The sequence below is a fragment of the Clostridium autoethanogenum DSM 10061 genome, assembly GCF_001484725.1.
Lineage (GTDB): Bacteria > Bacillota > Clostridia > Clostridiales > Clostridiaceae > Clostridium_B > Clostridium_B ljungdahlii.
In genome coordinates, this window is record NZ_CP012395.1 from 1,557,130 (window position 1) to 1,614,800 (window position 57,671).

61 protein-coding genes (2 of these 61 only partly in view) are annotated in these 57,671 nt (G+C 30.7%); 13 read left to right on the top strand and 48 right to left on the bottom strand.

Annotated features, from left to right (window positions below):
• A protein-coding gene (gene greA / locus CLAU_RS06945; RefSeq protein WP_013240169.1) for a transcription elongation factor GreA crosses the window boundary here: on the bottom strand, positions 1–231 show its 5' portion. 234 nt of this gene lie to the left of the window's left edge; 231 of the gene's 465 nt are visible here — the first part of the coding sequence; the start codon lies at positions 229–231; its stop codon lies beyond the left edge, outside the window.
• A gap of 441 nt (positions 232–672) precedes the next feature.
• On the opposite strand from greA, the gene CLAU_RS06950 reads away from it, so the two are divergent.
• The 3 genes from CLAU_RS06950 (at position 673) to CLAU_RS06960 (ending at position 3,917) form a co-directional block, all read left to right on the top strand.
• Positions 673–1,521 (top strand): YitT family protein, encoded by an 849-nt coding sequence (locus CLAU_RS06950; protein ID WP_013240170.1) that lies wholly within the window; start codon positions 673–675, stop codon positions 1,519–1,521.
• Positions 1,522–1,621: 100 nt separating this feature from the next.
• Positions 1,622–2,266: an undecaprenyl diphosphate synthase family protein gene (locus tag CLAU_RS06955; RefSeq protein WP_013240171.1), complete on the top strand. Its 645-nt coding sequence runs from the start codon at positions 1,622–1,624 to the stop codon at positions 2,264–2,266.
• A gap of 742 nt (positions 2,267–3,008) precedes the next feature.
• On the top strand, positions 3,009–3,917 hold the full coding sequence (locus CLAU_RS06960; protein WP_023162257.1) for a cation diffusion facilitator family transporter: 909 nt from the start codon (positions 3,009–3,011) through the stop codon (positions 3,915–3,917).
• 158 nt (positions 3,918–4,075) lie between these two features.
• Here CLAU_RS06960 and CLAU_RS06965 read toward each other — a convergent pair whose 3' ends face one another.
• From CLAU_RS06965 to cobC, 6 genes are all read right to left on the bottom strand, one after another.
• Positions 4,076–4,276, bottom strand: coding sequence for a DUF1858 domain-containing protein (locus CLAU_RS06965; RefSeq protein ID WP_013240173.1), 201 nt, complete (start codon positions 4,274–4,276; stop codon positions 4,076–4,078).
• A gap of 81 nt (positions 4,277–4,357) precedes the next feature.
• Positions 4,358–4,552: a DUF1858 domain-containing protein gene (locus CLAU_RS06970; RefSeq protein WP_023162258.1), complete on the bottom strand. Its 195-nt coding sequence runs from the start codon at positions 4,550–4,552 to the stop codon at positions 4,358–4,360.
• A 293-nt stretch (positions 4,553–4,845) separates the two neighbouring features.
• Positions 4,846–5,892, bottom strand: coding sequence for an FAD:protein FMN transferase (locus tag CLAU_RS06975; RefSeq protein ID WP_013240175.1), 1,047 nt, complete (start codon positions 5,890–5,892; stop codon positions 4,846–4,848).
• A 29-nt stretch (positions 5,893–5,921) separates the two neighbouring features.
• Entirely contained in the window at positions 5,922–6,470 is a 549-nt protein-coding gene (gene cobU, locus CLAU_RS06980; protein WP_013240176.1) for a bifunctional adenosylcobinamide kinase/adenosylcobinamide-phosphate guanylyltransferase, read from the bottom strand.
• 33 nt (positions 6,471–6,503) lie between these two features.
• The gene (gene cobS / locus CLAU_RS06985) at positions 6,504–7,262 is read right to left on the bottom strand and encodes an adenosylcobinamide-GDP ribazoletransferase (protein WP_029169910.1); all 759 of its coding nucleotides are present in this window, start codon (positions 7,260–7,262) and stop codon (positions 6,504–6,506) included.
• A 55-nt stretch (positions 7,263–7,317) separates the two neighbouring features.
• Positions 7,318–7,911, bottom strand: coding sequence for an alpha-ribazole phosphatase (cobC, locus tag CLAU_RS06990; protein ID WP_023162260.1), 594 nt, complete (start codon positions 7,909–7,911; stop codon positions 7,318–7,320).
• A 428-nt stretch (positions 7,912–8,339) separates the two neighbouring features.
• Here cobC and perR point away from each other — a divergent pair, with 428 nt between their 5' ends.
• On the top strand, positions 8,340–8,762 hold the full coding sequence (gene perR, locus CLAU_RS06995) for a transcriptional regulator PerR (RefSeq protein ID WP_023162261.1): 423 nt from the start codon (positions 8,340–8,342) through the stop codon (positions 8,760–8,762).
• A gap of 60 nt (positions 8,763–8,822) precedes the next feature.
• On the opposite strand, the gene CLAU_RS07000 is transcribed toward perR, so the two are convergent.
• Positions 8,823–10,049 (bottom strand): ABC transporter substrate-binding protein, encoded by a 1,227-nt coding sequence (locus CLAU_RS07000; RefSeq protein WP_023162262.1) that lies wholly within the window; start codon positions 10,047–10,049, stop codon positions 8,823–8,825.
• A gap of 111 nt (positions 10,050–10,160) precedes the next feature.
• Between CLAU_RS07000 and CLAU_RS07005 the strand changes: the two genes are divergently transcribed.
• Positions 10,161–11,102: an FG-GAP repeat domain-containing protein gene (locus CLAU_RS07005; protein WP_013240181.1), complete on the top strand. Its 942-nt coding sequence runs from the start codon at positions 10,161–10,163 to the stop codon at positions 11,100–11,102.
• A 150-nt stretch (positions 11,103–11,252) separates the two neighbouring features.
• On the opposite strand, the gene CLAU_RS07010 is transcribed toward CLAU_RS07005, so the two are convergent.
• Positions 11,253–12,206: a helix-turn-helix transcriptional regulator gene (locus CLAU_RS07010; protein ID WP_013240182.1), complete on the bottom strand. Its 954-nt coding sequence runs from the start codon at positions 12,204–12,206 to the stop codon at positions 11,253–11,255.
• A 232-nt stretch (positions 12,207–12,438) separates the two neighbouring features.
• On the opposite strand from CLAU_RS07010, the gene CLAU_RS07015 reads away from it, so the two are divergent.
• Positions 12,439–12,822, top strand: a complete 384-nt coding sequence (locus CLAU_RS07015) for a hypothetical protein (protein ID WP_023162263.1) — start codon at positions 12,439–12,441, stop codon at positions 12,820–12,822.
• Between the two features lie 90 nt (positions 12,823–12,912).
• Here CLAU_RS07015 and CLAU_RS07020 read toward each other — a convergent pair whose 3' ends face one another.
• From CLAU_RS07020 to CLAU_RS21330, 24 genes are all read right to left on the bottom strand, one after another.
• On the bottom strand, positions 12,913–13,614 hold the full coding sequence (locus CLAU_RS07020; protein WP_013240184.1) for a CPBP family intramembrane glutamic endopeptidase: 702 nt from the start codon (positions 13,612–13,614) through the stop codon (positions 12,913–12,915).
• Positions 13,615–13,691: 77 nt separating this feature from the next.
• A complete protein-coding gene (gene yihA / locus CLAU_RS07025) occupies positions 13,692–14,282 on the bottom strand; it encodes a ribosome biogenesis GTP-binding protein YihA/YsxC (protein ID WP_013240185.1) in 591 nt (196 codons plus the stop codon).
• Between the two features lie 14 nt (positions 14,283–14,296).
• Positions 14,297–16,621 carry an endopeptidase La gene (lon, locus tag CLAU_RS07030; protein WP_013240186.1) on the bottom strand — a complete coding sequence of 775 codons (2,325 nt, stop codon included), beginning with the start codon at positions 16,619–16,621 and terminating at the stop codon, positions 14,297–14,299.
• A 105-nt stretch (positions 16,622–16,726) separates the two neighbouring features.
• Positions 16,727–18,016 (bottom strand): ATP-dependent Clp protease ATP-binding subunit ClpX, encoded by a 1,290-nt coding sequence (gene clpX / locus CLAU_RS07035; RefSeq protein WP_013240187.1) that lies wholly within the window; start codon positions 18,014–18,016, stop codon positions 16,727–16,729.
• A gap of 19 nt (positions 18,017–18,035) precedes the next feature.
• Entirely contained in the window at positions 18,036–18,620 is a 585-nt protein-coding gene (gene clpP, locus CLAU_RS07040) for an ATP-dependent Clp endopeptidase proteolytic subunit ClpP (protein ID WP_013240188.1), read from the bottom strand.
• Positions 18,621–18,764: 144 nt separating this feature from the next.
• Positions 18,765–20,057: a trigger factor gene (gene tig / locus CLAU_RS07045; RefSeq protein WP_013240189.1), complete on the bottom strand. Its 1,293-nt coding sequence runs from the start codon at positions 20,055–20,057 to the stop codon at positions 18,765–18,767.
• A gap of 306 nt (positions 20,058–20,363) precedes the next feature.
• On the bottom strand, positions 20,364–21,149 hold the full coding sequence (locus CLAU_RS07050) for a sugar phosphate isomerase/epimerase family protein (RefSeq protein WP_013240190.1): 786 nt from the start codon (positions 21,147–21,149) through the stop codon (positions 20,364–20,366).
• A 61-nt stretch (positions 21,150–21,210) separates the two neighbouring features.
• Positions 21,211–21,990, bottom strand: a complete 780-nt coding sequence (locus tag CLAU_RS07055) for a hypothetical protein (RefSeq protein ID WP_013240191.1) — start codon at positions 21,988–21,990, stop codon at positions 21,211–21,213.
• A 432-nt stretch (positions 21,991–22,422) separates the two neighbouring features.
• Positions 22,423–22,995: an orotate phosphoribosyltransferase gene (pyrE, locus tag CLAU_RS07060; RefSeq protein WP_013240192.1), complete on the bottom strand. Its 573-nt coding sequence runs from the start codon at positions 22,993–22,995 to the stop codon at positions 22,423–22,425.
• Between the two features lie 10 nt (positions 22,996–23,005).
• Positions 23,006–23,896 (bottom strand): dihydroorotate dehydrogenase, encoded by an 891-nt coding sequence (locus CLAU_RS07065; protein ID WP_023162264.1) that lies wholly within the window; start codon positions 23,894–23,896, stop codon positions 23,006–23,008.
• A gap of 79 nt (positions 23,897–23,975) precedes the next feature.
• Positions 23,976–24,728, bottom strand: a complete 753-nt coding sequence (locus CLAU_RS07070) for a dihydroorotate dehydrogenase electron transfer subunit (protein ID WP_013240194.1) — start codon at positions 24,726–24,728, stop codon at positions 23,976–23,978.
• 77 nt (positions 24,729–24,805) lie between these two features.
• Positions 24,806–25,675 (bottom strand): orotidine-5'-phosphate decarboxylase, encoded by an 870-nt coding sequence (gene pyrF / locus CLAU_RS07075; protein WP_013240195.1) that lies wholly within the window; start codon positions 25,673–25,675, stop codon positions 24,806–24,808.
• Between the two features lie 36 nt (positions 25,676–25,711).
• The gene (locus tag CLAU_RS07080) at positions 25,712–26,149 is read right to left on the bottom strand and encodes an aspartate carbamoyltransferase regulatory subunit (protein WP_013240196.1); all 438 of its coding nucleotides are present in this window, start codon (positions 26,147–26,149) and stop codon (positions 25,712–25,714) included.
• A 15-nt stretch (positions 26,150–26,164) separates the two neighbouring features.
• Positions 26,165–27,085: an aspartate carbamoyltransferase gene (pyrB, locus tag CLAU_RS07085; RefSeq protein ID WP_013240197.1), complete on the bottom strand. Its 921-nt coding sequence runs from the start codon at positions 27,083–27,085 to the stop codon at positions 26,165–26,167.
• A gap of 208 nt (positions 27,086–27,293) precedes the next feature.
• Positions 27,294–28,049 carry an acyl-CoA dehydratase activase gene (locus CLAU_RS07090; protein ID WP_013240198.1) on the bottom strand — a complete coding sequence of 252 codons (756 nt, stop codon included), beginning with the start codon at positions 28,047–28,049 and terminating at the stop codon, positions 27,294–27,296.
• Positions 28,050–28,194: 145 nt separating this feature from the next.
• Complete coding sequence (locus tag CLAU_RS07095) at positions 28,195–28,446, bottom strand: putative Se/S carrier protein (protein WP_013240199.1); 252 nt, start codon at positions 28,444–28,446, stop codon at positions 28,195–28,197.
• A gap of 17 nt (positions 28,447–28,463) precedes the next feature.
• On the bottom strand, positions 28,464–29,723 hold the full coding sequence (locus CLAU_RS07100) for a double-cubane-cluster-containing anaerobic reductase (protein ID WP_029169914.1): 1,260 nt from the start codon (positions 29,721–29,723) through the stop codon (positions 28,464–28,466).
• Between the two features lie 532 nt (positions 29,724–30,255).
• Positions 30,256–31,518, bottom strand: coding sequence for a multidrug effflux MFS transporter (locus tag CLAU_RS07105; RefSeq protein ID WP_013240201.1), 1,263 nt, complete (start codon positions 31,516–31,518; stop codon positions 30,256–30,258).
• A gap of 249 nt (positions 31,519–31,767) precedes the next feature.
• Entirely contained in the window at positions 31,768–32,523 is a 756-nt protein-coding gene (gene map / locus CLAU_RS07110) for a type I methionyl aminopeptidase (protein WP_013240202.1), read from the bottom strand.
• A gap of 159 nt (positions 32,524–32,682) precedes the next feature.
• The gene (locus CLAU_RS07115) at positions 32,683–33,576 is read right to left on the bottom strand and encodes a YitT family protein (protein WP_013240203.1); all 894 of its coding nucleotides are present in this window, start codon (positions 33,574–33,576) and stop codon (positions 32,683–32,685) included.
• Between the two features lie 82 nt (positions 33,577–33,658).
• Positions 33,659–33,823 carry a zinc-ribbon domain-containing protein gene (locus CLAU_RS07120; RefSeq protein WP_013240204.1) on the bottom strand — a complete coding sequence of 55 codons (165 nt, stop codon included), beginning with the start codon at positions 33,821–33,823 and terminating at the stop codon, positions 33,659–33,661.
• A gap of 163 nt (positions 33,824–33,986) precedes the next feature.
• On the bottom strand, positions 33,987–34,439 hold the full coding sequence (locus tag CLAU_RS21115) for a diguanylate cyclase domain-containing protein (protein ID WP_144289726.1): 453 nt from the start codon (positions 34,437–34,439) through the stop codon (positions 33,987–33,989).
• A 269-nt stretch (positions 34,440–34,708) separates the two neighbouring features.
• Positions 34,709–35,071, bottom strand: coding sequence for an EAL domain-containing protein (locus CLAU_RS21325; protein ID WP_013240207.1), 363 nt, complete (start codon positions 35,069–35,071; stop codon positions 34,709–34,711).
• A 73-nt stretch (positions 35,072–35,144) separates the two neighbouring features.
• Positions 35,145–35,408, bottom strand: a complete 264-nt coding sequence (locus CLAU_RS21330) for an EAL domain-containing protein (RefSeq protein ID WP_013240208.1) — start codon at positions 35,406–35,408, stop codon at positions 35,145–35,147.
• A gap of 227 nt (positions 35,409–35,635) precedes the next feature.
• Between CLAU_RS21330 and CLAU_RS07140 the strand changes: the two genes are divergently transcribed.
• Both CLAU_RS07140 and CLAU_RS07145 read left to right on the top strand, forming a co-directional pair.
• Positions 35,636–36,898: an Nramp family divalent metal transporter gene (locus CLAU_RS07140; RefSeq protein ID WP_013240209.1), complete on the top strand. Its 1,263-nt coding sequence runs from the start codon at positions 35,636–35,638 to the stop codon at positions 36,896–36,898.
• Positions 36,899–36,969: 71 nt separating this feature from the next.
• Positions 36,970–37,611 (top strand): TetR/AcrR family transcriptional regulator, encoded by a 642-nt coding sequence (locus CLAU_RS07145; protein WP_013240210.1) that lies wholly within the window; start codon positions 36,970–36,972, stop codon positions 37,609–37,611.
• Between the two features lie 47 nt (positions 37,612–37,658).
• On the opposite strand, the gene preA is transcribed toward CLAU_RS07145, so the two are convergent.
• From preA to CLAU_RS07185, 8 genes are all read right to left on the bottom strand, one after another.
• Positions 37,659–38,885 (bottom strand): NAD-dependent dihydropyrimidine dehydrogenase subunit PreA, encoded by a 1,227-nt coding sequence (preA, locus tag CLAU_RS07150; RefSeq protein WP_013240211.1) that lies wholly within the window; start codon positions 38,883–38,885, stop codon positions 37,659–37,661.
• A gap of 1 nt (position 38,886) precedes the next feature.
• On the bottom strand, positions 38,887–39,216 hold the full coding sequence (locus CLAU_RS07155) for a hypothetical protein (protein ID WP_013240212.1): 330 nt from the start codon (positions 39,214–39,216) through the stop codon (positions 38,887–38,889).
• Positions 39,217–39,257: 41 nt separating this feature from the next.
• Positions 39,258–40,625: a dihydropyrimidinase gene (gene hydA, locus CLAU_RS07160; RefSeq protein ID WP_013240213.1), complete on the bottom strand. Its 1,368-nt coding sequence runs from the start codon at positions 40,623–40,625 to the stop codon at positions 39,258–39,260.
• A 32-nt stretch (positions 40,626–40,657) separates the two neighbouring features.
• Positions 40,658–42,154: an NCS1 family nucleobase:cation symporter-1 gene (locus CLAU_RS07165; protein WP_013240214.1), complete on the bottom strand. Its 1,497-nt coding sequence runs from the start codon at positions 42,152–42,154 to the stop codon at positions 40,658–40,660.
• Positions 42,155–42,193: 39 nt separating this feature from the next.
• The gene (locus CLAU_RS07170) at positions 42,194–43,420 is read right to left on the bottom strand and encodes a Zn-dependent hydrolase (RefSeq protein WP_029702246.1); all 1,227 of its coding nucleotides are present in this window, start codon (positions 43,418–43,420) and stop codon (positions 42,194–42,196) included.
• 106 nt (positions 43,421–43,526) lie between these two features.
• Positions 43,527–44,894, bottom strand: coding sequence for an aminotransferase class III-fold pyridoxal phosphate-dependent enzyme (locus CLAU_RS07175; protein ID WP_013240216.1), 1,368 nt, complete (start codon positions 44,892–44,894; stop codon positions 43,527–43,529).
• A gap of 12 nt (positions 44,895–44,906) precedes the next feature.
• On the bottom strand, positions 44,907–46,052 hold the full coding sequence (locus CLAU_RS07180; RefSeq protein WP_013240217.1) for an iron-containing alcohol dehydrogenase: 1,146 nt from the start codon (positions 46,050–46,052) through the stop codon (positions 44,907–44,909).
• A gap of 168 nt (positions 46,053–46,220) precedes the next feature.
• On the bottom strand, positions 46,221–47,426 hold the full coding sequence (locus tag CLAU_RS07185; protein WP_013240218.1) for a PucR family transcriptional regulator: 1,206 nt from the start codon (positions 47,424–47,426) through the stop codon (positions 46,221–46,223).
• 338 nt (positions 47,427–47,764) lie between these two features.
• Between CLAU_RS07185 and CLAU_RS07190 the strand changes: the two genes are divergently transcribed.
• The 4 genes from CLAU_RS07190 to CLAU_RS07205 are packed head-to-tail and all read left to right on the top strand — an operon-like array spanning position 47,765 to position 51,869.
• Entirely contained in the window at positions 47,765–49,342 is a 1,578-nt protein-coding gene (locus CLAU_RS07190) for a spore germination protein (protein ID WP_013240219.1), read from the top strand.
• A gap of 6 nt (positions 49,343–49,348) precedes the next feature.
• Positions 49,349–50,542, top strand: a complete 1,194-nt coding sequence (locus tag CLAU_RS07195; RefSeq protein WP_013240220.1) for a Ger(x)C family spore germination protein — start codon at positions 49,349–49,351, stop codon at positions 50,540–50,542.
• Positions 50,539–50,757, top strand: a complete 219-nt coding sequence (locus CLAU_RS07200; RefSeq protein WP_013240221.1) for a hypothetical protein — start codon at positions 50,539–50,541, stop codon at positions 50,755–50,757. Before CLAU_RS07195 ends, CLAU_RS07200 begins: the two co-directional genes overlap by 4 nt.
• A 23-nt stretch (positions 50,758–50,780) precedes the next feature.
• The gene (locus CLAU_RS07205; protein WP_013240222.1) at positions 50,781–51,869 is read left to right on the top strand and encodes a GerAB/ArcD/ProY family transporter; all 1,089 of its coding nucleotides are present in this window, start codon (positions 50,781–50,783) and stop codon (positions 51,867–51,869) included.
• A 1-nt stretch (position 51,870) separates the two neighbouring features.
• Here the strand turns inward: CLAU_RS07205 and CLAU_RS20715 are convergent, their stop codons facing one another.
• The 4 genes from CLAU_RS20715 to CLAU_RS07220 all read right to left on the bottom strand — a co-directional run bounded on the left by CLAU_RS20715 (position 51,871) and on the right by CLAU_RS07220 (position 55,112).
• On the bottom strand, positions 51,871–52,023 hold the full coding sequence (locus CLAU_RS20715; protein WP_013240223.1) for a hypothetical protein: 153 nt from the start codon (positions 52,021–52,023) through the stop codon (positions 51,871–51,873).
• A gap of 377 nt (positions 52,024–52,400) precedes the next feature.
• The gene (locus CLAU_RS07210) at positions 52,401–53,156 is read right to left on the bottom strand and encodes an aminotransferase class IV (protein ID WP_013240224.1); all 756 of its coding nucleotides are present in this window, start codon (positions 53,154–53,156) and stop codon (positions 52,401–52,403) included.
• A 17-nt stretch (positions 53,157–53,173) separates the two neighbouring features.
• Complete coding sequence (gene pabB / locus CLAU_RS07215) at positions 53,174–54,523, bottom strand: aminodeoxychorismate synthase component I (RefSeq protein WP_013240225.1); 1,350 nt, start codon at positions 54,521–54,523, stop codon at positions 53,174–53,176.
• Positions 54,507–55,112: an anthranilate synthase component II gene (locus CLAU_RS07220; RefSeq protein WP_013240226.1), complete on the bottom strand. Its 606-nt coding sequence runs from the start codon at positions 55,110–55,112 to the stop codon at positions 54,507–54,509. Before CLAU_RS07220 ends, pabB begins: the two co-directional genes overlap by 17 nt.
• A 776-nt stretch (positions 55,113–55,888) precedes the next feature.
• Here CLAU_RS07220 and CLAU_RS20720 point away from each other — a divergent pair.
• A complete protein-coding gene (locus tag CLAU_RS20720) occupies positions 55,889–56,056 on the top strand; it encodes a hypothetical protein (RefSeq protein ID WP_023162269.1) in 168 nt (55 codons plus the stop codon).
• Between the two features lie 459 nt (positions 56,057–56,515).
• Here the strand turns inward: CLAU_RS20720 and CLAU_RS07225 are convergent, their stop codons facing one another.
• The 3 genes from CLAU_RS07225 to CLAU_RS07235 all read right to left on the bottom strand — a co-directional run.
• Positions 56,516–56,965, bottom strand: a complete 450-nt coding sequence (locus tag CLAU_RS07225) for a carboxymuconolactone decarboxylase family protein (protein ID WP_013240227.1) — start codon at positions 56,963–56,965, stop codon at positions 56,516–56,518.
• On the bottom strand, positions 56,949–57,332 hold the full coding sequence (locus CLAU_RS07230) for a MerR family transcriptional regulator (RefSeq protein ID WP_013240228.1): 384 nt from the start codon (positions 57,330–57,332) through the stop codon (positions 56,949–56,951). The genes CLAU_RS07225 and CLAU_RS07230 overlap by 17 nt, the downstream gene beginning before the upstream one ends.
• A 146-nt stretch (positions 57,333–57,478) precedes the next feature.
• Positions 57,479–57,671 carry the final stretch of a GGDEF domain-containing protein gene (locus tag CLAU_RS07235; protein WP_013240229.1) on the bottom strand. It continues 995 nt past the right edge of the window, so 193 of the gene's 1,188 nt are visible here — the last part of the coding sequence; its start codon lies off the right edge, out of view; its stop codon occupies positions 57,479–57,481.

The window sequence follows — 57,671 nt, forward strand, 5'->3', positions numbered from 1 at the left end:
GCTTTCGATTATTACTGCATTCTTGAGCTGAGCTTCAAGTTCCTGTATTCTAGTCTCAGTCATAGATTGATCATCTTTTGCAGCATCATAATCTGCATTTTCACTTAAATCACCTTGTGCACGTGCTGCTTTCAACGCTAACTTGATTTCTACCCTCTTAACTGTTTTTAAATATTCTAATTCATCTTCTAACTTTTTTTTACCTGATTCTGTAAGAATCACATCTTGCATAAAAAAATCACCCACTATTCTAAATTTTATCTGATGGCTATCTACTGTAACACTTTCACTAAGTAAGATTCATTGATAAGGCTTTGCTGCAAAACTTGATAAATTTTGTATAAGTTTAATAGCTTTTATACATTTATTTACTTTACTATTTTATTATAATATTACTAATTAAATAATACAAGTTAAATGACGAAATCACTTATTATGCATACTATTTAAACCCATATTCCGCAAATAATGTGACGTTAAGATCATATTGACATTAAAATATCTATCATTATATAATATTATTGGAAGTAAATTTGAAAAGACATTCTCACAATGAATTTGTGTGTAATGAGAGCATATAAATCTAAGAATTTCTTACTTGGATTTTATGTGCTTTTTTTGATGAATAAACTACGAAATTAAATAGAAATTATATATAGGAGGCTTTGACTTATGAAAATAAATTTGAAAGATATTTTTCTTATACTAGTAGGTTCACTTTTCGTAGCTTTTGGCACTTATTTTTTTCTAGCTCCAAATCATATAGCAGCTGGAGGAACAAGCGGTATCGCTATAATTATAAACAGTATATTTCCAAATATTCCAATAGGCCTTTTAATGATGGGCATGGAAGTTATACTTTTTACCATTGGTATAATTGTAATAGGACCTGTGTTTGGTGGTAAGACCATATTTTGTAGTTTTTCTATATCCGCTCTTGTACTTTTAATGGGAAAAATATATCCCAATATAAAGCCTTTCAGCAATGATACTTTAATTCAACTTATATTAGGCATACTCATATGTGGATTAGGTATGGGAATTGTATTTAACTTAAACGCCTCTACTGGTGGGACAGATATAATTGCAAAAATAATAAACAAATACACTCAAATAAGCATAGGCAAATCTGTTCTAATGGCAGACATCGCAATAACTATAGCAGCAACCCTAATACTTGGAGTAAGCAAAGGAATGTATGCAATTCTTGGAGTAATATTGAACTCTACTATAATTGATAAAGTTATATTAAGTTTGAACTCCTATAAGCAAGTTGCTATAATAAGTAACAATGGTGAAAATATAAAAAAATATATTGTAAATGAACTATCTAGAAGTGCGACTATCTATTACGCCAAAGGAGCCTATAAAAATAGCAATAAAGAAGTTATAACCACCATTTTGGACAGAAAACAGTTTTTAAAGTTAAAAAATTATATAAAAGTTTTAGATGACAAGGCCTTTATTACTGTAAATGATGTAAATGAAGTACTAGGAGAAGGATTTACTCGTATAATATAAAAAACTGTCTAGTTTTTTATATTCAATTTTCATTGTAGAATAATAATCCAACTCTTGGTAATAATTTAAATTAGTACTTAAACTAGAGGAGGATGTAAAAATGGCACTGCCAAATCACATAGGTATAATTCCAGATGGAAACAGGCGCTGGGCAGTTAAAAGAGGGTTAAGCAAAGAAAAAGGATATAGTTTTGGTCTAAAACCTGGAATAGAATTATTTAAATTATGTGAAAAATTAGGAATAAATGAATTAACCTATTATGGATTCACTACAGATAATACTAAAAGACCATCAATTCAAGCTAAAGCCTTCACCAAAGCTTGTATAGAAGCTGTAAAAATACTTTCAAAAGAAAATGCTTCTCTTTTAGTAGTTGGAAACTCTGAATCTCCTATGTTTCCAAAAGAACTTCTCCCTTATATGGTTAGAAAAGATTTCGGTAAAGGGGGAATAAAAGTTAATTTTTTAGTAAATTACGGGTGGGAATGGGATTTAGGTAAAACTAAAAATTTATCAACTACAAATAGACATTCCATTATATCCAGTCTAAATTCCCATGATATATCAAGAGTAGATTTAATAATAAGATGGGGTGGTAGAAGAAGGCTCAGCGGATTTTTACCAGTTCAATCTGTATATTCAGATTTTTACATAATAGATGACTATTGGCCTGATTTTAAAATGGAACATTTAATACATGCTCTAAAATGGTATAACGATCAGGATATAACTTTAGGCGGATAACTTTCTTAATTTAAATATAGAGTTTCTAGATTGAAGTTACCTTATACAAAGCATATAATGACAAATTTTAGCACCATAAAAGCTTTTGACAAGTCTAAAGCTTGGCATTTTGAAAATCTAAGAACCTTAGATAAACTCGTACCTTAAACATATCTAATCTCCTAAGATTTTCTAAAATGCCTTGCTAAGACTTATGAAAAAGTTTTTAAAGGTGCTTTCAATTTTGTCATTACACTTTATGTATAAGTTTAAATTTCAATTAGAAGCCCTATATAGATTTATATGGGCACTCTAACTCAAAAATCAACTTATACACAGGCATATTTTTACAATAGTGAAGCTCTTTTAAATATTTTGTATATAAGTCTTAGAAAAAAATTCGTAAAAACTTAAAACTTTTGAATTGTTTGAGGTACGAGTTTTCAAAAGTTCTTAGGTTTTTTAGAATTTTTTTCTTAGGCTTATCAAAATATTTAATGAGCTGAAGGTTGTAAAAATATCCGGAGTATAAGGTTGATTTTTTGCTTAGAATACCTATAATCATATTTGTTTAATTTACATATAATAAATTGTGTGTTTATTTCCCTATTATTTAGGTTATATTGAAGTCAATTTTCTTTATCAATTGAGAATACATATCGAAGTAGTCTTCTATTGACTTATAATGATTTTTGTCCTATTATAATAGGTATTAGTTCTTATCATTTGATAACTGCTAAATTTTAGGGGAGATGTTTTTTAAATGGATGAAAAAGTAAAGACAGCAAGACTTTCTATAATTTCTAATGCATGTTTAATAACTATGAAATTAATAGTTGGGATAATTACAGGATCAGTTAGTATCCTGTCAGAAGCCATACATTCAACTATGGATTTAATTGCAGCTATAATATCGTTTTTTTCTGTTAAAATATCATCCAAGCCTGCAGATGCAGAGCATCCTTACGGGCACGGTAAATTCGAAAATGTATCCGGTGTAATTGAAGCACTGCTTATATTTGCTGCATCCATATGGATAATAGTAGAAGCTATAAAAAAGATAGTAAGCGGAGGAGAAGTATCCTCATCCAGTCTAGGATTCTTTGTTATGTTTTTTTCTGCTGCAATAAACTTTTTAGTATCCAAAAGATTATATAAAGTAGCTAAAAAAAATGACTCTATTGCTTTAGAAGCAGATGCTCTTCATCTTAAAACAGATGTATATACTTCCCTTGGAGTTGGCGTAGGGCTTTTTCTAATATGGATTACAAAACTGCATTTTCTAGATCCTGTAATAGCAGTAATTGTAGCTTTATTTATTTTAAAGGAAGCCTTATGTCTGCTAAAAAAAGCCTTTAATCCATTAGTAGATGTAAAATTATCTGATAAGGAAATCAGTATTGTAAAAGATTGTATATCTAAATACAGTTCCGGTTACTGCAACTTTCACAAACTTAGAACAAGAAAATCTGGAAATAAAAGATATGTGGATGTTCATTTAGTATTTCCTGAAGATATGCATATAAAAGATGCTCATAAATTGTGTGATGACATAGAAAACGAAATGAGTCACTCACTTCAAAATACAGAAGTAATGATTCATCTGGAATCCTGCGATGATAAATGTACTAGCTGTAGACTTGCTGATACAACAAAATGCAAAAATAGATAGGATTTTATCATCCTATCTATTTTAATGTTTTTTATCTGATGGCTACCTACTGTAACACTCACACTTCTATCAAAGTGGGAGATAACAGTAGCTACACCCCTAGATAATTCATCTAAACTTAGTGGAAGAAAAAACTACCACTAAGTAAGATTCATTGATTATTTATCTTCTACTTCATTTAAAGCTTTAACTAAACTGTTAACATCAATGCCATGTACTGCAGCAGCTTCTTCAACTGTTTCTGCTAAAGATGCAGGACAGCCTATGCATCCCATTCCAAAATTCATTAATGTTTCAGCATATGCTGGCTTCATTTTTACTATTTCACCTATAGTTGTATCTTTAGATATCTTTGCCATAATTTTCAACCTCACTTTTCACTTTTTAATTTATATATTCATTTAATTTTTTAATATACTTTTTATTAACAAATTCCAATTCTAAGATAGTGCATTTAATGCCCTTACTAAATTATCTGCATTTAATCCATGTACATTTGCAGCTTCTTCTAATGTCTCTCCTTGAGATTCACCACAGGTCACACATTCCATTCCAAAAGTCATCAATCTTTCTGCATTTTTGGGATTTATTTTAATAATTTCAGCTATAGTCATATTCTTAGTTATTTCAGACATATTAAATACCTCCACCTACATTATTATAATTACATTAAATATATTTTATACAGTGAACTACCTTATACTCAAATCTTTATAAATATAAAATTCAAGCCTGTACTCATTATTTAGGTACATTATTACCTAATAGACATTGTCACCATCATAATACTACTAAACTTGTCATATATCAAGTTTTATATATAATTCCTTGCTATTTATTATTTATCATCTTGCAAATAGTTGCATATTATAATGTGCAGCAATTATATATTCTACTTCTACCCTTTTCATGCCATTCATGTATAAAGTTACTTTTTATCCATAAGCTTAAAACTCGAATTAGTAATTTGAAAATTACCTTTTAATCCATCTGTGACATAAACTTTTTTATCCTTTGTAATAAATATAGCCTGTAATCCATTTTTTTTGTTTACATAGTCCATTCCCTTATCCACTCCTAGATAAAATATATTTTTAGTCATGGCATCAGCATCTATGGAAACATCTGTGACTAAGGTAACGCTAGCTAAATTATTATCCATAGGATATCCTGTAAAGGGATTTAATATATGGTGATATTTTTTCCCATTTTTTTCGAAATACCTTTCATATATGCCTGAAGTTACTACAGTTTTATTTGTAACATTTAACCCTCCAGCAGGATCTCCTCTTGTTTTAAAAGGATCTTGTACTCCTATGTTCCATGGTTTTCCGTTAGTATTAGTATTTATAGCTAAAATATTTCCTCCCAAGTTTACAATGGCGTGTTTAACCCCATTTTCCTTTAGTATTCTTGCAGCCTCATCTGCAGAATATCCCTTTGCAATTCCACCTAAGTCCAAAGACATACCCTGTCTTTTTAGCATTACCTTACTATCCTTTTCATCTAATAATAGATCTTTATAATTGATAAGTGATTTCTTTTCATCTATTTCGCTTTGAGAAGGAAGTCTAGCGTTATCTGTTCCTATTCCCCATAGTTTAACTAAAGGCCCAACTGTTATGTCAAAAGCCCCTGATGACTGTTCTGAATAGTATTTTCCCTTTTTTAAAACATAAAATGTATCCTTGGATACTTTGACAAAATTCTTACCTGCAGCATCTGCCACTGCATCCAATTCTGTGCCAGGTTTATTTACACTCATCTTATTTTCAATTTCTTTAATTCTGGCAAACGCTTTATCTATAACTGATTCAGGCTTATTGTCATATACCGTTATAGTACATATAGTACCAAGCATATATTCAGTTTTTGAAATAGGCTGCACATTGTCTTTTATACAAGAAGTTAAAGGAATTATAGAAACTATAATTATGATAATTAAAAATATATTTAGTTTTCTATTATGTTTCATATCATTTAACCTTTCTAATAAAAAATAATTTACTTTAGCTTTATAGGCAAACCACAAGCTACCATATATACTTCATCACTAAAGCGAGCTATAAACTGATTAACCCTTCCTAAAATATCTACAAATACTCTGCTTAGCTTATACTCAGACACTACACTATATCCTACTTCATTAGTAACAATTAAAATATGCTTGTCACTATGTTTTACAGAAGATATTATATTATCTACTTCCTTAATTATATCCTTTTCTAATTTTTCTATGTCATCAGATGTAATATTGTCAAAGTCATAGTTTTTTTGAAAAATTATATTAGTTACCATAGTTCCTATACATTCTAACATTATGTATTTACTGCTGGATTTTTCTATAGCCTTGTCTAACTTAGTAAAACCTTCATAAGTTTCCCATTTCTGATTTCTTCTCAGTTTATGCTTCTCAATTCTCTTTTCCATTTCACTGTCGGTAACTACAGCAGTTGCTATATAAAGTACGTCATCTTCATTTTCAAGAATTTTCTCTGCAAATGTACTTTTTCCACTTCTACTGCCTCCTGTTATTAAAGTTATCTTTCCCATATTTTATCCTCCATATCATGCCAATAACTCTGTTTATACTAACTTAGTAAGTATAACAGCAGCTATTATCATAGTAAGTATTTCTACCATCTCATTATCTGCCCCAAATAAGTCTCCTGTAAGGCCTCCAATTTTTTTGTTACAAAATACATTTATTAAAAGTGCCATAATCAAAGCAGCAGGTATCATTATAGCAGCATATTTTGGATTCATACCGCAAAGTAAAATGGCAATAGTTACAACAAGTGCTAGAAACATCTGTAACTTTCCTATATTTCCTATAAAGAAGTTTCCTGTTCCTGTTTTCTTAGCCGTTCTACCTATAAAAGCTATAAATACTATTGAAAATCTACCTATAACAGGTGCAGCTATTATTATAAAAGAAAACCTAGGCACTATAGAACAAAGAAGACTGTATTTTAATATTATATCCATAACTATAGTAGCACACGCATAAGTTCCTATTCTGCTATCTTTCATTATCTCTATAATTTTGTCATTACCTTTAAAGGCAAAAAAACCATCACTCATATCTCCTAGTCCATCTAAATGCAGTGCACCTGTAATTATGATACCGAGTAAAAGTATTATAGCTACACTTACATTTACAGGAAGCACCATTATACATAGTTTGTACACTATCCATTGAATTCCCCCTACCAATAGTCCTATAACTGGCATAAAGACAGTGCCTCTCCTAAAATTTTCTTGTTCACAAGAGAAGCTTTTATTAATTGGAATTCTAGTCATAAATTGAACCATTAAAAAGAAATCATTTATTAAATTCTTCAAAGTAATTACCCCCTAGTATAATCTATAGTATATTTGAATAAAATTGTAATCAATATTATGTATTAACATGGGTGATACTATCTATAAATAAATTACTATATTCATACTTAACTAGAGTAATATCTCCATTCTTTGAAGAAAATTTCCAGAAAAAATCAAGTATACCATTTAAAACATAACAATAAACTGATCTTATAACACCGCTGTGAGTAACTACTAAAACGTTGTCTTTGTTTAACTTTAAAATATCATCCATAAAGCTTTTTACTCTAGAATAAAATTCAACATAACTTTCTCCTTCAGGTGGTGACACACTTTTCCAATCGTCACTCCACTTTTTCCATTCTTCAGGGTAAAGTTTCATTATTTCTTTGTAATTTTTGCCTTCAAACTTTCCAAGATTCATCTCATTTAATCTTTCATCTGTAATAATCTCCTTAGAATTACTTCCTAAAATTATCTTAGCTGTCTGAGATGCCCGTTTTCTGTCACTTACATAAATATCATCAAATTCTATATTACTTAAAAGCTTTTTTGTCTGTTCTGCTTGACTTAAACCCTTTTCATTTAAAGATACGTCAAGCTTTCCGTAATAATATTTATTATTATTTTCATTTGTTTGTCCATGTCTTACAAAATAAATATTCATGAGTTTTACCCTCCTGCATAAAGCCAGCATTGCGTGCTAACTTACCTTAGTTATTATATAATATTTGAATAAAATATACAAATTCTAAGGATAAATGTAAAAAAATAAGAGTGAAAATTTCCGCTCTTATTTTAAATGAGAAATAGGTATAAAGTATGTTAATTTATTAACTTTTATAAGTTAATAGTACCACAATTTTCTTAATAATCAAGCTTTTTATAATAATAAATATATATTTTATAACCTTTTATTAATTTATGATCATTTTGTTTCAGTTATGTATTGTATATTTATTAACAACTATATATATGTTATCTTAATCAATATAAGTATATAACATTTATTATAATAATTACCACAAATTTAATTTTGACAACTAATAATTTTTATTATATAGTAGAATTGATTATAAAATAAGGATGGTGCATATGGATAATTTAACTTCTATTTTTAGAGAAAAAAAGCTAAAACTTACCCCACAGCGTATTGCTGTATATAAATATTTACAATCTACCAAGAAGCATCCTTCGGTTGAAACCATATATAAAGCCCTTCAGCTAGAATATCCTACTATGAGCCTAGCAACTGTTTATAAGGCTCTAAAAACTTTAGTTGATGTAAATTTAGTACAGGAAATCAATATAGGAGAAAGCAACTTTAGATATGATGGAAATGTTCATCCTCATTCTCATATACAGTGTATAGTTTGTGAGAAAGTAGATGACGTAGAAGGAATTTGTTTTTCTAATTTAAATGATAAAATTAAAGATTGTGTTGACTACGAAGTATTAAGTAATCAAGTTTATTTTTACGGCATATGTAAAGACTGCCAAAAAAATTCTAAAGAATAATGCTTGTGGGTAGCAAAATCTAAGGCAGTTATCTTTTATAATTAAGATAACTGCCTATTTTTAAGATGACTCATCTACTACTTCATTCCATTCATTTTTAGTGTATTTTCCAGAAAGTATACTGTCAACCTTGCTTGATATATTATTTTTAAAGCTTTCTGGTACATTATATATAAATGCTATATTGTCTTCCGTGCTGTTTTCTAAATGAGTTATTACACACTTTTTTATACCATCTTTTGAAATGTCTGAGCTTTTAAATCCTGTTACAAAACCTTTGTCACTTAACTTCTTTTGAGCATCTTTTCCAAATGCAAACTTTATAAATTCGTTTGTCTCTTCTGTGTTCTTACTACTTATAAGAACACTCATTATAGCATCTGCCATAATTGGGACTTTTAACTGACTTTTAGAATTTGGGCTATAGTACTCAAAGCATTTTATATTTTTGTTTTTTAAATTATTCACATAATATGAAGATGCTATTATTACTGGAATGTCTCCTTTGTCAAACTTTTTTAAACTTGATTCATTTCCTATTTCAAAAGTATCCTTGTTTATAGATCCATTTTTTACAAGATCATTTAACAAATCGAAACTTTTTTGAACCTCAGTTAACTTTTTGTATGCAGAAGGTCCGCTATCATATATATTTTCAAGTTTCTTCATAGTAATTGTATTGCTTGATATAATAGAAAATAAAGTATTATTAATATCCATTCCTTCATTAAGAACTACAGGTACTCTCATTGATGTAGAGTTCATTGTCTTCAAAGAAGCATTAAATTCATCTATATTATTCGGTATTTTTAGGCCTAACTTATCGAAGGCACTTTTATTGCAGAGTATCTCTATAGTATAAGGCATTACAGCAATTCCATAATATCTATCATTAAACCTACCATAAGATTTTACTGAAGTATAATATTTATCAGTTAATTTATTTTGTTCATACGTATTTCCCATATCCGCTAAAAGTCCTTTTCTAACTAACTTTAGCATGTCATTTCTTGAAGCAATTACGATATCTATATCACTAGATTCACTTACATTTTCATCCACTTTTTCTCCTATCGCATTATTTATGTTTACCTTTACTTTAGGATTTTTCTTTTTATATTCATCTGTTAAAAATTTTATTATATTTAAAGATTCTTTATCCTTTACACCTACATATACATTTATCTGTCTATTTTTTTTGAGTGTTTCTGTATTTTTCCCACATGCAGATAAATTAAATAACAATATTATCATTAATAAAAATGTAATTGTCTTATTTTTGAGCATAAATTCTATCATCTCCTTTAAATATAATTTAAGCCCCTTTTCTATAAATTTATTTTGTACATAATAATTAAATATATAATACATTCATATAATTAAGTGGAGGTGAAATTTATGAAATTTAGGATAATATTTCTAAAGAAAAAATATATCTACTTTTTTATATTACTATTGATATTTATATCAGCAGTCATAATTTTTATAGTATCCAGAAGCTCTTCTCCTTCATTTAACACTATTTCAAATAATAAAAAAATAAAAGCAGATTTTAATGGTGATGGAAAAGATGATATATTATCTATTGTGCGTAATGAAAATAAGTATTCAATGAAAGTAATGATTGGAGATAAGTCCTTTAATTTTCAAACAGATAGAAATTCCCCTACAATCGAAAGTTATTCTCCTTATTGGCCCATTAGAGTAATTCTTATGGATGTATCCAGAAATAAGATTCCTGAAATATTTGTACAAGGTTCCATTGCAAATAAACCAGTTCAACGTGTTTTTACATTCAATAATAACAAATTTGATAATATATTTTCAAATTATAACAACATATTGGGATTTATAGACTGTAAAAACAACAAGACACCAAAAGTAATATCTGGTAAACTCCAAGGAGACAGCATGACACTTTCAAATTACATTTTTTTAAACTATAAATTTAAAAATTACAATTATGAGAGTGACAGTACTTTTATGGGAAAGGATACTATATGTGCATTTATTAAATTAATTCAAGGACTTCCTCAAAGTGAATCCTACAAACCTAAAGATATATTTTATTCTAGCATATCCAGTGAAAATATGTCTCTAATAGGTAACATGTCCGGTGAAAACAACTCCTATGTATTTCAGGATGCACTGTTCATGGAAACTAAATGTGATACAAATGGAAATACTTCTGAGTTATCCTGGACATTAAACTTTAAAGCCATTTCTAACACAGATACCAACATAGTAAAAAATTATACTCTAAACTTAGCTCTCATACCAGATAAAAGTAGTGAAAAAAAATATCATTTTAAAATTGCATCTATGTATAAAGCTAAATAAAAAAGGGACCGTTCTCGCGGTCCCAAGGGGGATGGGGGGTTATTACATCAAATAACATTTTTATTACTTGATGCTAGGAGATTTAAATCTCCTAATTACATTTATTATAATGTCCCATTCCAAACAAATTATTCATAAAAATTAAAATTTTTAATATATTTTATACAATTCCTCTAATTCTCTCTTTATATCTTTTCTAAGCTCTATAGGTTCAATTATTTCCGCATCTTTTCCAAAGCTCAGTACCCATTTTTTAATGTCTTCCAATTCATTTAAGTATATAGTAAAAAGTATCTTTCCACCTTCAAGTTGGTCTATATGCTGATGTATATGCCATGTAGTATCTTTTATAAAAGCAGCTTCCTTCTCACTAAACTTTATTACTACCTTTATTTTATCACCCATAAATATACCCCAGTTCTTGTCCAAATATTCTTTTAGTGAAAATGTATGAGGTCTCATATATATATCTTTACTAATTTTCAAATTTTTTACTCTATTTAGCTTAAAGCTGCGTATATCACCTTTCATATGACAATAGCCTATTATATACCAATCTCCTTCTTTAAATATCAAATCGTAGGGATCTATTTTTCTCATAGTTAAATTATTTTTATTTACTGAAAAATAATTTATGCTTAAACTTCTTCCCCTGCTCATAGAATAATTTATCTTAGATATCTTATCTTCTAGATTTTCCATATTTCCTACATAATTTATTGAAAAATTCTTATTGTCATTTATTTTACTTAAATCCTCATTTTTATTTACATTTACGCTTTTTACTTTAAAAATCGCATTTTTTAAATCCTTTTCATACACAAAACCATTTTTTGATGTAAGTATTTCCTCCGCCATAAGAAGAGCTTCCAGTTCATTTTCACTTAAGTTGGAAGGTTTTATATAAAAATTTTGGTCTATATAAAATCCACCATTTCTTCCTTTTTTTGTATATATAGGTACACTTGCTTCGTTCAAATTTCTTATATATCTATATATAGTTTTTTTATCCACTTCCAAAATTTCAGATAATTCTGATGCAGTAGTTAAACCTTTATATTGCAGCATTATTATAATTTCTAATAAATTAGAAATTTTAGACATAGTCCTTACCCCCAATATATTTAGTGTTTATAATAATTTATATCGTTACTTTTTATAAACTTTTTAGTAAAACTTTATTCTAAATTAAACCTGTTCTAGTTTAATTTAGAATTTTAGGTATAAGCTTTAATTTTAGTATCAAATTTTTTACCTATGAATAATATATATTATAAATTAATTATGTTTAATTTAAATAAATACAAATCTGTTTACTTAAAAATGAGGGGTGAATATGATGTCAAAACACCATCGCAAAAATTACAATACTGGTTTCAATTTAGGTGATCTTCTAAATAATATAGATATAACTCAACTTGTCTCAATAATATCTGCCCTAGGTGGTAACTCCAGAAACTCTTCCAATGACCAATTGGGTGCAATGTTGAGCAATCTAAATTTAGGGGATATTTCCAAGAAAAATAATGTGCCTGAGTTTAATCAGTCCAATATAAACTCTCAGCTTGCAGAATTGGAAAGAAAATTGTCTCAGACGGAAGACAATAGCAGTGGAAAAGGTGAGATATTAGATGCATTAAGACAACTTCAAAATTCTCCAGACGCAGCTAAAATATTAAATAGTTTTATGAATTCCAATAATAATAATAATAATAAATAATTAAATTACATTTTTTTAATTATCTCCTTCAAAAGGGAGTGTTACAATAGCAATTTTTTAAATTGTTTTGAACACTCCCTTTTTATATTATTACATCATATTAAGTTTTTGCAGTAAAAGTGCTGCCACTGTTACTGAATTAAATGCACAATGATTGAAGACTGCATACCAGTATCCCTTTTTATTTATTAAATAGCAATTATAAATACCAATCCATAATATTATAGGGAATGCATTTAAACTAAAATGAATTACTGCAAATATTAAGCTACTCAAAATTGCAGCCAGATATACTCCCATTCTCTTAGTAAATATTTTTTTAAATAAAAGCCATCTAAATACAAATTCCTCAAGTATAGGTGCAAATATTATGACTACAGGTATCATTATCAAAAATTTATTTAAAGACATATTAGCCATATGTGTAACTATATCCTGCTGTTTTAATTCAACTCTAAAATTAGAAAGTATAATAGTTTCAGTTATAGATATACCTATTGTTATCAAATAAAATACCACCACTGCTGCTAAAGCTTTAAAAAATTTAAATCTTCTTATATCAAATTCATATGGTCCATCCCTATGTCTTAAATATCTTATATTTAAAAGCACAAATATAAAAGGTATAAAATTTTCCGTAAATATGCAAGTAATCATATAAGCTATTCCAATTAACACTAATAGTAAATTACTCTTCTTTTTATCTCTCCAAAACTTTGAAAACACTAAAAATGGTGGTACATATACAATTGAAAATACAAGGACATCCTTTATAATATCCAATTTAAACATGGCTAATTTCTCCTTGCTATTATTTGCTTGCCTTTACTTAAATTTATTCTATGAATCCTGCACTAATATTTTACCCTTTAATAGGAATTTATTGTAGATTCCAAAACTTCTAAAATTTTCTCTTTTCCTTGCTTATTTAATGCAGAAAAAGTTAAAATCTCATCTTCCCCACTCATTTTTAAAGTATCTCTTATAACTTTTAAATTCTTAGACAGTTGGTTCTTAGACACTTTATCAATTTTAGTAGCTACAATAGCAATATCATAGTTGTAGTGCTTAATCCACTTATACATAGTTATGTCATCAGCTGTTGGTTTATGCCTGCAATCTAAAATAAGCACTATCTTTTTTAATTGCTGTCTAGCATTTAAATACTTTTCTATTATGTTTCCCCAACTTTCCTTTTCCTTCTTGGAAACTTTTGCATAACCATATCCAGGTAAATCTACAAGATAAAAGTCATTATTTATTAAGAAAAAATTTATTTGCCTGGTCTTTCCAGGCGTAGCACTGACCTTAACTAGCTTTTTTCTATTTGTTAAGGTATTTATGAGTGAAGACTTTCCTACATTAGATCTACCTACAAAAGCTACTTCTACTCTGTTATCCACAGGATATTGCCTAGGACTTACTGCTGAAATTATAAATTCTGACTGTTTTATTTCCATAAATAATACCCCGCTTAATTATCTCTTAAGATTGCATTTTCAAGTACAGTATCTATATTATCTGCAAGTATATATTTCAATTTGCTTTTAACTGTCTTTGGAATTTTCAAAAGATCTTTTTCATTTTCCATAGGTATTATAACCGTATCTATACCTGCCCTATACGCTGCAAGACTCTTTTCTTTTAATCCGCCTATAGGAAGAACCCTTCCCGTTAATGTTATCTCCCCAGTCATAGCTACATTGTGTTTTACTTTATTTTTGTTAAGTGCAGATATCATTGCAGTAACCATAGTGACTCCTGCAGAAGGTCCATCTTTTGGTACTGCACCTTCTGGAACATGTATGTGCACATCATAGTTTTTATAAAATCCACTTTCTATTCCATATTTATGGGAATTAGCCCTTATATAACTATATCCTGTTTTAGCTGATTCCTTCATCACATCACCAAGTTGGCCTGTTAATTGCAACTTACCATTTCCAGGCATTACGCTTACTTCTACAGGAAGAGTATCCCCTCCGTATCCTGTCCATGCCATTCCCGTAACTACTCCCACTTTATCTTCCTTATCTACCTTATCATAAGTAAATATTTCAGGTCCAAGGTAAGATTTTACTTTAGTTACAGTAACATTTATATTTTTCCTGCCCTTTTCCATAATCTCTGCTATTGCTTTTCTTATAATGGATGCAACTCTCCTCTCAAGACTCCTAACTCCTGATTCTCTAGTGTAACTGTCTATTAACTTGTATATAGCTGAATCCGAAAAAATAATTTTATTATCCCCTACCCCATTTTGTTCTAACTCTTTAGGTATAAGATGTTCTTTACATATATGAAGTTTTTCTTCACTAGTATACCCAGATACCTCTATTACTTCCATTCTATCAAAAAGTGGTCTTGGGACAGTTTCAAGGGTATTTGCTGTAGTTATAAACATTACATTTGACAAATCAAAATCTAACTCAAGGTAATGATCTCTAAATGTGCTGTTTTGCTCACTATCCAATACTTCTAAAAGAGCATCTGCAGGATCTCCTCTAAAGTCACCACTCATCTTATCTATTTCATCTAATAAAAATAGTGGATTTTTAGATTTGGCTTGTTTCATTCCATATATTATCCTTCCTGGAATAGCCCCTACATAGGTCTTCCTATGTCCTCTTATCTCAGCTTCATCCCTTACTCCTCCAAGGGACATCCTTACAAAATTTCTATTTAAAGCATGAGCTATAGACTTTGCAATAGAAGTTTTTCCAACTCCAGGAGGTCCTACAAGGCACAGTATTGGACCTTTAAGTGATTTACTCATTTTTTTAGCTGCAAGATATTCAATTATTCTATCTTTAACATCTTTTAGTCCATAATGCTCTTTTTCAAGTATTTCTCTAACAGACTTTATCTCTAAATTATCTTTAGTTTGGGCATTCCAAGGTAAATCAAGTATCCAATCCAAATAAGTTCTTATTACCCCCCCTTCTGCAGAATAGGTTCCTGTATTTTTTAATCTATCTAATTCATACAGTGCCTTATCTTTAACATCTTTAGGAAGCTTTGCTTTACTTATTTTGTTTTTATACCTTTTCATTTCTTTTTTATCTTCGTCATCTTCCCCAAGTTCTTCTTGTATTGCCTTTAGTTGTTCCTTTAAATAATATTCTTTTTGAACTTTATCTATCTTATTTTTTACTTTTACTCCTATTTTTCTTTCCAACTTTAAAATTTCTATTTCATTTACAAGTACACTTAAAAGCTTTTTAAGTCTTTCTTCTATGTCATAACATTCCAGGATTTCCTGTCTTTTTTCTTGCTTTAGCATTAAATATGAACTTACAGTATCAGCTAATCTTCCACAATTATTTAATTCATCTAATGTTATTATTGTTTCTACTGGTATGTTTCCAGACAATTTTATGTATTCATCGAATTTATCTTTAATAGTACGGGCTAGAGCTTCACAATTTTTATTGTCGCTACACTCTTCTCCGTCTTCCAAAATCTCCACTTCTACTTTAAAAAAGGGATCTTTACTTATACACTCTTTTAATACTGCCCTTGTTTCACCTTCTACAAGTACTCTAACTGTGTCTCCCGGCAATTTCAATATTTGTTTTATATTACAAATAGTACCTGTTTCAAAAATATCTTCTTCTTCTGGTTCTTCAATTTTAGCTTCTTTTTGAGCGGTTAAAAATATTTTTTGATCTACAAGCATAGCTTCTTCTAGTGCAAGTATGGATTTTTTCCTACCTACATCAAAATGTAAAACCATGTATGGAAATACAGTAATACCCCTCAATGGAATTAGAGGAAGAACTTTTAAGTTTTTATCCATCTTTCTCTCCTCACTTTAAATAGTTTAAATTCATATATCAGCATTTTATATACTTAACTATTGCTTAAAAGAGAGTACCGAAACCAGTACTCTCTTTTTAATAACCTATGCAGTTTCAGGGCCCTTTCGTGTTCTTGATTTTTTTAATTTGATAGGTGTCCTCTTTCCATCCTCTGCCTCTATAAGTTCTGGCTTCTTTGTATCCACTGCATTCTTATCAATTATTACTTTAGCTATTTCCTCTTTTGAAGGTATATCAAACATTACATCCTTCATAGTTTCCTCTATAATAGCTCTAAGGCCTCTAGCTCCTGTATTTCTCTTTAACGCTTCATCTGATATAGCTTCCAGTGCATCTTCTTTAAATTCAAGTTCTACATCATCAAATTCAAAGAGTTTTTTATACTGTTTAATCAGTGCATTTTTAGGTTCTTTTAATATTCTTACAAGAGCACTCCTATCTAATGCCTCTAAAGTTACTATAATAGGAATTCTACCTACAAATTCTGGTATAAGTCCAAACTTTAGAAGATCTCCAGGCATTATATCTTTTAAGAGTTTTCCTATGTCTTTTTCCTTTTTAGATTGTATTTCTGCACCAAAGCCTAAAGTACTTACTCTAGTTCTACGTTCTATTATATTGTCTATGCCATCAAAAGCTCCACCGCATATAAATAATATATTTGTAGTATTTATTTGAATAAACTCTTGATGCGGATGTTTTCTACCACCCTGAGGTGGCACTGAAGCTACTGTACCTTCTAATATCTTTAACAGCGCCTGCTGTACGCCTTCTCCTGAAACATCTCTAGTTATAGATGGGTTTTCTGATTTTCTTGCTATTTTATCTATCTCATCTATATATACTATTCCATGTTCAGCTCTTTCTATATCGTAGTCTGCATTTTGTATAAGCTTTAACAATATATTTTCTACATCTTCACCTACATAGCCAGCTTCCGTTAAAGTAGTAGCATCTGCAATAGCAAAAGGTACATTTAAAAATTTTGCTAAAGTTTGAGCTAACAATGTTTTTCCTGATCCTGTAGGACCAAGTAATAATATATTACTTTTTTGGAGTTCTACATCATCATTTTGATTATTCGAATTTATTCTCTTATAATGATTATACACTGCTACAGACAGTGATTTTTTTGCATCTTCCTGACCTATTACATATTGATCAAGATAATTTTTTATTTCTACAGGTTTAGGTATAGAAGTCATATCTATTTGAACATCTTCTTCAAATTCATCACTTATTATTTCAGAACATAATTCTATACATTCATCACATATATATACGCCTGGTCCTGCAATTAATCTTCTAACTTGATCTTGTGTTTTACCGCAGAATGAGCATTTAAGTTGTTTTTTATCATCATTTTTGGCCATTTCCACACCTCACTAAAGGTTATTTCTTTTTGGTAATAACTTCATCTATCAATCCGTATTCTTTTGCTTCTTCTGCTGTCATAAAGTTATCTCTCTCAGTGTCTTTTTCAACTTTTTCAAGGGGCTGCCCTGTTCTTTCACTTATTATAGTATTTAACTTTTTCTTTATGTCTAATATTCTTTTTGCATGAATTCCAATATCAGTTGCCTGACCTTGGAATCCTCCAAGTGGTTGATGTATCATTATCTCTGCGTTTGGAAGTGCAAATCTCTTTCCCTTTGCACCAGCTGTAAGCAAAAATGCTCCCATAGAAGCTCCCATGCCTATACATATAGTGGACACATCTGACTTTATATACTGCATTGTATCATAAATTGCCATTCCTGAGGTTATTGATCCACCTGGACTATTTATATAAAGATATATATCTTTGTCAGGGTCTTCAGCTTCTAGGAATAACAGCTGTGCTACTACCAGACTAGCAGAAACATCATTAACCTCTTCACTCAGCATTACTATTCTATCTTTTAAAAGCCTAGAATAAATATCGTAAGACCTTTCCCCTCTACTTGTTTGTTCTACAACTACTGGTACTAAACTCATAAACTCTCCTCCTCTTATATAACCATTTAAGGCAATTAATATATATTAAAATTAATTTATATCAATCTATAAGGATGAACCTTTGAACTTTTTTATTTTAAATTAATTGCCAGAAAAGCTCCTGGCAATTAATTTAAATATAATCTATGCTGTTGCTTTACTACTATCTACTAACATTTTTACAACTTTTTCATTAACCACATCTGTCTCTAAATATGATTTTTGATTATTAAAAATTATTTTTGCAGTTTTTTCTGCTTCTTTATTACCATATTGTGCAGCCATTTCTTTTGCTCTTTCCATAAGTTCATCATCAGTTGCTTCTATCTTTTCTACTTTTGCTATTTCACCAATTACTAAATCTGTTCTTACTCTTTTTTCTGCTGATTCTTTCATATATTCTCTTACTTTTTCTTCAGTATTATTTGTATATTGATAATATGTCTTAAGATCTAATCCCTGATATTTTAATCTCAATTCTAAATCTTTAAGCATAGTATCTATTTCTTTTTTTATCATAACTTCTGGTATGTTAATTTCTGCATTTGAGCAAACTTTATCTAAAACTGCTTCTTCAAATTCTCTTTTAGTCCTAAGTTCATTTGCTTCTTTTTTCTTATTCTTTATATCTTCTTTAACTTTATCTAAAGTATCAAATTCTGATATATCTTTAGCAAATTCATCATCTAATTCAGGTAGTTCCTTAATCTTTATTTCTTTAACAGTAACTTTAAATACAGCTTCTTTACCATTTAGCTCTTCTCTTCCATATTCTTTAGGGAATGTAACATGAACATCCTTTGAATCACCAGCATTAAGTCCAATTAGCTGATCTTCAAAATTATCTATGAAAGTACCGGATCCGATTTCTAACTGATAATCTTTTCCTGCTCCACCTTCAAACTCTTTGTCATCTACAAATCCATTAAAATCTATTACTGCTATATTTCCCTTTTCTATACTTCCGCTTTCTTTGGTTTCTATTCTAGCATTCTTTTGCTGCATTGTCTTTAATTCTGCTTCTACTTCTTCGTCTTTTACTTCATATGTATTTTTCTTAACTTCTAAGCCTTTATACTCTCCAAGTTTAACTTCAGGAAGTACAACTACTTTTGCAGTATATATGAATTCCTTTCCTTCTCCTATTTGTACTATATCAATTTCAGGATAATCTACTGGCTTTATATCATTTTCCTTAATGGCTTGTGGATATGTATCATCACAGCAGAAATTTATTGCATCTTCATAAAATACGCCTTCACCATAGTATTTCTTTATTATATTCATAGGGGCTTTACCTTTTCTAAAGCCAGGTATATTGAACTTCTTTGCATTTTTAGCAAATGCTTTTTTCATAGATTCATTAAACTTTTCTGCTTCTACAGTTATTTCTAATTTTACAACATTTTCTTCTATCTTTTCCTTCTTAACATTCATTTATAAAATTCCTCCTACTAATTACTATACATGCTTATATCAACTATGCTATTATACCATATATTTATAAACATTCCTATATGATGTGAGCATTGCCTTTCTTTACTGCCTAAATTGTAAAACTCAATAGTGATATTTTATATAATTGCACCGTAAAATTCAACTAATATTTTAGTATATATACAATAATTATATTGTAAAAGTTAAATTCATAGTTTTACTCTATATATTTCTTATTATTGGGAATTAAAATTGGTATTATAATTATATACCAAAAATCTCAAAGTTTATAGTTTTTTTTAATTTTTACAAACACTTTTCAATATAATCTTTAGATTCTTTTAAATCATCATAGTTTTTATAATTGTCACTATACACTTCAATTATACCAACCTTATTATAATTTGCTTCCCGCAGCTTACAAAATAACTTCTTATAATTTATATCACCTTTACCTGGAAGCAAACATGAACTTATTGAATTTCTATCGTTTATATGTAAATTTTCTATAGCTCCTGACATAATATCTATATATTCTTCAGGTAACCTTCCTGCTCTATAGGCTTGCTTTATATCCAGTGTAAAGTATAGGGAATCCTCATATTTTTCTCTAAGTGTATATAAAAAATCAATATTTCCTGACATACACCAAAATACATTTTCCTGGCACAACTTTATGCCTTCTTCTCCTGCTGTATATAATAATTTATCATAAACATCAAAAACCAGATCATAGTTAATTACATTATAGAGTTTTTTATGTTTCATTCCGTGAAACGTATAGCACTTAGCTCCAACTTTTCTGGCTAGTTTACATACTTGTTTAAACTGTAAAAATGCATCATTTCTTCTCCTCTTATATTCATCAAATAAATTAGGTTCAAAAGAAGAAGAAAAAGCATGAACAGAATTTATAATAAAATTGTTCTTTAATTTTTGCTCTAAAAGTATGTCTCCAAAATTTTCACTATATTCACTGATACTATTTAAAAATACTTCTCCTAAATTAAATCCTAAATTTTTCATCAAAGCTATACTATTTTCCGTATTTACATTTGGGTAAAAGCTAGCTGATGACAATCCTATATCCATAATTCCTCCAAATTTATCATATGACTCCATTGCAAAAATAACCAGTAGAAGGATGCACCTTCTACTGGGTAACGGAACCTGATGCCGTTAAATAAACAGTTTTACCATCTACAATGGCCGTAAGTCCCTTTTCATTTATTCCCTGAAACTTTATATCTTCACCTTCTATATTCTGAACCATAACATGATTTTTATTCTGCAAGCTTTCTATCCACACGTATTTTGTAGTTTTTCCAATCCATGGGAGTTGACTTACATATGCAATATTATTGTCATCTATAAATTTAGGTGAAGAACACCATACATATCCTGGATTATTAGTTAATTGAGAATCTTTTGCTATTACAGTTCCTGTAGTAGATACATACTGTGGATTTGTTATATCCTGCTTATTTCCACTTGCATCCACTAACAATATACTCTGAGACTTATCATCAAACAAAAGTGCATTCTTACCTGATGGGCTTACATCATATGTACCGCTGCTATCTGCCTTAAATACTTTATCATTACCCTTACCTTGATATATTAAACTTACATCTTTTCCACTACTCAATTTTATTTTATATGAATTCTGACTTGCTGCATCCTTAGACTTAGTTTGAGTATTTGGTTGAGATGATTTTTGACTATCCGTATTATTTTTTGTCTGTTTGTTTTCAGAAACAATATTATTCTTTACTTTACTTGTTTCCTTTACTACATCTCTAAATGCTCCCCTTATGTAAACTACAACTAACACTGCTGCCATCAAACATACTACAATAAGTATAACTTTATTTCTCTTATGCCGCTGCATTTTCTTTTCATATTCTTTGCTAAAAATACTTGGTTTACCCACTAAAAAACTCCTCCTATACTTAGTATTAATAACTATGGGAAGTTAAATCACCCATTATAGAAAGTGGTGATTCCCTGATTAATATTCCCAAAGGATTATCCATTATATAAAATTATACACAATAAAAAATCACTATTAATTTTTCATGTATATAATAAATAATATTGTAGGAATTCATTACTTATTATACCTCAAAAATCTTATAAATAGTAATAATTTTTTGTAAAACTCCATAAAATTGTGAAAGGCTTATTTAAGCTATTTACTTAAATAAGCCTATTCCTAAAAACACAGTTAATGTGCTATAGAAATAGGCTTATTTTTAAGTAATCAATTCACAATTTCTGTGGATTTTTCTCCGTGAGCGTTATGAAAAATCTAAAATCTAATAATTTAATTGTCAATTCTGCATCGTGCATTGATTTTTTCGACTTATTTGAATACTCTACTTCCAGGCTTTACATATTCTTGTCCTTGCTTACACATAGGACAATTTTCCTTATCATAAGTGTTTATATTAAGTTTTACTGCACTATAAATTGGATATTCTATTTTGACACCTTCTGCTCTTCTGTCTACTATGCAACATATGCCTACAACCTCTCCACCTAATTCCTGAATTACCTTAGCAACCTCTACAGATGATTTTCCTGTAGTTACCACATCTTCAGAAATTATAATTTTTTCTCCTTCTTTTATTTCAAATCCCCTTCTTATAGTCATATTTCCATTTTGCCTTTCAGCAAATATTCCTGGTTTGCCCGTTTGCCTTGCAAGTTCATAGGAAACTAATATCCCCCCCATTGCAGGTCCAACTATTTTATCATAGTCAACATTCTCTAATTTGTCTGCAATAACTGCTATTACATCTTTTGCCCTGTCAGGATACTGTAAAAGTTTTGCACACTGACAATACCTATCACTGTGTTTTCCTGAAGAAAGTAGAAAATGCCCTTCCAAAAGTGCTCCTACTTCTTTCAATGTATTTATAACTAAATTATCCATAACTGTCCTCCTAAATTATTCCTCTTATTTCACTTAAATCTTTTATATTCTCATCTTTCATATATTTCTCTATACCATCTATTATATCCAAACATATGTCTGGTTTTATAAAGTTTGCAGTACCTACTTGAATTGCATAAGCTCCCGCCATTATAAATTCTATCGCATCTTGAAAGCTTACTATTCCACCTATTCCAACTACAGGAACTTTTACAGCTTTTGAAACTTCATATACCATTCTTAATGCAATGGGTTTTATTGCCGGTCCCGACAATCCGGCAGTTATATTATCAAATACTGCCTTCCTGTTTTTAATATCTATAGCCATAGCCTTAAATGTATTTACAAGGGATAAGCTATCCACTCCTGCATCGCAGCACTTATACGCCATATCTACGATATCTTCAGCATTAGGAGATAACTTCACCATAAGTGGTTTTTTGCAGACTTTCCTTACAGCACTTACTATTTCATAGGCTACCTTTGATTTTATTCCAAAAGCCATACCCCCACTTTTTACATTAGGGCAAGATATGTTCAGTTCTATAATGTCTACATCCGAACTACTTAGCTTCTCCACGGATTCAACATAATCATCTATAGTACTTCCGCCTATGTTAGCTATAACAACTGTATCAAATTTTTTCATTTTAGGAAGTTCAAAATTTATAAAATGTTCTACTCCTGGATTTTGAAGTCCCACACTATTTAATATACCTGCTTTAGTTTCATAGCTTCTTATGCCGCCATTTCCTTCTTTTCTTTTTAACGTAAGACCCTTAGAACATATTCCTCCCAATTTTGATACATCATAAATTTGATTATATTCTTCACCAAATCCAAAGGTTCCAGATGCTCCGATTACAGGATTTTTAAAATTCACACCGCATATATCTATCAATTGGTTAAACTTCCTTTCCCCTTTTATATTTGTGCATTTGAAATAGCATACTAACTAGTTATTTCAAACTTTTTAAAAATTACAGTACTATATCGCTTCCTAAGAAAACTGGTCCATCTTTACATGCTCGTTTATTACCTTTAATGGTACTACAAGTACATACAAGACATGCTCCCACTCCACAGGCCATACGATTTTCCATTGAAACATATACGGTTACCTGTTTTTTGCTACACATACTTATTACTTTTTTCATCATAACTTCCGGCCCACAACATAGTACAGCATCATAGAGTTCAGGCCTAAATTCATCAGTTACATAGCCCTTTGTACCTTGACTTCCCGTTTCTGTAGAAATGTATATGTCATCTACAAAAGGTTTAAATTTATCTATAGAATACACACTATCTCTAAAACCAGCATAAAGATCTAATTTACAATTCTCATGTTGTTTTCTTATGCTTTGAGCAAGATAAAACATTGGGGCAATTCCTATACCTCCTGCAATAATAGCAGTTTTTGTTTTCAAATTTTCTATATCAAATCCATTTCCCAAAGGCCCTAAAAGTTTTATTTCATCGCCCGTTTTCAATTTGCTTAACTTTTCAGTACCTTCCCCTACTACTTGATACAAAAAAACTATTTTATTTGTATCTAAATAATGTATGCTTATAGGCCTTGAAAGCAGTGGTTCTAGTTTCCAGCACCTCAGCATATAAAACTGCCCTGGTTTGCCCTTGAACTTTCCCTGAATTTCAAGTTTATAAATACCTTCAGCTGTTTTTTCATTTTTATATACTTTTTCAGTGGTATAGCTTAACTCATTTTTCAATGCATTTCTTCTCCATTTCTAAATATTTTTTGATGCCTTAAGGCATTTGAAAGAAAATAGACTAGCATACTAACTGGCTATTTCTTTGAAAATACCTTAAATATATCATCTCTAATTCTAATACACTCTTCTCTAGCACATTCTCCATAATTCTTTTCGCCATTTTTTCTTTTTCTATATGCTAGAAGTATTCCTCTTGAAGAATTCACTACACCGCCGTTGCCCTTTTTAAGATAAGCAGCAATGTCCTGAGCTGTTCCCCCTTGGGCTCCATATCCAGGTATTAAGAAAAATACACTATCTAGATTGTGTCTAAGCTGTATTCCTTCTTCCTGATGAGTACACCCTATTACCCCACCTATGGAACTGTAGCCACAGTCTCCTAAATATTTCTTTCCAAGAAAATTTACTTTTTCTCCTACTATATTGTAAAGTTTTTTATCCTCTTTAGTATCTATATACTGAATATCTTCTGCTCCTCTATTTGACGTACGTATGAGCACAAACATTCCCTTATTGTCATTCTCAATATAAGGTAAGTAAGGTTCTAATGTATCAAATCCCATGTAAGGATTTAAAGTTATAAAATCACTTTCAAATTCACCTTTAAAATGTGCCTTTGCATACATTTCCGCTGTTTTTGCTATATCTCCTCTTTTGATATCTGCAATCGTTAAAACCTTTTTATTTCTTATATACTTTAAGGTTCTACTATATGCCCTGAGTCCCTCCATACCCAAGGCTTCGTAGTATGCAATTTGTACTTTATAACAAGCTACTACATCGCAAGTACTATCTATTATAGTTTTATTAAATTCAAATACAGCATCTGCTATATTTTCATTTGAACTTAATACATGTTTTGGTATATATTCTAATGCAGTATCTAGTCCCACACATACATTTCCCTTTTTTAAAACATCATCGTACAATTTATCTATAATCATAAAAAGCCCTTTCTTTAAATATAATTTTACTTTAATTTAAAGATATTTCGATAAATTCTCATATATCTGATCGCAATATTCACATCTATAGGCACCTGTTTTTTCGTCCACCAGATTAAAAATATGAGGTATATTTTTTTCTACAGAAGTAACACATCTTGGATTTTTACATTCTATTATATTTTCAATTTTGTCTGGAAGTTTCAATTTTATCTTCTTATATATTTTTTCATCTTTTATTATATCAATTGTAATGTTAGGATCTATAAATCCAAGTACTGTAAAATCCAGTTCCAAATTATTTTCTATTTTAATTATATCTTTTCTTCCTAATTTTTCACTTACGGCATTCATTATAAGCGCCACAGAATACTTTGCCTTGTTTAGTTCTAGGTAATTAAATATTTTCATTCCGTATCCTGCTCTTATATGGTCAATTACAATACCGTTCTTTACACTATTTATTGTAAGCATGTTTATCTTCCTCCCCTACCTAATTCCAAGTAATTTCAACATTAATGCCATTCTCACATACATACCATATTTAACTTGTTTAAAGTAACAAGCTCTTGGATCACTATCTATTTCATATGGAATTTCATTTACTCTTGGAAGTGGGTGAAGTACTATCATATCCTTACCCGCTTTAGACATTTTATCTTTGCTTAATATATATATATCTTTAAGTCTTATATAATCTTCTTCATTAAAAAATCTTTCTTTCTGTACCCTGGTCATATAAAGTATGTCAAGAGAACCTATAGCATCTTCTAAATTTTTAGTTTCGCTGTAGTTAACACCTTTTCTATTTAATTCTTTTTTAACGTAATCAGGTACTTTCAATTCTTCCGGGGATATAAGAGTAAAACTATTGTTTTCATATCTGGACATGGCATTTATGAGTGAGTGTACTGTTCTTCCAAACTTCAAGTCACCACAGCAGCCTATTTTTAGATTGGATAATGTTCCTTTTATAGATTTAATGGTTAAAAGATCTGTAAGTGTTTGTGTTGGATGTTGGTGACCACCGTCTCCTGCATTTATAACAGGTACTGTAGAATACATAGATGCTATCTTAGGTGCACCTTCTTTAGGATGTCTCATAGCTATAATATCTGCATAACATCCAATTACCCTTATTGTGTCTGCTATACTTTCACCTTTTGAAACAGAACTTGAATTAGGTTCCGAAAAACCTACTACCTTTCCACCTAACCTAATCATAGCAGATTCAAAACTAAGTCTAGTTCTAGTACTTGGTTCATAAAATAAGGTTGCTAGAAGCTTTCCATCACATACCTTTGAAAAATCCTTCTCTTTTGAAATTATTTCATTTGCAAGTTTGAATATCTCATCTAATTCTTCTATTGAAAAATCCATTATATCTATTAGATGTCTTCCTTTTAACATTAATAATTCCTCCTTCTCAGCCTCTCCGTGCTAAATTTAAAGGTGTAAAAAAATGCCTTCCTTTAAGGAAGGCATTATTATACCATAATATAATAATTTTATATTCTACATATGCCTTCCTAGTCTCACAGGACTAGTTTTAAAGGTCTTTTACTGTTTAATTTTTACTGTGTTTAGGATATCACAGTTTCAAATCAAAGTCAACATGTTATTTTAATTTTGAAGCTAAAAGAGCTGCTCCAATAGCACCTGCATATCTTCCAAATTTACTGTTTTTAACAGGTGAGCTTAATTTTTTAGAAAGGGTGTTTATTATATACTTATTTTGACTTAAACCACCAGTTAAAAAATAATTAAATTCGTCTCCATGCTTTTGACATAAAGATTTTACTTTACTTGTAATAGAATCAACTACTCCAAAAGCTATATCTTCTCTCCTTGTACCATTTCCAATTAAACTTGTTATTTCAGATTCAGCAAACACAGTACACATAGAACTTATAGTAACTCCATTTCCACTCTTAGCTTTTTCACATAGTTCATCTATGGTAAAGCCTAAAGTACCAGCCATTAGCTCTAGGAATCTTCCTGTACCTGCTGCACATTTGTCATTCATAGTAAAATTAGTAACTCTACCACCTTTTATGGTAATTATCTTGGTGTCTTGGCCGCCTATATCAATTACTGTACAGTCATCTTTTAAAAGGTAGTAAGCACCTTTTCCATGGCAAGTAATTTCAGTTATAGTTTTATCAGCATAGGGAACAGATACTCTTCCATACCCCGTAGCTACTATTTTACAATTATCTTTCCCCAATCCTATTTCCTTTAGTCTATCTTTTATGACACCAGCAGTTTTTACACTGCTCCAACCTGTTGGAAGTGCAAATGTTTCCTTAATTCCACTGTCATATATACAAACTTTTGAAGCAGTAGAACCTATGTCTATACCTACGTAAATCACAAAATTCCACCTTCTATATTAAGATAAATTAATAATTAATAATGAAAAGTTAATAGTAAATGGTGATTTTTTGTAGTGTAACAAAAAAAATCCACAATAAGTATTAATTCTTCATTCTTAACTATTAACTAAAAAAGTTGAGTTATTATAAATAAGGATTCACAATTTTTTTATCTACACAGTGAAAGCCTAATGTTTTTACATTATGCTGTTGTGCCATCAGCTTTATTTCTTCTTCATCCTTCTTGTTATACATTATAGATATGCCGCAGCAGGATGAAATTTCCCTAGGTGTAGGCACAATTGTATATTCTAATTTACTCCCTTTTAATAACTTTTCCATCTTTATCCCTTCAGTATGAGATGGAAAAAGTATATAGTATCTTTTATTTGACATACTATAAATCTCCTACATTATATCATCTCTAAAAATGCTTCTACTCTTGTTTTTATCTGTCCTGAATCTTCTGTAGAATAATCCGTTTCTATCTGAATTAAAGGTATATCTTTTTCTTTTAACACTTTTTCTACATCCTTATGTTCTACTGCATAAGTATGGCAAAATGAAAGATTAAAATCAATTACCCCATCTACATGATATTCATCTACATATTTTATTATATCATCAATTCTTCCTGTATTTGGGGTAAAGCAGGCACAGTTTATCTTCATATATCTGTCAGCTAAATTTTTTACTAAATCGTCTATAGTTTCTCCATCTTCACAAACTTCATTTTCAAAGTATCTAGTTCCTGTACATGTTTCTTCAACTACTACCTGTGCATTTAATCCTTCTATGATAGAATGAAGTTTCCAGTTAGGCAGTGCCATTGGGGTTCCTGTTATCATGATCCTTTTTTTACCCTCGTCTACACCTTTTTTAACTCTTTCATCCAATTCATCGCATAGTTCATTTAATTTTTCTACAAATCTATCTGGATCATCATAGAAAGCAATTTGTGATATCAATAAAACATCTAATCCACTTATTGGAGATGGCTTATATTTTCTCAAATCATATAATCTTTTAAGTGCCCTTCTCTTCGCATTTGCAGTCTTTATGCCCTGTCTTAAACTTTCTACAGTTACCTTATTGCCCGTAAGTTCTTCCATCTTGCTTATAAATTCCTTTATTTCTTCTTCCCAAGCCTTACAATTTTTTTCTCTTTTCATCTGTGGTAATTCCATAACATGAACTGGAACATAGTCATTTAATATTTCCCAAGCTTTCTTCTTTCCATCACAGGTTGTTTCTCCAATTAACATATCACACGATTGAAAATATGGACACGTTCCTCCAACTTTTGCACCCATAAGTGCCTTAATTAAAGGGCATATGTTCCTTGGTAAAACCTTTTCACCATCTTCAACCCAAAATTGAGATCCTGAGCAAAGACCTACCCCTATTGCTTTTGCTGCAAGTATAACTTCATCAGGAACAAACACACAAAATGTGCCTACTACTTTTCCACCTTGTGCTTTATAGTCATCCAGTTCCTGTATCCTTAATCCATGGACTTCAGCTACTACAAGATTAAAATAATTCATTCCCTCTGGTCTATTTTTTTGGGTTAAATAAACGCCACCGTATAATTCTGGAAGCACTGCACATAATTTATCATGTTTTTCTAGATCTATTCCCAACTTACTCCATAATTCTCTATAATCTGCCACTACATATTCCCCCTTAACTCTAGATATTATAACATTTGATTTTATGATATCACATTTAGCTCTATCCACTTATTTGATTTATAAATAGTTATAACAGCAACTATAATATATTTTTATACACACTTTCTAGGCTAAAAGTTGTCTTATATCAAATCACATAATAGCAATTTCAAATTGGCATCCCTATAGTGTTACTTAAAAAAGTAAACATATATGTAATAATTCAATCATTATGTTTAACATACTATAACAAATATTTGATATTATAATCAAATACAGATTTTATAGCTTAAAAATGGACTTATACGCAGGCATATTTTTACAATAAACAAGTACATTTAAAAACTTTGTATATAAGTCTTAGTGGAAAATTTATAAAAAACTTAGGTCTTTTGAATTGTCTGAGGTACGAGTTTTCAAAAGACCTTATGTTTTTATAAATTTTCTGCTTAGACTTATCAAAGTATTTAATCATACTTGTGGTTGTAAAAAATATCCGAAGTATAAGTCCATTTTTACTTAGAAAGTCTCTTTATTCTGCTACATCACATTGTTCCATATCTATTTCAGAAAAATGTCTTACATATGGTTTTTTATAAGCCAATTTCCATCCAATTCCACAAATTAGTCCTATTACAACAGTTAGAGCTCCTATTACAAAAACTTGATTGGGCCAATTAAATGAAACAATAACCATGCCTACGCTTCCCATAATCATTGCAAACCCACCTATAAGTGAGGATGCTGAACCTGTATCTTTCTGCTGCTGCTCAAGCATCAAGTTAGTACTTGGCGGACGCATGCAGCATGATGCTATAGTAGAAGGCAAGAGAGCTAATGCAAATACCCAAGGTTTGCTGTTATCAAATATACAAACTAATATACCGCTGGCTATCATTACAATAAAGCAAGCATCAATGATAAATTCACGTTTAAGATGACCTGCAAGCTTAAGATAAAGGAATGGACCAAATAACATTCCCACTGCATTTAAAGTAAAATAATAACTGTATACTTCACTTGTAAGTTTAAAGCCCTCTTGATATATATAGGATGATGCAGATATAAACGCCATACATGCTATATTTACTACAGAAAATATAAGTAACATAGAAAAAAATCCTGGATTCTTAAGTACTACGCCTAACCTTCCCAATGTCTGCATTACTGTTCCTTTATTGTAACTTGTTAAGGTTTCATTTAGCAATACAGATCCTATTAGAGATGCCACTCCTATAAGGGCAAGCCCCACAAATATTCCTCTCCATGAAGTTACTTTTAAAGTCCATGAGCCTAAAACTGGTGCTACAGCTGGAGAAATTACTGTCATAGATTGAACAATAGATAAAACCGATTCTCGTTTTTTGCCGCTGTAAACATCTTTAACAATAGCTGTAGCTACTGCACTAGCTGCACTTCCTCCAACAGCTTGAATAATTCTAGAAAATATTAAAAGAGTCATATTGGCCGAAAATACACACATTACACTGCCTATTAAATAAAATACAAGACCCATAATAAGTACTGGTTTACGTCCATATTTATCACTTAACGGTCCAAAAACAAGCGTGCCTATGCTAAAAAATACAAAAAACATTATAAGCGTAAGATTAGTAACAGCCTGTGATACATGGAAATATTCAGACATCATAGGCAATGCTGGAAGATAAAGATCCGTGGATAAAGGCACAAATGCACTTAATAAAGAGATAAGGATTATAAGACCTTTATTTCCTAGATATTTTTGTTTTACTTCATTACTTTTAGATGATTCTGACATATCACTTTTTCCCATAAATACCTTCCTTTCAGATTTATATATTAGCGTATAAAAATAAGCCCTACGGGCTATTATGTCAATCTATATATGGCATTTACCATATATAGCAAATCATAACATAATTCATAATACAAAATAATCAATTGCAATTCGTGAATTGTGAACTGATTTAGGTTCCATTATTTTTTAATTATTAAAGATATATAGCCGTGAATAATGTCATGTATTGCTGATACTTATCCACGGCTGCTTAATTTCTACTTTCTAAATGCTGTCTTGATCAGTTAAAATAATAGGTCCATTTTTCGTTATAGCGAGAGTATGCTCATACTGTGCTGAAAGACTTCCATCTGCAGTACGTGCTGTCCAATTATTGCTATCTACTACAGTTGAATAAGTACCTATATCTATCATAGGTTCTATAGTAATTACCATACCCTCTCTAAGTTTAAGTCCTCTTCCTGGTTTACCATAATGAGGTACACATACATCATCATGCATTACTTTTCCTATGCCATGTCCTGTATAATCTCTTACTACTGAATATCCTAGTGGCTCTGCATAGCTTTGTATTTCGTGTCCTATGTCACCTATTCTATTTCCAACAACAGCTTTCTTTATACCTCTGTAAAGACATTCTTTTGTAACCTTCATAAGGTCCTCAGCTTCCTTAGATATATTTCCTACTGCATAGGACCATGCAGAATCAGCCAACCATCCATTTAAATTTACAACCATATCTATAGTTACAATATCACCTTCTTTTAAAGGTTTGTTGCTTGGAAATCCATGACAGATCTCATCATTTACTGAAGCACAAGTAGCATACGGAAAACCCATATAACCTTTTTGCTCAGGGGTTGCCCCATTTTCTTTTAAAAATTTCTCCGTAAAAGCATCTATCTCCATAGTAGTTATACCTGGCTTAATCATTTTTCTAATTTCTTTATGACACGATGCTAGTATCTTCCCTGCTGCAGCCATATATCCTATTTCTTTTTCAGTTTTTATATCTATCAAATTTCTCGCCTCTATCTTAAAATTTATCCATACCTATTTCTATTTTAACATATTAATCTAAAAAAAACTGTTGTCAATTATTAATTATTATATACTACAGTTTACATATTTTCTACAGTTTTGTATTATAAACCTCGAAAATACTTTACAGCCTGATTATCAAACTATTTTTTTGTTCTTAACTCCACTATATAATTTAAATCCCTGTCCTAAAACTTCATGGGTATCACTTATTATTATAAATGAGTCTTTATCGATATTTTTTATGAAAGTTTTAAATCTGTTCAATTCTGATTGATCCATAACTACCATTAAAACTGTACGTTTTTCTTCAGTATAACCACCAAAACCAGACAGCACGGTAACCCCTCTGTTTAAATCCTCTAATACAGCTTTTTTTATTAGTAGTGATCTATCAGAAATTACAAAGGCAACTTTTGATCCACTAAATCCTAGCTGTATTAAATCAATAGCCTTACTAGTTATATATATGGATATAATCGCATAAAGTGCTTTTTCTGCACCAAATACAAAACCAGCACAAATAATTACAGATCCATCTATTAATCCTTGAGAATTTCCAATGCTCAAAGCTGTATATTTATTGGCAATACTAGCTATTATTGAGGTTCCCCCTGTAGATCCATCACTTTTAAAAACTAAGCCAAGTCCTATACCTGATAGTACTCCTCCATATATAGCACCTAAAAGAGGATTTAATGTCAAAGCATGAAAATGTGTTGTAAAAAGTATGCATAAAGGTAGAACCAAAGAGCCAAATACAGTTCTCATTGCAAATTTTTTCCCCATAAAAAATAATCCTACAAAAATCAGCGGAATATTTGCACACCACTGGGTAATAGCAGGCTCTACACCAAATACATGCTGTACTAGTATTGATATTCCAACCGTCCCACCAGAAGCTATTTCATTAGGCTTTAAAAACAGATTAAATCCAAAGGCTACTATTATACATCCTATCATCATTTGTAAATACTGTTTTATATATTGATAGATAGTACTTTTATTAGTCCAAACATTGTGCTTTGTCATTTTCAATTTCCTTTCCATGAAAATCATCTAAACTTTTAAAAGCCCTATAGCATAAAACTATAGGGCTTTAGTAAACACCGTATTATCTTCTGAATCCTCTGTTGTTCTGTTGTTTTCTTTTTCTTCTACAATCAGGACATCTCTGAGGTTCATTTTCAAAACCTTTTTCTTTATAAAATTCTTGTTCGCCTTCAGTGAATACGAATTCTTCTCCACAGTCTTTGCAAACTATAGTTTTATCTGCCATTTAAACATACCTCCTTTTCCAAAAATCAAGATCTAAAACGATTCACAAATATATTTCTAAAAGAGATATGTTGTTCATCTAATCAAATCTAAGCATTAGTTATTACTAATACTTATTCAGTGTATCATACTAGTATTTAATTTGCAATATAATTGACCTCATTTTAATAAACTTCATCAATTATATAGCTGCTCCTATCCCTATTTCCTTTGGCCTGTTTTTTTAAAGTACTCATATATTCACCAATTTCATCTACATCTTTAAATCTATTGACATTTCCGTACATTCCTCCAAATGCAATTGATGTAAGTGGAAAGATATCCTTATTACCCTTTCGATCAAAGGATTCTATGTAATTATTTTCTTTATCTTTTTCATTGAAAAAATTAAGTATTTTCAAATCAAATTCACGGATCATCTCTTCACATAATTTATAACACTTAGCAGCAGTATCTTCTATTATACACACAAAATCATCTCCTCCTAAATGTCCTATAAATCTATTGTATGGAAAAGATTTCTTAATCTTATTTTCTAAAAAAATTGAAGTGAATTTTAATACCTTATCTCCATTTTCAAAACCATAGGTCTTTTTAAGAACACTGAGATTCCATATTTTGTAGCAAGCATAGAATCAAGATTGTGTTTCATAATTAAACCTGTGGGAAAATCTTCATTTACTATACATACTCCTGTAACACTTGATTGTTCAAAAAATTTTTTTATATTTTCACTTTTAGTTGATCCCGAAAATGTTTTATTTTCTTGGGCAATATCTCCAATATAACTTTTTTCAAATTTAACTTTGTTATCAGATATTTTATTATAATCAATTATTTTTTCTCTTACATTTTGAGGAATATCTAAAAATGTTCCTGCTGGTCTTTAAAGAAAATATCCCTGTCCAGCACAAACACCTATTTCAATTAAAGTTAAAAGTTCTTCTTTCGTTTCAATCCCTTCTGCAATAAGTTTCATATTAGTAGATCTTGCCAAAGTTACAAATGTTCTCATAAGTTCCTGTTTAAATAAATCTTTATCTACATTTTTTATGAGAGAAATATCAATTTTAATATACTGAGGTTTTATTTCCATTAAAGTTTTAAGGCCTGAATAACCTGCCCCTGTATCATCAATTGCAATTTTATATCCTTGATTAATATAATTTTCAAGGGCATTTTTAAAACTTTTATAATCTTCTATAGCAGTTTTCTCCGTAATTTCAAAAATAATTAAGTCTGGAGACATATTGTGTTTCTTTAAAAATCCTTTGTAAACCCACTTTTAAATCTTTCATCTCTAAATATTTTAGGATCTACATTTATAAATAGTAATTTATTTTTATCAATTGAATTTGCCTTTTCAATGCTTTTACCCTACACAAAAATTCAAGTTCCCATGTTTTATTATACTTTTCTGTAGTCGAAAAAAGTTTATCTGGGAAATACAAAGGTGAACCTTCAGGTCCGCGGCTAAGTGCTTCGTATCCTATAACAAAACCATTTTTCAAAGAAACGATAGGCTGAAAAACAGTATTGATACTTTTTTCCGCTAATATTTTCTCAAGTTCATTCTCTATGCTCATTTAATACACCTCATTAATTTGACTTCAAAAAAAGTATACATTTTACAAGTTAACTATATGTTATCTATACCATAACAGTTTGTTAAAAACATTAAGTTCTAGTTACTAAATAACCCTATTTTCCATATGCATCAGTAACACTTTTAACCTACATTACATATTTTACAGTAGTGAAAGAACTTTAGCCTAGACTAACAAATTTTTTATAAAGAAGGTAAGTTTAGAATATGGAAAACGAGTTAAATGTATTGAAGAAAAATAGAGGAATACTTGGGAAAAGCCGTGAATTATCCAAATTTTTAGGGCCTGCTTTTATAGTAAGCGTGGCTTATATAGATCCTGGAAATTTTGCTACAAATATAAGTGCCGGCTCCCAATTTAACTATACTCTCCTATGGGTAATCCTGTGGAGCAATATAATGGCCATCTTCCTCCAGTCCATGTCTGCAAAGCTAGGCATTGCCACAGGACACAACCTACCTGAAATGTGTGGAATGATTTTTTCAAAAAAAGCCAACTGGTTTTTATGGATTTGTGCCGAACTTGCTGCTATGGCAACAGATTTGGCAGAATTTCTAGGCGGCACTCTTGGATTGTATCTACTATTTAAAATTCCTATGATTTATGCAGGTCTTCTCACTGGATTAGCAACTTATATCATTGTATATATGGAGAAATATGGTCAAAGGATAATAGAAGCAATAATCACTACATTAGTAACTGTTATATGCATTGCATATTCTATGGAATTATTTATAGCTAAACCTGATTGGACAGCTGTTGGGATACATACCCTTGTTCCCATACTGCCAAATGGAAGTGCTGTATTGATAGCTGTAAGCATGTTAGGAGCTACTGTTATGCCCCATGTTATATATCTGCATTCTCAATTGGTTCAAAGTCGTAATCATAGAAATGACAGCATAAAAGCTAAGCTTAGTCACTTAAAAATGGAGAGAATTGACATAATAATTGCCATGAACATTGCATTTATCGTAAATGCAGCAATGGTAATAGTTTCAGCTGCAGTATTTTATAAAAATGGAATAGCTGTAGACTCCATCGAACAGGCACATAAGTCTCTAGAACCACTAGTAGGTTCCTTATCCAGTGGAATTTTTGGCATAGCCTTAATTGCATCTGGATTGTCTTCATCTGCAGTAGGAACGTTAGCAGGACAGACTATTATGAAAGGTTTTGTAAATCTAAATATACCACTTAATGTTAGAAGACTTATAACTATGACACCTGCAATGGTTATTATATGTCTTGGAATGAATCCAATGAAAGCTTTAGTGCTAAGCCAGGTTGCATTAAGTTTTGCCCTCCCCCTTGCAATAATACCTATGCTGCTTATAACCAGTCGAAAAGATCTCATGGGTAACCTTGTCAATAAGCCTCTTACAAAAACTGTAGGATGGATTATAACCTGTGTAATAATAGGGTTAAATGCTTTACTCATATGTTTAACTTTTACGGGCAATGTTTAATACAACATTGCCTATATGATCGGCAAAGGTTATAATTACTTTAAATATATCAATTTGAAAGGAAGATAATATTGGATAAAGAAAAATATCATCATGGAAATTTAAAAGAAGAAATGATAAAAAAGGGAATTGAGCTTCTAACTAATAGTGGATATGAAGATTTTTCTTTAAGAAAAGTAGCTAAAATGTGCAGCGTGAGCCATACCGCACCCTATAAACATTTTAAAAATAAAGATGAACTCATTTCTGCAATCATTATGGAAGTATCAAAAAGCTTTGAAAACTCTTTGAATGAAATTGTAAATAAATATCCTTCCGATCCAAAAAAACAACTTGTTGAACTCGGAAAACAATATGTAAAATTTATGATTGAAAATCCAGATTATTTTAAATTTATTTTCTTAAGCGATTTTAGTAAACCTGTAAATATAAGCAAAGATGATAATTCATCCTATGAAGGTGGAGCTTTTCAAGTATTTAAAGCAAGTGCCATTAATTACCTAAAATCTGTATATAAAAATACTATAGAAGAAAAGGATCTATCTTTAGACATATTAACCATGTGGAGTGCGGTACACGGTATTTCTGTGTTACTATTAAATAATAGTATAAAATACGATGGAGATTGCATTGATTTAGTTGACAAAATGTTGAATGAAAAAATAATAAAAATATATGATACTATTAAATTGCCCTGCGACTCTTGCAAATAAAATAAGGCTATAAGCTAACATACTCATAGTCTTATTTATTTAAATTTTTAAGCCAATTGCCTAACTTTTTTTGCAGTTTTAATTACTTTTTTACCACTTAGTATATCTCCAGTAGGACATATATTTGCACATAAATGACATCCCTCACATTTATCTTCAATAAGCTGTGGTTTTCTAGATTCATAGTTCCATTTTATAGCTTGATGTCCTCCATCAAAACAAGATATATAACATCTTCCACATCCAACACAATTGTGATCTCTAAATTCAGGATAAATTATATAATCCCTTTCAAGTTCATCTGCATTCACTACATTTTTAACTGCCAATCCCACTAAATCTTTTACTTTTTCAAATTTTTTATCTTCCATATAATAGGACAATCCACTTATCAAATCCTTTATTATTCTATATCCATATTGCATAACAGCTGTAGTAATTTGAATATTGGATGCTCCTAGCAGTAAAAATTCTACTGCATCTTCCCAAGTTTCTATTCCACCTATTCCACTTATAGGAATTTCTTTTAGTTTTTCACTCTTAGCCAAGTCACTTATAAATCTAAGAGCTATAGGCTTGATTGCCTTTCCTGAATATCCAGATACAGCTGACTTACCATTTATTATTGGATAAGGTGAGAACTTATCTAAATCAACCCTAGTTATACTTTTTACAGTGTTTATAGCAGCTATTCCATCTGCGCCGCCGTGTATTGAAGCTTCTGCAGGGATTACCATATTCCCTATATTGGGAGTCATCTTGGCAAGTACAGGAAGTGAAGTTCCTCTTCTTACAGCTTTGCAGTATTTCTCTACAAGTTCAGGATTTTGACCTACATCTGACCCCATGGATTCTTCCGCCATCTGGGGACATGAAAAGTTACATTCAATTATATCTGCACCTGCCTTTGTAACTAACTCCGCCAGCTTAGTCCACTGCTGTTCATTTTCTCCCATAATGGATGCAACAATAACTTTATCTTTAAATTCTCTCTTCAATTTACTTATACATTCTAGATTATATTCTAAAGGATGCTCTGATATCTGCTCCAAATTTTTAAATCCTATAAAAGGAGTATTCTCTTTGCCTATTGCATCAAACCTAGGAGATACCTCATCTGCAACATAAAAGCCTATAGTCTTAAATACCACACCAGCCCAGCCCATGTTTAGAGCTTTAGCGCACATTTCAAAGTTATTGCTAATTACAGAAGAGGACAAGAAAAATGGATTTTCGCACTTTATACCACAAAACTCTATAGAAAGGTCCCTCATTTTAAATTACCTCCTCCACTTTTAAGCTCTCTTCATGAAGAAATTTGTGTATCATCCTTATCTTTATGGGTCTATCTATTTTTCCCCTTATGCAATTTCTTTGACAATACATCTTATTATTGCATGCAAGACCACATTCACCAGATTTATATAAGTCATTCATAAACTTATGACAGGCTCCTTTATAATTCTTAAATCTTAGAGACATTATAATATCTGCTGCATTTTTTCCTCCCGGACATGCTTTACTGCAAGGTGGATCATAACATAAAAGACATCTAGAAACTTCTTCTGTTATCTGACTAAATTTCATATCATTTTTCTTGTCCATATTAAGTCCTCCTATTAAGGCATTTGAAAGAAAATGCCTAATTACCTCTTTATCTTTCTCTTTAAGAATTTTCCCCAACCGGGTTTTCCTACAAATTCTCCATCTTTAAATACAAGCTTTCCTCTTGATAAAGTCATAACTGGATATCCTTTCAATTTAACTCCTTCCCATATGGTATAATCTACATCAGAATGCATATTATTCTTTGAAATTGTAAATTCCTTTTTAGGATCATAGATTACAATATCAGCATCTTTTCCTATTACAATACTACCCTTTTGATTATCACATCCAAATATTTTTGCAGGGTTTGCACTGCAAACTTCTACTGCCTTGTTAAAGGAAATCCTTCCTTTATTTGCTTCACTTAACATATATGGATACATATTTTCTATGCCCATACATCCATTTGGTATCTTTGTAAAATCATCTTTTCCCCAATCTTTTTCAGAACTTTGAAATGGACAATGATCTGTAGCTATAGTAGAAATATCACCTGTTTTTATACCTTTCCATAGGGCATCTAAGCTTTCTTTCCCTTTCATTGGTGGGGAGCACACAAAATTTCTACCGTCTTCTCTCTTGTAAACTTCGCTTGTAAAATATAAATATTGAGGACAAGTTTCTGCATATATTTCATATCCTTCATCTTTTGCCCTCTTTACTTCTTCCATACCTTCTTTGTTTGCAAGATGTACTATATAAAGGGGAGCATTTAGTGATTTTGCCCAGTGTATTGCCCTCTTATCCGCCTCTGCTTCTACAAATTCAGGTCTTGACATATAGTGATACCAGGCAGAAGTTTTTCCTTCTTTCAGATATTTATCCGTTCTTATGTCTATTAAATCAGGGTTTTCTGCATGCACTGAAATAAGTGCTCCTGTTTCCTTGGATTTTTCAAGCACCTGGCAAAGCACTCCATCATCTGCCATAAGCCCTTCTTTTTTATATACCATATACACTTTAAAGCTGGGAAGTCCATAATCTACTGCAGCTTGAAATTCATCTAAAATTTCTGGTCTTAAATCAGATATAACTACGTGAAAAGCATAATCAACACAAGCTTGTGGTGCACAGAGCTCATCTCTTTCCCTAGCCGTTTGAATTATGCCGTGGCCTTTCTGCTGCAGTGCAAAATCAAAAACTGTAGTTGTACCTCCACAGGCAGCAGCTCTCGTACCTGCCTCATAACTATCTGCAGATATGGTGCCCCCAAAGGGCATTTCAAGATGTGTATGTGCATCTATTGCCCCTGGTAATACATATTTTCCTTCTGCATCTATTATCTCTTCTCCACTACCCTCAATTTCTTTTCCTATGACTGCAATTTTCCCATTTTTTATGCCTATATCTGCTTTATAAGTATCTTTAGCCGTTATTATAACTCCATTTTTTATAATCAAATCCATAATTTATCACCTCATAAAATAATCTAAAAGCTTTATTCTTCAAATTCTTCAGGCTGACTATTAATTTTGCCTGAATCTTTAGATCCTGCACTTAATAAATAATAAACAACAAATGAAACTCCAAAACCTACAAACCAAGCATAATTTACTATTCCACTTAAGCTAGGGACTATTTTACCTATAAGAGCTGCAAAAATTCCTAAAACAAGTGCAATAATTGCCTTTGGATTAAACCCTTTCTTATAGGTATACAATCCTTCTTTAAGATACAGATCTTTAAGATTTACCTTGGTCTTTTTTATAAGCCAATAATCACATATGATTATTGCAGCTACAGGTCCAAGTATTCCAGAATAAGTGTCAAGCCATGTATACACATATCCACTAGGATCTGCTAAAAGCTTCCATGGCATTATGAGTATTCCTATAATACCTGTAATAAGCCCTCCCATTTTAAAACTTATATGTTTCGGTGCTACATTTGAAAAATCATTTGCTGGTGAAACAATGTTTGCGGCAATATTAACAGAAAGAGAAGCAACTACTATACCAAAGAAACCTACTAACATTGCAAAAGGATTTGAAAATTTCGATATTATATCTACCGGACTCCACATGCTTTTTCCAAATATTACTGCAGTAGCAGAAGTTATTATTATACCCATAGCAGAAAATACTGTCATAGTTATAGGAAGTCCTAAAGATTGTCCTATTAACTGCTCTTTCTGACCCTTTGCATATCTTGTAAAATCTGGTATATTTAAAGACAGTGTTGCCCAAAATCCTACCATGCTGGTAAGTGAAGCAGGAAATACTTTCATAAAATCACTCATGGTATGCAATTTGCCTGGTGAACTTAAAAGTGGTCCAAAGCCGTGAGCAGATTTAATTGCCCAAGCCATCAAAACAAAAGCTAAAACCATAACTAGTGGAGCTGCCCAGTTTTCAAATCTTTTCAGCTGCTCCATGCCTTTAAATATAACAAACATCTCAAGGCCCCAGAATATCATAAATGTTATACCAGACGGCAAACTAAGTCCTGCTATTTGAAAACTTCCCCCAAGAGTTTTCCATCCTGGAATTACAGCTGAAAACAATACATTTAATGCACTTCCGCCTATATAGGTATTTATTCCAAACCACCCGCAGGCAACAACTGCCCTTAAAATTGCAGGTATATTTGCACCAAATACTCCAAAGGATAGCCTTGAAAATACCGGAAAGTTAATTCCATATTTAGTTCCAGGATGGGCGTTCAATAAAATTGGTACTAAAACTATTAGGTTTCCAAGAGTAATTGTAAATAATGCTTGTTTCCAGTTCATTCCCAGTGATATCAAGCTTCCCGCTAGCATATAGGTAGGTATACAGTGAGCCATTCCAATCCAGAGAGCAGTGAAATTATAGGTATTCCAGGTCCTTTCCTTAACCGGAACTGGTGCGTTATCGCCATTGTACAGTTTACTTTCTGTAACAGTTGTATCGGATTGATCTAATTCATATATTTCTTTTTCTACTGGCTGTTCCATATAGATCCCCTCTTCCTTTTAATAGACTTATAATCAAATTTACATCTTATCGATGTCTAGTATAGTTTGAAGCAGTACATTGGCACCTTTTACACAATTATCAAGAGGAGTTTTTTCTATTTCACAGTGGCTGTGTCCTCCAATACTTGGAACAAATATCATAGTTACAGGAAGCATATCAGCTGCAAATTGAGAATCATGTCCAGGACCACTGTACATTCTCATATTGGAATATCCATAAAGATTTGCATTTTTTTCAACCAGATTTACTAATTCTTTATTGAAGCTGACAGTTTTACGTGCCCACAATTCCTCATAGCTAACTTTACAGCCTGCGAGTTCAGATGGAATGTTCTTAATTATATCAACTACCTGCTGTACTACTTTTGGATCTTGATGTCTTGCATCCAAAGTAAATTTAACGTCATCTGGTATAATTGTATGAACATTTGGTGAGCAGTTAATTCTTCCAGTAGTATAGACTAACTTGCCATCAAGTTTATCTAGTTCCTTGTGAAGATATAAAATGGCTTCAGATGCTGCCAAAAGAGCATCTTTTCTTAATTTCTGTGGAACAGTTCCTGCATGCCCAGCTTGACCTATAAATTCGAATTCATAGTTAACCATTCCAACAACGCCCTCTACAACTCCAATATCCTTTTTGGCGGCTTCAAGTACTGGTCCCTGTTCAATATGCAGTTCTAAAAGAGCCATATAATCTTTAGGATTTATTCTATTTTTTTCATCACCCTTATATCCACTTGCATCCAGAGCTTCACCAAAAGTTACGCCTTCCGGGTCCTTTGATGCCAGCATCTTTTCTTTATCAAATTTACCAGTAACAACACCAGATGACATCATAGCAGGATCAAAACGTGCTCCTTCTTCGTTAGTCCATATCATAACTGTAATTGGATGGCGGTGAGGAATGTTTTCCCTAACTATAGTTTCAGCTGCTTCCATTGCAGTCATTACTCCTAAAATTCCATCATAATTTCCTCCTTGTACTACTGAATCACAATGAGACCCCATTGCAATATGAGGCAAGTCCTCCAATCCTTTGAAAGTAGCATACATATTTCCCATATCATCTGTTACAATATATGCACCTAGTGATTTCATTCTCTTTGTAAATTCTGCTCTTGCTTGAAGGGCTGCTTCTGATAGGGATAACCTTGTTATTCCACCGTGTCCTGTAGCACCAAATTTACTAAAAGTAGCAATTTTATTTTCCATTCTTTCTTTATCACAGCTAATTTTTTTCATATCTTTTACTTCCATAATCAATATCTCCTTTACATTTTTTCAAATTGATTTATAATATAATTGGTTAATTAATTTTAAGTGTCCTATTCTTCCACAAAAGGGACGCTTATTTTTTTAATGTTTTTACAAATTCATCTATAGAATACATAACCCTATCAAAAATATTCATAGCTTCTTCCATCTCTTTTTTATTTATAATAAGTGGAGGTGCTATCATTAAGCAGCTCTCATGAGAATAAGTTGAAAATCCTTCCTCTTTTAACATTCCAACTATCTTTGACATTATTCCATCTGGATCTTTTCCATAAGGCACTAGAGCTTCTCTAGTTTCTCTATCTTTTACTAGTTCTACTGCTGAAAACAATCCTATATATCTGACGTCTCCTACACTCGAATGCTTTTTCTTTATTTCCTCTAATTTTTGTCCTAAAATGACCCCCATCTTCTTAGAATTTTCTATTAGATTTTCTTCATCATATACATCTAATGTTGCGCAGCCTGCAGCACAAGCTAGTGGATGTGCATTGTATGTTAGCCCACACATAAGTACATTATCATCAAAAAACTTTGCTATTTTCTCACTTACAATTACTCCTCCAAGAGGTACATATCCACAAGTAATTCCTTTTGCAAATGTGATAATATCTGGTTTTACATCCCAGTTATTGCAGGCAAACCATTCTCCAGTTCTTCCCCATCCAGCCATAACTTCATCACAAACCATAACTATTCCAAATTCATCACATAGCTTCCTTATTCCTTGGAGATAACCTTCAGGTGGTATGATTACACCATTGCTGCCAGTTACACTTTCAACAACAATAGCTGCTACTTTATCCGTACCCTCGTATATAAGCTGCTCTCTAAGTTTGCTTAAATAAAATTTTGAAGCTTCTTTTTCACTTTCAAATCTTATTTTTTCTCTGTAAATATAAGGATCAAAGAACTTTACAAATCCAGGTATTCCAGGTTCACAAGTATATCTTCTTGGCTCTCCGCTTAAATTTGCAGCTCCAAAACTTGCTCCATGGTAAGAACGATATCTCGAAAATATCTTAAATCTTCCAGTAACCATCTTAGCTATTTTTATAGCATTTTCATTGGAGTCTGATCCACCTAATGTAAAGAATACTTTAGCCATATTATCTGGTGCCTTTTCTATTACCCTAGCAGCCAATTTTGCCCTTACATCTACAGCATAGGAAGGTCCCATAAATGGCATTTTTTCTGCCTGCCTTTTTATAGCCTCTATTATCTTTTTATTTCCATGTCCTACATTTACATTAACTAATTGAGAGGACATATCAAAATACTTTTTCCCATCACTGTCCCAAAAATAAATTCCTTCAGCCTTTGTAATTACAAGTGGTTTTAGATTTTTCTGTGCACTCCAGGAATGCAAGTTGTACTTTTTATCATACTCTCTAATTTGATCAACATCTAAATCTAACTCAGTATCTTCTAAAACTTCCATTTAAATTCCTCCTTAATATATCTTTTCATATATTTCTACTAACTGCTCTACCGTAGGTTTTCTCGGATTAAGAGCTGTAGTTTTACTTTCCATAGCATCTTCTGCCATCTTTCTAAAATTGTCTTTGTCTACACCAACTTCTTTAAGTGATACTGGAAGCCCTGTTTCCAAGAAAATAGACTTTATAGTATCTACTGCAATCAAGCTTGCTTCTCTTACAGATTTTCCTTCTACATTTTCTCCCATAGCTTCCGCTATAACTTTAAATCTTTCAGCACAAGAAGCTCTATTAAATTTCATAACCTCTGTAAGCAAAATTGCATTTGCCATTCCATGGGGAACTTTATAATAAGCTCCTAAGGGTCTTGACATTGAATGAACAAGTGCTGTAGATGCATTACTAAAAGCAAGTCCTGCATACATCTGTCCAAGCAGCATTTTTTCCCTAGCTTCAATATCACCTTTAAGCACTGACCGTGAAATATTACTACTTATAATCTTTATTGCCTTTATTGCAAATGTATCTGACATTGGCTGTGCAGCCTTTGAAATATATGCCTCAATTGCATGAGTGAAAGCGTCCATCCCTGTAGCTGCCGTAACCTGAGGCGGCATCATCATAGTCAAAAGTGGGTCTAAAATTGCTACTTCAGGTATTATAAAGTTACTTGAAATAAGCATCTTTATCTTTCTTTCAGTATCCGTTATTATAGAAAACTTACTAACTTCACTTCCAGTTCCTGCTGTAGTAGGAACTGCTATAATAGGTATTCCGTAAGTTTTAGGCTGAACTTTTTCATAATCTAAAATATCCCCTCCATTTCCTATAGCCATACTTATGGCTTTGGCTGCATCCATAGCGCTTCCTCCACCTAAGGCAACTATAAAATCTACTTTTTCTTTTTTTCCTGCTTTCACTCCTTCCCTTACAGTAATTACACTAGGATCTGATTCTACTTTATTAAATATAACAGGATCTATTCCCTGATCTTTTAAACTATAGTAAACTTTATCTAATGCACCTGTCTTTTTTGACGAATGTTTTCCTGTAACTATCATTGCCTTATTTCCAAACACCGCTGCTTCACTTCCAATGAAATTTACGGTATCTTTCCCATATATTATTTTCTTGGGACATTGAAAAACTGAATAATCCATAATTCCATCACCTAACCCGTTTAATTTGTAATTTATCAATTTAATTGCTATTTATTTAACTGTTTATTAAACTTAATGTATATAATTTACCATATTTCTAAACTAATTAGTATGTCCACTATGAACAAATATATGTATAAATTTTTGTTCACCATATAGAAATTGCATTTAAATCAATCTTAAAAACACCCCAATTTTTATACAGAGCATAATATTAAAGACAGTTTCATCATCCTTCAAATCACAGTTTAATATTTCCTCTATTCTATTTATCCTATATTTTATAGTATTTCTGTGGATGTACAGCTTTTCTGCAGTTTTACCTAAGTTTCTATTTTCCTTTAAATATGCAATTAACGTTTTTACTAGCACAGAGGAGTTTTTTTCATCATATATTTTAAGTTTAAGTAAATTTTCATCAAATAGTTTTTTCATCTCTGCATTGGTTTCTATATCAAAAAAAAGCCTAAATATACCTAAGCCTTTATACTTTATAACACAATTCTTCTTTCCAAAAATCTTAGATAACTTTAATGCTTTTATTGCCTCTAATATTACGCATTTAAAATCTTTTAGATCACTGCATTCATCTCCTATTCCTATACTTACAGTAATATCACCCATTCTCTTTGATATTTCATTTCGTATAGATTCTGCAATCCTGTCTATATTTTCTACATTGGAACATACCATAAAATAAAATGCATCACTTTGAACTGCATAAAAATATTTTTTGTTATTTTCATCTAAAACGTATTCTACTATATCTTGTACACGGTTTTTTATATTTGATATAATTTCCTCGTCATCTATATTTTTTTTCTTTATATAAGAGCTAAAATTGTCAATATCAACTATTAGGCTGCAATATTTCTTTTCTCTTTTGTATCCATATAAAATTGCCCTATCCAACATTTCCTCATCAATATTTATATCCTCAAAAATCACTTCTCGCATAAAATTGTTCACAGATTCCTTATGCGCATTTCGTGCAAAAATGGCCCTGCAAATAATTTGAGTTACATCTATCAATTTCACCTCGAAAGGTAACTCAAATATAGGAAAACCTGCAGTATTTGCAAAATCTATAACTCCTTTAGGTGTCTCTTTTATATAAGGCCCTATATTTATAACAAGGCCAGATAAATTTCTAGAAATAATGTCTTTAATAAATTTAAGGAGAACTTCTGAATTATTTCCTATTGCTATACCAGTAATAAATAAAAGTTCTCCTCCTTTTACAAAATCACCAACATCAGGTACTTCTATTACATGTGCCCAGGTAATTCCCCTGTCTAAACCGCCCTTTCCAGCTACAACTTTCATTTTTTCAAGTCCTGGTAAATTTAATATATTTCTACAGGTAACAATCATATTTTCTATCCCTCTTTTATAATTTAATGTATATTTGATAAAAATATGCTAATATTTTTATTATTTGTTTAAAATATCCTTGTATATAATTATAATATATTAATATTTTTTTGTAAAAGTACAAAAATGAAAATTGAATATTTTTACCTTTAATGCAGAGAATAAGCATAAACAGAATTCTTGGCATCAGATGGGGTCTTGACTCCACCTGATACTTAGAAATCGTTATCCAGGGACGTATCTGCTCTTTACTCCCACTTGGATAAGTTGGAGTATTAGAGCAGGTAGTCATCGGATAAATTATAAAATAATTTTTTCTAGGAGAGTGATCTTTAATTGTGAAGAAGTTTTTTAATTCTAAAAACACTTCAGATCTTATTTATGTACAAAAGTTATCCGATGATAGATATAATTTGCCCTTAAATAAATCTCTTTCAAATAATTTAAACGTATTGCACGAATTATTTTCAAATTGTGCTGATGTTGTTTACCATAAATTTGTTATACATTCAATGAAATGTTCCTGCGTACTTATTTTTATAAATGGACTTTCGGATATAAGATCAATTAATGAAAGCATATTACCTTCTATCATGAATATTAAAGAGGTTACTGAAAGTGATTTAAAATGTGATCATACTGTAGAAATAATTAAAGAATATTTTCTTGAAATTGCAAAAATAAGTGAAGTATCAACTATTGGGCAAATTACAAATGCTCTCCTAAATGGAAATACCATACTTTTACTAGATAGTGATGATATCGCTTTAGAAATAGAAACACCCGGATGGAAGGAAAAAAGCGTATCAGACACAGATGTTGAAAAAGTTATAAGGGGACCAAATGAAGGATTTACGCAAAATATTTCCACCAATATATCTCAACTCAGAAGAAAAATTAAATCTTCAGAGCTAAAATTTGAAGATTTTACAGTAGGGAAACAGACACAAACAAAAATAAGCATTACCTATTTGCAGGGAATAGTAGATAACAATATTGTTGAAGATGTAAAAAAGAGACTTTCCAAAATAGACATAGATTCTGTTTTAGAAAGTGGATATATAGAAGAACTGATAGAAGATACACACTACACATTATTTCCCCAAATTCAGCACAGCGAAAGGCCAGATAGAGTTGCCGCTGGGATTTTAGAAGGTAGGATAGCACTCTTAGTAGATGGTACTCCTTGTGTTTTAATACTTCCTGCTACTTTAATTCAATTTTTGCAAACTAGTGAGGATTATTATGAAAGATATACCACTACCATATTTGTGCGTTTCATAAGGTTAATTTTCTTCGTAATTTCACTGCTGCTTCCTGGATGTTTTGTTGCAATTATTTTATATCATAAAGAAATGATTCCTACACCTTTACTTATTAGCATTATGGGAGCTGCCCATGGAGTTCCTTTTCCTATTTTTATTGAAGCACTGTTAATGGAAACAGCTTTTGAAGCACTTAGAGAAGCAGGCATCCGTCTTCCTTCACCAGCTAACCAAACTGTAGGCATTGTTGGTGCCCTTGTCATAGGTGATGCAGCCGTTAGAGCTGGTGTTATCTCTCCTATTATGGTTATTGTTATAGCCATTACAGCTATAGCTTCTTTTAGCATTCCATCTTATGATATGGGCTATGCCATTCGTATTTTACGTTTTTCCATGCTGTGTTTAGGAGCGTTTTTAGGCTTATATGGAGTTCTGTTAGGTATTATTGTACTTTTAATTCACTTATCATCATTAAGCTCCTTTGGTGTAAATTATCTTTCTCCACTAGCACCTTTAAATTTAAAGGAACTCAAAGACATTTTAATAAGATTCCCCTGGCCTCATATGAAATGTAGGCCTCATTTTGCCAATAATAATAATTTGCACCGGCAAAAATCATCCTATGAAAATGGAAAAGACGAGAAAGGATAATAAAATATGAAGTATAAATCAACGTTATTTTATATTTTGCTCTTTATATTTTCAATTTCACTTTATGGCTGCAGCACGGATAAAAGTGAACTAAACGAAATTAGCCTTGTAGTGGGCATGGGTATTGATAAGATGTCCAGTGATAACTCCTTTGTTGTAACATTAGAAATTATCAACCCAAACAGCACAAAAGACGGCAATAATGGATTAAAAAAAGAAAATAATTCTATTATACAAACAAGCACAGGAAATTCTATTTTTGATGCAATTCAAAATTTTTCGAAAAATAGTTCTGCCCTGCTGGACTTTTCACATGCTAAAGTAATCATTTTATCAAAGGAATTATGTGAATCACAATCAGGAGTTTCTGAAGTAATGGATTATTTAAATAGAAATCGTCAAATACGAAGTACTAATTGGATTCTTATTTCAAATAAACCAGCTAAAGAAATCTTAAAAGGCAAAATTCTTAATGAAGCTTCAATTTCAAATGGCATAAACACTATGATGAGTTTATTCGAAAGAAGCGGATCTATTGTACCCATGACCATAAATAACTTTATTATAGAATCAAAAAAGGAGTCAAATTCAGCCTTTGCTCCTGTAATTGATATAGAAAAATCAAAAGATAGTACCGCTCCCAGAATTACAGTGGAAAAGATGGCTATTTTCAAAAACAATCGTTTAATAGGAATACTTACAAGTGAGGAATCTAAAAATTTTTTCTGGATGGCAGACTATACAAAAGGCCATACAGATATATTTCCCCTTAAATCAGCTAAAAATAATATAAATATAACCGCCAGCGTTTTTAAACAATCCACTCAAATAATTCCTCACTTAACTGAAGAAGGTTTTAACATGGAAATTCGATGTAAAGGCAGTGCTTTTATTGAGCAGGCAGAAAATATCGATATTAGTCCTGAAGATGTGTCTAGATTTGAATATGCTATTGAATCTGTACTAAAAGATGAACTAAATAAATTGATAACAAAGTCACAAAAAAATCTAGATACAGATTTTATTGGTTTTTCAACAAAAATATATAATAACTATCCAAAGAAATGGTTTAATATAAAAAAAAATTGGGATAAAATATTTCCAAATATGAAATATGAAATTAGTTTTGAAATTAAATTAACTAATATAGGAATAATTAAAGATCCTGTTATGAGAAATGAGGAGGAAACAACTAAATGACCGCAATTGTAATTATCTTAGCAATTCTAATAGTGATGCTTGAGGGAATATTTCTAATAAAAAAAAATATGTGGAAAGAATTTCTATGTACTGTATTTTTACTTATGATGTCTTTGTTTTTTCAAATTGGTAAAAATTTAGGTATCCCAGGTCCTATAAATTTAATAGAAAATTTATTTAAGCCTATTGGCAAAACATTTTTAAATAGGTTATAAATTTCACATTGAGGTGAATAGATATGCGTGAAAAAGAAATTATCACTACAAATCAGTTTATATGGATGCTTTTTTGTATCATTACATCTTTCAGTGGACTACAGGTAATTAGACTGCTAATTTTTCAAGCAAGAAGGGATGCCTGGTTGTCTGTAATTCTAGCCTGGATTTTAGATGTACTCCTTGCTGTTGTCTATGCTTACATGGGCATAAGATTTCCAGGCCAAAATATGGTACAATACAGCATAACTATTTTAGGTAAAAAATTAGGTAAAATTATAGGAATATTATTTCCTATTTTCTTTTTACTTGTATCTGCTATACTGCAAAGATCACTGAGTATAATTCTTAACATAGTATTCTTTCCAAAAAATTCATCAGAACTACTTCTTATTTCCTCTTATCTTGTAATTTCATATGCTGTTTTTAAAGGAATAGAAGTAATCGGAAGAGTATGCGAAATTTTGGGTCCCTTCTTTTTGTTTGCTCTTATTTTATTTTTTTTATTTGCTATACCAGATATAAAGTTAGATAGACTTAAACCTCAGCTGGAAGCTGGCTTATACCCAGCTTTAACAGGCACTCCTCTGATCTTATCCTTTATAGGAATATGTATTATTATGGGAATGTACATTCCCATTTGCAATCATCCAGAAAACGGATTTATCGCAAAATTTACTGCAGTTAGTTTAGGTACTTTGATCATCATGATGTTAGCTATAAGTGCAATAGGAATTTTTAGTTATCCACAAGCCAAAAATATGATAAATGTCAGTCTTGAACTTACAAGATTTGTTCATTTAGGTCACTTTTTTGAACGAGTAGAAGCTATCTGGCTTATGATTGTCATCGGTGCAGCTATTACATCATCTTCAGCTATGATATGGGCCTTTAGTGTTGGTATATCTCAAATTGCAGAACTAAGTACATATAAACCTCTTGTATTTCCTGCTGTACTACTTTCTTTTGTTATTGGTATGACTTCCTTTAAGAACAGCTTGCAATTAGTGAATTTTAGTTTTTATTCATACCCTCTTTTATCTATATTTGTTGGAACAGGATTAGAAATGTTTCTTTTCTTTGCAGCTTTAATCTTGAAGAAAAAAGGATAGCTTAATCATCATCTTTATCTACTATATTTTTTACTTTATTTTTATATTTACTAAAAAGATACTTTTGAAAAAAATAAAAGATTAAAAAGCAGGTTAAAACTAAAAATATTCCTATAATAATGGAAATAAAATTATTGAAACCTATTCTATCCATACTTATGCCTCCCCTCTTACAATATATTTCCCAATATTATATATTTCATTAATCTTATAAAGTCTCTAAATAAAAAATCAACTTATACAATATCATATAATGACAAATTTCATCATCATAAAAACTTTTAATAAGTCTAAAGCTTGGCATTTTGAAAACCTAAAGGAACTTAGATAAACTCGTACCTCAAACACATCTAAGTTTCTAAGGTTTTCTAAAATGCCAAGCTAAGACCTATTTATAAAAGTTTTTAAGTATGATTTCAATTTTGTCATTATATTTCATGTATAACTTTAAATTTCAATTAGAAACCTCGTATATTGCAGCTTAAAAATCAACTTATGTGCAGGAATATTTTTCATTTAGAAACTTTATATTTAATGCTTCTTTAATTGTTCTTCATAAACTTTTTTTATTTTCTCAATAATACTATATTCATTGAAACTTCTATCATAAATACTAGAGACTTTCATTATCCCCATAATGCTGTTAGTTAAAAAAGCACTATCTGCCAACATTAAATCCTCCTTACTGAACTCACCTTCAGTAACATTAAAGTTATTTATTATGAACTTTCTTACTGTACCCTCAAGTAATCCACATTTTTTAGATGGAGTATATATTTTTTTATTCTTTGTAAAAAACACATTAGATACACTTCCCTCTGATAATTTATCCTCTGTATTAAAAAACAGCACCTCATCATATCCCTCATCAATACATTTTTCATGTTCCAATATATTTTCTAAATAATTTAAAGATTTTAGGTATGTAAGCTGAGAAAATTCATTTCTCCTAACAGAACTTATTTTAACTTTAAAACCTCTTTTATACTGTTCCTCAGTATAATTGTTCTTTCTAGTATTGAACAACGTATTTTCCTCTGTAACTACTAACTTCAGCACGCAATTGTTACACTGAAGCTTGTTAACAGCATCCATAACTTCGTCTTCAGTAATTTCTTTATCTATTCCTATAATAGAAAGACCTTTATTTATCCTATATAAATGATTTTCAAGAAAAAGTGGTTCATTGTTTACAAGCATAGTTTCAAAAAGTCCTCTTCCAAAGTAAAAGCCGGTGTCTAAAAAAACTTTATCATCTTCTACCATCTTACCATTTAAGAGCATCATAGCTGCTATTCACCCCTTTATAATACTTTCATCAAAGCTCTAGCCTTATCAAGTGTTTCATCATATTCTGCTTCATCATCAGATTCCCAGGTAATTCCTCCACCAACACCTAAATAAGCTTTTCCATTTTTTATAAGTATAGTTCTAATAACTATATTTAAATCCACATTGCCATCAAAACCTAAATATCCTATGCATCCTGTATAAATGTTTCTTCTAGTAGGTTCTAATTTTTCAATTACCTCCATAGACCTGATTTTAGGTGCACCAGTTATAGAACCACCTGGAAAACATGCTTTTATACAATCTACTGCTGTATACTCATCTTTTAATTTTCCTAAAACAGTTGATACCAAGTGAAATACTGTACTATATTCCTCTAATTTAAAAAGTTCTGTTACCTTTACAGAATGAGGCTTGCATACCTTGCTTAAATCATTTCTCTCTAAGTCTACAATCATTAATAATTCAGATCTATCTTTTTCACTATCTATAAGTTCTTGTCTGTTTTTTAAATCCTCTTCTTTATTTTTACCTCTAGGTCTTGTCCCTTTAATAGGTCTTGTTTGAACAAGGTGATTTCTTATTTCTAAAAACCTCTCCGGTGAAGAAGATACTATACTAAAATCTTCAACATTCATTAATGCAGCAAATGGTGCTGGATTAATATGCCTTAAATCTTTATATACTTCATAAGGATCTTTTTTTGTCTCGCAGCAAAACCTTTGAGTTAGATTTGTAATATAAATATCCCCATTTCTTATAAACTGTCTGACCTTTTCTACAGTTTCTATATATTCCTCCCTGCCAAAGTTTGATACAAATTTTGTATCACTATCATTTACTTTTCTATATTTAATTTTATGTCCTTTAGATATTTTACTTTTTATTTCATTAATGCTATCTTCTTTTTGCTTTAATATACCTAAAGAAGTAATATAGGTCTTCTTTTTTAAGTTATCTACTATTACTGCATTATCATAAAAATAAAAATAGCAGTCAGGTATTTTTACTTCTTCTATAGTCATAACAGGAAGCTCTTCTATAGTTCTCCCTATATCATAAGAAAAATATCCCATAGCCCCAGCTATATATGGAAGTTCTGTATTATTTTCAATTTTGTACCTTGCAATAAGTTTTTTAAGTTCGTCAAAAGGATCGCCATTAAATTCTTTTTTATTTATAGTACAAATATTATTTTCATATTTAAAAGTAGTAAAAGAGTTTAATCCTATAAAAGAGTATCTGCCTAAATCTTCAGCACCCATGCCGCTATCTAAAATGGTAACTGTTCTGTCTCCCTTAAACAGCGAATAAATATCAAAAGCATCTAATTCTGTTTTTATTTCTTCAATGAAGAACTTCATATAATTCCCCCTTACTAAACATTCTTGCTTCTTCTATAAAATTCTTAAGCATTTCATGTCCGCATTCTGTGAGTTCTGCTTCAGGATGAAATTGTACTCCTTCAACAAGATACTTTTCATGCCTAACGCCCATTATAACTCCATCTGAAGTTTCACAGGTTATATTAAGACACTTAGGAAGTGTTTTCTTTTCTATTACTAATGAATGATATCTTGTAACCTCTACAGGATTTTTGATTTCTTTAAATACTCCTACATTTTTATGATGGACTTTAAATATTTTACCATGTACAGGCTCCTTACCCTTTATTATATTAGCACCAAAGGCATACCCGATACATTGATGTCCAAGGCATATACCTAAAATAGGAATTTTCCCACTAAATCTTCTAATTATATCTACACAAATGCCCGATTGCTCAGGTGACTTAGGTCCTGGAGAAATTATAATTCCCTCTACATGCATTTTTTCCACATCTTCCAATGTTAATTTATCATTTCTACAAATCTTAACCTCTTCATTTAGTTCTTCTAAATACCTTACCAAGTTGTATACAAATGAATCATAATTATCGATCATAAGAAACATGAATTTTCACTCCTCGGCATTAATTTATATTTGTTTTTAACCTTATTCATTTACATTTCGGAACAATTATCTTTACAATTTTCACTAATTCCGCCATAACTCTTTTGGTTAGTTTAATAAGTAATCAGCAGTTCTAATCAATTACCTCCCTTATCAAGTGATTCTTAGGTTCAGGTTAAGTTTGCTTATAAGGAATACCTTTTCTCCATCTAAACCTTAGAAGAACTTATCCAGGCGCGTAGCAGTGCTTATCCCCCCACTTTGAAGAAGCTAGGGGTGTTAGCAATGGTAGCGATCGGATAAAATATTTTTATTATATTTAAAAATAAAAAAGCACATAGCGCATTTAATTTATCCAATGTTATCATCCGCAAACAACTCGCCTGCTTTACAAAAGCTGCAAGTTTTATGCTGTGTATAAAGAACTCTTTGGCTTTAATCCATTAGAGTTCTTATGTACATAGGTTTGCTAAACCCTGGATAAGTTTTATACACTATATGCCTTTATTTTTAAATTCTATTATTAATAAAAGATACTAACTAAAATCTTAAATTTCTATAAGTAAGTATATCACATTTCAATAAATCATATCAATAATGACAAATTCCAATTAGATTACTGCTGTCAATATTAGTTATTATAGGTTAGGAATCTCATTTAATAAGTTTCTCTAAGTATACTGATTCGATAAGTAATTAATTTTATTTTATACATAACTTTTTCTGAATATAAGGCTGTATAATTGGTTATCACTATATAATGGAGGTGATTATATATGACAAACATAAAATATAATAAAACCCCTCATATTAAATTTAAACATTCTAATGATAAATTTAATATGGAAGCCGCAAGGGAATTAGGAATTGATTTCCCTAATTTTAATCAAACAACCTCAAAAATTATATATGCTTATGAGCTTGGATTAAACGATAGGCTCTAATCTTATCTGCACTTAAAAAATCAAAATAAAAGGATGGCGATATTTGTCCATCCTTTTATTCTTATCTTTGAGGGGATATCAATTATATCAATTATGTACTACACTTTATTGTTTTCATTTTTGCTAAGTCTATTTTTCTTAGGACACTTATAATTATATTAGTTATTTGTTACAATTTAATGTCCTATAAATAAAATAACTATTTATTTTTTGAACACTATGTAAACAATATAAGAACTCTTGATAATATTATCCAGTTACTTCTTTTATTTATAGTATAATAATTTGAATTTCGTACATTCTATTATTATAAGGATATCAATGTATTAAAGCTACTAAATGTTTAAGTTTTAGATAAACCAGAATATTCTTTCTTCAATACGTTGATAATTACCTTTATGCTGGGGATGATGAATCCTCAGCATTTAAGTAATTTATGGTTAATTTTGTATAGTAATATTATTTTCTTTCATCTAAAACTTCTTTTAAAGCATTAACTCCATTTATTGCTGAAGGGAAACCTGAATAAACTGTCATAAGCAACATAATTTCTTTTATCTCATCAGCAGTTACCCCAATATTAAGCCCTGCGCCAATATGAAATTTTAATTGTGGTTTGGCATTACCCAAAGCAGTTAATGCAGCAATCGTAGCAATTTTCCTATAATTTTTACTTAGATTATTTCTTGTCATAATATCTGCTTGACCATATACTATAAATTTAACTAGATCCGGTGAAAATAAGTCCAATCCGTTTCTGGAATATATGTCTCCAAAAGAGTATTCAATCATATACTTTACCAAGTCAGGACATATATCACTTAAACTATTTTTTACCTCTTCACCTGCTTTTCCATCAATCTCTTGTAATTTCTTATATCCTCTTTCCAATCTATTTTCCTTTTCCATTGATTTTTTCCTCTATCCCACTATAAATTTGAACTTTTCTTGCAACATAATCTCTTGCTTCGAATAATTTCTCGATTTTTTGTTCTATAAACTCTAAATGTTCTTTCATAATATTTTTTCTTTCCGTAACCGTCTTATCTCCCATATACCTTAACCTAGCATATTCTTTCATCTTATTTATATTCATTCCTGTTGCCCTAAGTCTATTTATCATCTCAAGCCATTTCAAATCCTGTTCACTATAAATTCTCTTTCCTGATGAATTTCTTTTCACATCTATAATTAACCCAATACTTTCATAATATCTAAGGGTATGTGGTTTTAATTTAGTTGATCTTGATACGTCGTTTATTTCCAGCTCCAACATAAAATCCCTCCCAATAACAAAAATCATAGCACTTAAAGTGCACTTTAAGTCAATAACAAAATGAAAACTTTTTTAGAATTCATTACTTCTTTTCCATATAAAAATAGGCGTCCTAAATAACGGACGCTTATTTTTATATACTATGCTTATGCACTGACAACCTTGTTACGACATTTTTTAGCTTCATATAAAGCTTCATCTGCAGTCTTAATAAATTGTTCAATAGATAACATATCAGACGGAATAACAGTACAAATTCCTAAACTAATGGTAATATAATTAGAAATAGAAGAATACATATGCGGAATAGCTAATTGCTCAACCTTTTTTCTCAATTGT

What these genes read in the sequence shown, in the direction of transcription:
- CLAU_RS06960 (WP_023162257.1), top strand. Translation starts at nt 3,009, where the DNA reads ATGGATGAAAAAGTAAAGACAGCAAGACTTTCTATAATTTCTAATGCA.
- perR (WP_023162261.1), top strand. Translation starts at nt 8,340, where the DNA reads ATGGATAATTTAACTTCTATTTTTAGAGAAAAAAAGCTAAAACTTACC.
- CLAU_RS06975 (WP_013240175.1), bottom strand. Translation starts at nt 5,892, where the DNA reads ATGAAACATAATAGAAAACTAAATATATTTTTAATTATCATAATTATA.
- pabB (WP_013240225.1), bottom strand. Translation starts at nt 54,523, where the DNA reads ATGAAGTTCTTCATTGAAGAAATAAAAACAGAATTAGATGCTTTTGAT.
- CLAU_RS07170 (WP_029702246.1), bottom strand. Translation starts at nt 43,420, where the DNA reads ATGAAAAAAATTAGCTGTGATAAAGAAAGAATGGAAAATAAAATTGCT.
- lon (WP_013240186.1), bottom strand. Translation starts at nt 16,621, where the DNA reads ATGGATAAAAACTTAAAAGTTCTTCCTCTAATTCCATTGAGGGGTATT.
- CLAU_RS07005 (WP_013240181.1), top strand. Translation starts at nt 10,161, where the DNA reads ATGAAATTTAGGATAATATTTCTAAAGAAAAAATATATCTACTTTTTT.
- CLAU_RS07165 (WP_013240214.1), bottom strand. Translation starts at nt 42,154, where the DNA reads ATGGAACAGCCAGTAGAAAAAGAAATATATGAATTAGATCAATCCGAT.
- CLAU_RS07205 (WP_013240222.1), top strand. Translation starts at nt 50,781, where the DNA reads ATGCGTGAAAAAGAAATTATCACTACAAATCAGTTTATATGGATGCTT.
- CLAU_RS07225 (WP_013240227.1), bottom strand. Translation starts at nt 56,965, where the DNA reads ATGGAAAAGGAAAATAGATTGGAAAGAGGATATAAGAAATTACAAGAG.
- CLAU_RS06950 (WP_013240170.1), top strand. Translation starts at nt 673, where the DNA reads ATGAAAATAAATTTGAAAGATATTTTTCTTATACTAGTAGGTTCACTT.
- CLAU_RS06965 (WP_013240173.1), bottom strand. Translation starts at nt 4,276, where the DNA reads ATGGCAAAGATATCTAAAGATACAACTATAGGTGAAATAGTAAAAATG.
- CLAU_RS06970 (WP_023162258.1), bottom strand. Translation starts at nt 4,552, where the DNA reads ATGTCTGAAATAACTAAGAATATGACTATAGCTGAAATTATTAAAATA.
- cobC (WP_023162260.1), bottom strand. Translation starts at nt 7,911, where the DNA reads ATGAATATTTATTTTGTAAGACATGGACAAACAAATGAAAATAATAAT.
- CLAU_RS21325 (WP_013240207.1), bottom strand. Translation starts at nt 35,071, where the DNA reads ATGTCTCCAGACTTAATTATTTTTGAAATTACGGAGAAAACTGCTATA.
- CLAU_RS07105 (WP_013240201.1), bottom strand. Translation starts at nt 31,518, where the DNA reads ATGGGAAAAAGTGATATGTCAGAATCATCTAAAAGTAATGAAGTAAAA.
- CLAU_RS07200 (WP_013240221.1), top strand. Translation starts at nt 50,539, where the DNA reads ATGACCGCAATTGTAATTATCTTAGCAATTCTAATAGTGATGCTTGAG.
- pyrB (WP_013240197.1), bottom strand. Translation starts at nt 27,085, where the DNA reads ATGTTAAAAGGAAGACATCTAATAGATATAATGGATTTTTCAATAGAA.
- CLAU_RS07095 (WP_013240199.1), bottom strand. Translation starts at nt 28,446, where the DNA reads ATGTCAAATAAAAGATACTATATACTTTTTCCATCTCATACTGAAGGG.
- CLAU_RS07210 (WP_013240224.1), bottom strand. Translation starts at nt 53,156, where the DNA reads ATGATGCTCTTAAATGGTAAGATGGTAGAAGATGATAAAGTTTTTTTA.
- CLAU_RS20720 (WP_023162269.1), top strand. Translation starts at nt 55,889, where the DNA reads ATGACAAACATAAAATATAATAAAACCCCTCATATTAAATTTAAACAT.
- CLAU_RS07195 (WP_013240220.1), top strand. Translation starts at nt 49,349, where the DNA reads ATGAAGTATAAATCAACGTTATTTTATATTTTGCTCTTTATATTTTCA.
- CLAU_RS21330 (WP_013240208.1), bottom strand. Translation starts at nt 35,408, where the DNA reads ATGAGCATAGAGAATGAACTTGAGAAAATATTAGCGGAAAAAAGTATC.
- pyrE (WP_013240192.1), bottom strand. Translation starts at nt 22,995, where the DNA reads ATGGATAATTTAGTTATAAATACATTGAAAGAAGTAGGAGCACTTTTG.
- preA (WP_013240211.1), bottom strand. Translation starts at nt 38,885, where the DNA reads ATGAGGGACCTTTCTATAGAGTTTTGTGGTATAAAGTGCGAAAATCCA.
- CLAU_RS07175 (WP_013240216.1), bottom strand. Translation starts at nt 44,894, where the DNA reads ATGGAAGTTTTAGAAGATACTGAGTTAGATTTAGATGTTGATCAAATT.
- clpX (WP_013240187.1), bottom strand. Translation starts at nt 18,016, where the DNA reads ATGGCCAAAAATGATGATAAAAAACAACTTAAATGCTCATTCTGCGGT.
- CLAU_RS07230 (WP_013240228.1), bottom strand. Translation starts at nt 57,332, where the DNA reads ATGTTGGAGCTGGAAATAAACGACGTATCAAGATCAACTAAATTAAAA.
- CLAU_RS07220 (WP_013240226.1), bottom strand. Translation starts at nt 55,112, where the DNA reads ATGTTTCTTATGATCGATAATTATGATTCATTTGTATACAACTTGGTA.
- CLAU_RS07020 (WP_013240184.1), bottom strand. Translation starts at nt 13,614, where the DNA reads ATGTTTAAATTGGATATTATAAAGGATGTCCTTGTATTTTCAATTGTA.
- yihA (WP_013240185.1), bottom strand. Translation starts at nt 14,282, where the DNA reads ATGGAAATAAAACAGTCAGAATTTATAATTTCAGCAGTAAGTCCTAGG.
- CLAU_RS07000 (WP_023162262.1), bottom strand. Translation starts at nt 10,049, where the DNA reads ATGCTCAAAAATAAGACAATTACATTTTTATTAATGATAATATTGTTA.
- CLAU_RS07140 (WP_013240209.1), top strand. Translation starts at nt 35,636, where the DNA reads ATGGAAAACGAGTTAAATGTATTGAAGAAAAATAGAGGAATACTTGGG.
- CLAU_RS07015 (WP_023162263.1), top strand. Translation starts at nt 12,439, where the DNA reads ATGATGTCAAAACACCATCGCAAAAATTACAATACTGGTTTCAATTTA.
- hydA (WP_013240213.1), bottom strand. Translation starts at nt 40,625, where the DNA reads ATGGATTTGATTATAAAAAATGGAGTTATAATAACGGCTAAAGATACT.
- CLAU_RS07155 (WP_013240212.1), bottom strand. Translation starts at nt 39,216, where the DNA reads ATGGACAAGAAAAATGATATGAAATTTAGTCAGATAACAGAAGAAGTT.
- CLAU_RS07115 (WP_013240203.1), bottom strand. Translation starts at nt 33,576, where the DNA reads ATGACAAAGCACAATGTTTGGACTAATAAAAGTACTATCTATCAATAT.
- cobU (WP_013240176.1), bottom strand. Translation starts at nt 6,470, where the DNA reads ATGGGAAAGATAACTTTAATAACAGGAGGCAGTAGAAGTGGAAAAAGT.
- CLAU_RS06955 (WP_013240171.1), top strand. Translation starts at nt 1,622, where the DNA reads ATGGCACTGCCAAATCACATAGGTATAATTCCAGATGGAAACAGGCGC.
- tig (WP_013240189.1), bottom strand. Translation starts at nt 20,057, where the DNA reads ATGAATGTTAAGAAGGAAAAGATAGAAGAAAATGTTGTAAAATTAGAA.
- CLAU_RS07080 (WP_013240196.1), bottom strand. Translation starts at nt 26,149, where the DNA reads ATGCTTACAATAAATAGTGTAAAGAACGGTATTGTAATTGACCATATA.
- CLAU_RS07120 (WP_013240204.1), bottom strand. Translation starts at nt 33,823, where the DNA reads ATGGCAGATAAAACTATAGTTTGCAAAGACTGTGGAGAAGAATTCGTA.
- CLAU_RS07010 (WP_013240182.1), bottom strand. Translation starts at nt 12,206, where the DNA reads ATGTCTAAAATTTCTAATTTATTAGAAATTATAATAATGCTGCAATAT.
- CLAU_RS07050 (WP_013240190.1), bottom strand. Translation starts at nt 21,149, where the DNA reads ATGGATATAGGATTGTCATCAGCTAGCTTTTACCCAAATGTAAATACG.
- CLAU_RS07180 (WP_013240217.1), bottom strand. Translation starts at nt 46,052, where the DNA reads ATGGATTATTCAGTTTTTCAATGTCCCAAGAAAATAATATATGGGAAA.
- pyrF (WP_013240195.1), bottom strand. Translation starts at nt 25,675, where the DNA reads ATGATTATAGATAAATTGTACGATGATGTTTTAAAAAAGGGAAATGTA.
- clpP (WP_013240188.1), bottom strand. Translation starts at nt 18,620, where the DNA reads ATGAGTTTAGTACCAGTAGTTGTAGAACAAACAAGTAGAGGGGAAAGG.
- CLAU_RS20715 (WP_013240223.1), bottom strand. Translation starts at nt 52,023, where the DNA reads ATGGATAGAATAGGTTTCAATAATTTTATTTCCATTATTATAGGAATA.
- CLAU_RS07185 (WP_013240218.1), bottom strand. Translation starts at nt 47,426, where the DNA reads ATGATTGTTACCTGTAGAAATATATTAAATTTACCAGGACTTGAAAAA.